Origin of the sequence: Faecalibacterium sp. BCRC 81149 (genome assembly GCF_022750605.1) — a bacterium.
Taxonomy (GTDB): Bacteria; Bacillota; Clostridia; order Oscillospirales; family Ruminococcaceae; genus Faecalibacterium; species Faecalibacterium duncaniae.
Genome location: NZ_QXJA01000016.1, coordinates 1 through 53,455, shown reverse-complemented (window position 1 = coordinate 53,455; position 53,455 = coordinate 1). Strand labels below are relative to the sequence as shown.

57 protein-coding genes, 1 pseudogene and 1 riboswitch are annotated in these 53,455 nt (G+C 49.4%); of the genes and pseudogenes, 19 read left to right on the top strand and 39 right to left on the bottom strand.

Going from position 1 to position 53,455, the window contains the following annotated elements:
• Positions 1-204: 204 nt before the first annotated feature.
• The 4 genes from D3F01_RS13940 to D3F01_RS13925 all read left to right on the top strand — a co-directional run bounded on the left by D3F01_RS13940 (position 205) and on the right by D3F01_RS13925 (position 8,145).
• Positions 205-5,979 (top strand): DEAD/DEAH box helicase family protein, encoded by a 5,775-nt coding sequence (locus tag D3F01_RS13940; RefSeq protein ID WP_242889316.1) that lies wholly within the window; start codon positions 205-207, stop codon positions 5,977-5,979.
• Entirely contained in the window at positions 5,976-6,308 is a 333-nt protein-coding gene (locus D3F01_RS13935) for a plasmid mobilization relaxosome protein MobC (RefSeq protein ID WP_005921755.1), read from the top strand. Before D3F01_RS13940 ends, D3F01_RS13935 begins: the two co-directional genes overlap by 4 nt.
• 108 nt (positions 6,309-6,416) lie before the next feature.
• Positions 6,417-6,695 (top strand): hypothetical protein, encoded by a 279-nt coding sequence (locus D3F01_RS13930; RefSeq protein ID WP_117528341.1) that lies wholly within the window; start codon positions 6,417-6,419, stop codon positions 6,693-6,695.
• Between the two features lie 61 nt (positions 6,696-6,756).
• Positions 6,757-8,145 (top strand): relaxase/mobilization nuclease domain-containing protein, encoded by a 1,389-nt coding sequence (locus D3F01_RS13925; RefSeq protein ID WP_242889315.1) that lies wholly within the window; start codon positions 6,757-6,759, stop codon positions 8,143-8,145.
• 262 nt (positions 8,146-8,407) lie between these two features.
• On the opposite strand, the gene D3F01_RS13920 is transcribed toward D3F01_RS13925, so the two are convergent.
• From D3F01_RS13920 to D3F01_RS13895, 6 genes are all read right to left on the bottom strand, one after another.
• The gene (locus tag D3F01_RS13920; RefSeq protein ID WP_242889314.1) at positions 8,408-8,869 is read right to left on the bottom strand and encodes an SMI1/KNR4 family protein; all 462 of its coding nucleotides are present in this window, start codon (positions 8,867-8,869) and stop codon (positions 8,408-8,410) included.
• Between the two features lie 160 nt (positions 8,870-9,029).
• A complete protein-coding gene (locus tag D3F01_RS13915; protein WP_005946665.1) occupies positions 9,030-9,236 on the bottom strand; it encodes a hypothetical protein in 207 nt (68 codons plus the stop codon).
• 684 nt (positions 9,237-9,920) lie between these two features.
• On the bottom strand, positions 9,921-10,376 hold the full coding sequence (locus D3F01_RS13910) for a hypothetical protein (protein WP_154256099.1): 456 nt from the start codon (positions 10,374-10,376) through the stop codon (positions 9,921-9,923).
• 246 nt (positions 10,377-10,622) lie between these two features.
• Positions 10,623-11,096: a hypothetical protein gene (locus tag D3F01_RS13905; protein ID WP_242889313.1), complete on the bottom strand. Its 474-nt coding sequence runs from the start codon at positions 11,094-11,096 to the stop codon at positions 10,623-10,625.
• A 181-nt stretch (positions 11,097-11,277) separates the two neighbouring features.
• Entirely contained in the window at positions 11,278-11,967 is a 690-nt protein-coding gene (locus D3F01_RS13900) for a DUF4367 domain-containing protein (RefSeq protein ID WP_097778725.1), read from the bottom strand.
• Entirely contained in the window at positions 11,960-12,493 is a 534-nt protein-coding gene (locus tag D3F01_RS13895; RefSeq protein WP_242889312.1) for a sigma-70 family RNA polymerase sigma factor, read from the bottom strand. Before D3F01_RS13895 ends, D3F01_RS13900 begins: the two co-directional genes overlap by 8 nt.
• Positions 12,494-13,167: 674 nt before the next feature.
• Here D3F01_RS13895 and D3F01_RS13890 point away from each other — a divergent pair.
• Positions 13,168-14,505 carry an FMN-binding protein gene (locus D3F01_RS13890; protein ID WP_242889311.1) on the top strand — a complete coding sequence of 446 codons (1,338 nt, stop codon included), beginning with the start codon at positions 13,168-13,170 and terminating at the stop codon, positions 14,503-14,505.
• A gap of 177 nt (positions 14,506-14,682) precedes the next feature.
• Here D3F01_RS13890 and D3F01_RS13885 read toward each other — a convergent pair whose 3' ends face one another.
• The gene (locus tag D3F01_RS13885; protein ID WP_097771446.1) at positions 14,683-15,195 is read right to left on the bottom strand and encodes a ferritin; all 513 of its coding nucleotides are present in this window, start codon (positions 15,193-15,195) and stop codon (positions 14,683-14,685) included.
• Positions 15,182-15,367, bottom strand: a complete 186-nt coding sequence (locus tag D3F01_RS13880) for a hypothetical protein (protein ID WP_223384177.1) — start codon at positions 15,365-15,367, stop codon at positions 15,182-15,184. Before D3F01_RS13880 ends, D3F01_RS13885 begins: the two co-directional genes overlap by 14 nt.
• Positions 15,368-15,563: 196 nt before the next feature.
• On the opposite strand from D3F01_RS13880, the gene D3F01_RS13875 reads away from it, so the two are divergent.
• The 7 genes from D3F01_RS13875 to D3F01_RS13845 all read left to right on the top strand — a co-directional run bounded on the left by D3F01_RS13875 (position 15,564) and on the right by D3F01_RS13845 (position 20,800).
• The gene (locus D3F01_RS13875) at positions 15,564-16,193 is read left to right on the top strand and encodes a rhodanese-like domain-containing protein (RefSeq protein WP_242889310.1); all 630 of its coding nucleotides are present in this window, start codon (positions 15,564-15,566) and stop codon (positions 16,191-16,193) included.
• Between the two features lie 18 nt (positions 16,194-16,211).
• Positions 16,212-16,326, top strand: a riboswitch (FMN riboswitch).
• Between the two features lie 151 nt (positions 16,327-16,477).
• Positions 16,478-17,602 (top strand): bifunctional diaminohydroxyphosphoribosylaminopyrimidine deaminase/5-amino-6-(5-phosphoribosylamino)uracil reductase RibD, encoded by a 1,125-nt coding sequence (ribD, locus tag D3F01_RS13870; protein WP_242889309.1) that lies wholly within the window; start codon positions 16,478-16,480, stop codon positions 17,600-17,602.
• Positions 17,566-18,207: a riboflavin synthase gene (locus D3F01_RS13865; RefSeq protein WP_242889308.1), complete on the top strand. Its 642-nt coding sequence runs from the start codon at positions 17,566-17,568 to the stop codon at positions 18,205-18,207. The genes ribD and D3F01_RS13865 overlap by 37 nt, the downstream gene beginning before the upstream one ends.
• A 12-nt stretch (positions 18,208-18,219) precedes the next feature.
• A complete protein-coding gene (locus tag D3F01_RS13860) occupies positions 18,220-19,416 on the top strand; it encodes a bifunctional 3,4-dihydroxy-2-butanone-4-phosphate synthase/GTP cyclohydrolase II (RefSeq protein ID WP_242889307.1) in 1,197 nt (398 codons plus the stop codon).
• A 21-nt stretch (positions 19,417-19,437) separates the two neighbouring features.
• Positions 19,438-19,914 carry a 6,7-dimethyl-8-ribityllumazine synthase gene (ribE, locus tag D3F01_RS13855; protein ID WP_097781396.1) on the top strand — a complete coding sequence of 159 codons (477 nt, stop codon included), beginning with the start codon at positions 19,438-19,440 and terminating at the stop codon, positions 19,912-19,914.
• 20 nt (positions 19,915-19,934) lie between these two features.
• The gene (locus D3F01_RS13850) at positions 19,935-20,351 is read left to right on the top strand and encodes a response regulator transcription factor (protein ID WP_242889301.1); all 417 of its coding nucleotides are present in this window, start codon (positions 19,935-19,937) and stop codon (positions 20,349-20,351) included.
• Positions 20,348-20,800 (top strand): low molecular weight protein-tyrosine-phosphatase, encoded by a 453-nt coding sequence (locus tag D3F01_RS13845; protein WP_005944118.1) that lies wholly within the window; start codon positions 20,348-20,350, stop codon positions 20,798-20,800. Before D3F01_RS13850 ends, D3F01_RS13845 begins: the two co-directional genes overlap by 4 nt.
• Before the next feature lie 62 nt (positions 20,801-20,862).
• Here the strand turns inward: D3F01_RS13845 and D3F01_RS13840 are convergent, their stop codons facing one another.
• A complete protein-coding gene (locus D3F01_RS13840) occupies positions 20,863-21,153 on the bottom strand; it encodes a 23S rRNA methyltransferase (protein WP_242889299.1) in 291 nt (96 codons plus the stop codon).
• Between the two features lie 62 nt (positions 21,154-21,215).
• Here D3F01_RS13840 and D3F01_RS13835 point away from each other — a divergent pair, with 62 nt between their 5' ends.
• Complete coding sequence (locus D3F01_RS13835) at positions 21,216-21,365, top strand: hypothetical protein (RefSeq protein WP_341354749.1); 150 nt, start codon at positions 21,216-21,218, stop codon at positions 21,363-21,365.
• A gap of 318 nt (positions 21,366-21,683) precedes the next feature.
• On the opposite strand, the gene D3F01_RS13830 is transcribed toward D3F01_RS13835, so the two are convergent.
• From D3F01_RS13830 to D3F01_RS13815, 4 genes and pseudogenes are all read right to left on the bottom strand, one after another.
• On the bottom strand, positions 21,684-22,865 hold the full coding sequence (locus D3F01_RS13830) for an MBL fold metallo-hydrolase (protein ID WP_242889297.1): 1,182 nt from the start codon (positions 22,863-22,865) through the stop codon (positions 21,684-21,686).
• 19 nt (positions 22,866-22,884) lie between these two features.
• On the bottom strand, positions 22,885-23,577 hold the full coding sequence (locus tag D3F01_RS13825; RefSeq protein ID WP_242889295.1) for a DUF2249 domain-containing protein: 693 nt from the start codon (positions 23,575-23,577) through the stop codon (positions 22,885-22,887).
• A gap of 4 nt (positions 23,578-23,581) precedes the next feature.
• Positions 23,582-23,839 carry a DUF2249 domain-containing protein gene (locus D3F01_RS13820; protein WP_242889293.1) on the bottom strand — a complete coding sequence of 86 codons (258 nt, stop codon included), beginning with the start codon at positions 23,837-23,839 and terminating at the stop codon, positions 23,582-23,584.
• 94 nt (positions 23,840-23,933) lie between these two features.
• A pseudogene (locus D3F01_RS13815) lies at positions 23,934-24,041 on the bottom strand (ferredoxin); the annotation flags it as partial.
• Positions 24,042-24,144: 103 nt separating this feature from the next.
• Between D3F01_RS13815 and D3F01_RS13810 the strand changes: the two are divergent.
• Complete coding sequence (locus D3F01_RS13810; RefSeq protein ID WP_242889292.1) at positions 24,145-24,840, top strand: Crp/Fnr family transcriptional regulator; 696 nt, start codon at positions 24,145-24,147, stop codon at positions 24,838-24,840.
• A 311-nt stretch (positions 24,841-25,151) separates the two neighbouring features.
• On the opposite strand, the gene trxB is transcribed toward D3F01_RS13810, so the two are convergent.
• From trxB to D3F01_RS13730, 16 genes are all read right to left on the bottom strand, one after another.
• On the bottom strand, positions 25,152-26,081 hold the full coding sequence (trxB, locus tag D3F01_RS13805) for a thioredoxin-disulfide reductase (RefSeq protein WP_242889291.1): 930 nt from the start codon (positions 26,079-26,081) through the stop codon (positions 25,152-25,154).
• A 14-nt stretch (positions 26,082-26,095) separates the two neighbouring features.
• On the bottom strand, positions 26,096-26,419 hold the full coding sequence (trxA, locus tag D3F01_RS13800; protein ID WP_112146291.1) for a thioredoxin: 324 nt from the start codon (positions 26,417-26,419) through the stop codon (positions 26,096-26,098).
• A gap of 222 nt (positions 26,420-26,641) precedes the next feature.
• Positions 26,642-27,505: a nitroreductase family protein gene (locus D3F01_RS13795; RefSeq protein ID WP_242889290.1), complete on the bottom strand. Its 864-nt coding sequence runs from the start codon at positions 27,503-27,505 to the stop codon at positions 26,642-26,644.
• A gap of 34 nt (positions 27,506-27,539) precedes the next feature.
• Entirely contained in the window at positions 27,540-28,583 is a 1,044-nt protein-coding gene (locus D3F01_RS13790) for a ribonucleotide-diphosphate reductase subunit beta (RefSeq protein WP_117530191.1), read from the bottom strand.
• Positions 28,584-28,593: 10 nt separating this feature from the next.
• On the bottom strand, positions 28,594-31,110 hold the full coding sequence (locus D3F01_RS13785) for a ribonucleoside-diphosphate reductase subunit alpha (protein WP_242889289.1): 2,517 nt from the start codon (positions 31,108-31,110) through the stop codon (positions 28,594-28,596).
• 165 nt (positions 31,111-31,275) lie between these two features.
• The gene (locus tag D3F01_RS13780; RefSeq protein WP_005946385.1) at positions 31,276-32,487 is read right to left on the bottom strand and encodes an FprA family A-type flavoprotein; all 1,212 of its coding nucleotides are present in this window, start codon (positions 32,485-32,487) and stop codon (positions 31,276-31,278) included.
• 23 nt (positions 32,488-32,510) lie between these two features.
• Positions 32,511-34,424, bottom strand: a complete 1,914-nt coding sequence (locus tag D3F01_RS13775) for an acyl-CoA dehydrogenase family protein (RefSeq protein WP_015536759.1) — start codon at positions 34,422-34,424, stop codon at positions 32,511-32,513.
• 22 nt (positions 34,425-34,446) lie between these two features.
• The gene (locus tag D3F01_RS13770; protein ID WP_242889288.1) at positions 34,447-34,878 is read right to left on the bottom strand and encodes an Rrf2 family transcriptional regulator; all 432 of its coding nucleotides are present in this window, start codon (positions 34,876-34,878) and stop codon (positions 34,447-34,449) included.
• 324 nt (positions 34,879-35,202) lie between these two features.
• A complete protein-coding gene (locus D3F01_RS13765) occupies positions 35,203-35,577 on the bottom strand; it encodes a desulfoferrodoxin family protein (protein WP_242889287.1) in 375 nt (124 codons plus the stop codon).
• Between the two features lie 27 nt (positions 35,578-35,604).
• On the bottom strand, positions 35,605-36,549 hold the full coding sequence (locus D3F01_RS13760; RefSeq protein ID WP_215674176.1) for an L-lactate dehydrogenase: 945 nt from the start codon (positions 36,547-36,549) through the stop codon (positions 35,605-35,607).
• 16 nt (positions 36,550-36,565) lie between these two features.
• Positions 36,566-36,973, bottom strand: coding sequence for a transcriptional repressor (locus D3F01_RS13755; RefSeq protein ID WP_215674064.1), 408 nt, complete (start codon positions 36,971-36,973; stop codon positions 36,566-36,568).
• 129 nt (positions 36,974-37,102) lie between these two features.
• Positions 37,103-37,852: a peroxide stress protein YaaA gene (gene yaaA / locus D3F01_RS13750; RefSeq protein ID WP_242889285.1), complete on the bottom strand. Its 750-nt coding sequence runs from the start codon at positions 37,850-37,852 to the stop codon at positions 37,103-37,105.
• On the bottom strand, positions 37,852-38,307 hold the full coding sequence (gene bcp, locus D3F01_RS13745; RefSeq protein ID WP_215674068.1) for a thioredoxin-dependent thiol peroxidase: 456 nt from the start codon (positions 38,305-38,307) through the stop codon (positions 37,852-37,854). Before bcp ends, yaaA begins: the two co-directional genes overlap by 1 nt.
• 3 nt (positions 38,308-38,310) lie before the next feature.
• Positions 38,311-38,520: a DUF6219 family protein gene (locus tag D3F01_RS13740; RefSeq protein WP_215674070.1), complete on the bottom strand. Its 210-nt coding sequence runs from the start codon at positions 38,518-38,520 to the stop codon at positions 38,311-38,313.
• 122 nt (positions 38,521-38,642) lie between these two features.
• Positions 38,643-38,846, bottom strand: coding sequence for a hypothetical protein (locus tag D3F01_RS13735; protein WP_242889283.1), 204 nt, complete (start codon positions 38,844-38,846; stop codon positions 38,643-38,645).
• An 89-nt stretch (positions 38,847-38,935) separates the two neighbouring features.
• Positions 38,936-39,253 carry a helix-turn-helix transcriptional regulator gene (locus D3F01_RS13730; RefSeq protein WP_215674074.1) on the bottom strand — a complete coding sequence of 106 codons (318 nt, stop codon included), beginning with the start codon at positions 39,251-39,253 and terminating at the stop codon, positions 38,936-38,938.
• A 179-nt stretch (positions 39,254-39,432) separates the two neighbouring features.
• Between D3F01_RS13730 and D3F01_RS13725 the strand changes: the two genes are divergently transcribed.
• A complete protein-coding gene (locus tag D3F01_RS13725) occupies positions 39,433-39,639 on the top strand; it encodes a DUF6219 family protein (RefSeq protein ID WP_015524569.1) in 207 nt (68 codons plus the stop codon).
• A gap of 530 nt (positions 39,640-40,169) precedes the next feature.
• Here D3F01_RS13725 and D3F01_RS13720 read toward each other — a convergent pair.
• The 9 genes from D3F01_RS13720 to D3F01_RS13680 form a co-directional block, all read right to left on the bottom strand.
• Complete coding sequence (locus D3F01_RS13720; protein WP_242889282.1) at positions 40,170-40,505, bottom strand: hypothetical protein; 336 nt, start codon at positions 40,503-40,505, stop codon at positions 40,170-40,172.
• 470 nt (positions 40,506-40,975) lie between these two features.
• Positions 40,976-41,362, bottom strand: a complete 387-nt coding sequence (locus D3F01_RS13715; RefSeq protein ID WP_242889281.1) for a metal-dependent transcriptional regulator — start codon at positions 41,360-41,362, stop codon at positions 40,976-40,978.
• Positions 41,362-43,008 (bottom strand): ABC transporter substrate-binding protein, encoded by a 1,647-nt coding sequence (locus tag D3F01_RS13710; RefSeq protein ID WP_113621378.1) that lies wholly within the window; start codon positions 43,006-43,008, stop codon positions 41,362-41,364. Before D3F01_RS13710 ends, D3F01_RS13715 begins: the two co-directional genes overlap by 1 nt.
• Before the next feature lie 68 nt (positions 43,009-43,076).
• A complete protein-coding gene (locus tag D3F01_RS13705; protein ID WP_242889280.1) occupies positions 43,077-43,844 on the bottom strand; it encodes a dipeptide/oligopeptide/nickel ABC transporter ATP-binding protein in 768 nt (255 codons plus the stop codon).
• The gene (locus tag D3F01_RS13700; RefSeq protein ID WP_112090693.1) at positions 43,841-44,644 is read right to left on the bottom strand and encodes an ABC transporter ATP-binding protein; all 804 of its coding nucleotides are present in this window, start codon (positions 44,642-44,644) and stop codon (positions 43,841-43,843) included. Before D3F01_RS13700 ends, D3F01_RS13705 begins: the two co-directional genes overlap by 4 nt.
• Positions 44,641-45,465: an ABC transporter permease gene (locus D3F01_RS13695; RefSeq protein ID WP_242889279.1), complete on the bottom strand. Its 825-nt coding sequence runs from the start codon at positions 45,463-45,465 to the stop codon at positions 44,641-44,643. Before D3F01_RS13695 ends, D3F01_RS13700 begins: the two co-directional genes overlap by 4 nt.
• A complete protein-coding gene (locus D3F01_RS13690; protein WP_113621377.1) occupies positions 45,455-46,396 on the bottom strand; it encodes an ABC transporter permease in 942 nt (313 codons plus the stop codon). The genes D3F01_RS13695 and D3F01_RS13690 overlap by 11 nt, the downstream gene beginning before the upstream one ends.
• Positions 46,397-46,493: 97 nt before the next feature.
• Positions 46,494-48,215: an ABC transporter ATP-binding protein gene (locus D3F01_RS13685; RefSeq protein WP_205334591.1), complete on the bottom strand. Its 1,722-nt coding sequence runs from the start codon at positions 48,213-48,215 to the stop codon at positions 46,494-46,496.
• Positions 48,215-49,966, bottom strand: coding sequence for an ABC transporter ATP-binding protein (locus tag D3F01_RS13680; RefSeq protein ID WP_242889278.1), 1,752 nt, complete (start codon positions 49,964-49,966; stop codon positions 48,215-48,217). The genes D3F01_RS13685 and D3F01_RS13680 overlap by 1 nt, the downstream gene beginning before the upstream one ends.
• A gap of 147 nt (positions 49,967-50,113) precedes the next feature.
• On the opposite strand from D3F01_RS13680, the gene D3F01_RS13675 reads away from it, so the two are divergent.
• From D3F01_RS13675 to D3F01_RS13665, 3 genes are all read left to right on the top strand, one after another.
• A complete protein-coding gene (locus D3F01_RS13675) occupies positions 50,114-51,037 on the top strand; it encodes an AraC family transcriptional regulator (RefSeq protein ID WP_242889277.1) in 924 nt (307 codons plus the stop codon).
• A 69-nt stretch (positions 51,038-51,106) separates the two neighbouring features.
• On the top strand, positions 51,107-51,535 hold the full coding sequence (locus tag D3F01_RS13670; protein WP_242889276.1) for an MmcQ/YjbR family DNA-binding protein: 429 nt from the start codon (positions 51,107-51,109) through the stop codon (positions 51,533-51,535).
• A 151-nt stretch (positions 51,536-51,686) separates the two neighbouring features.
• Complete coding sequence (locus D3F01_RS13665) at positions 51,687-51,893, top strand: DUF6219 family protein (RefSeq protein ID WP_242889274.1); 207 nt, start codon at positions 51,687-51,689, stop codon at positions 51,891-51,893.
• 318 nt (positions 51,894-52,211) lie between these two features.
• On the opposite strand, the gene D3F01_RS13660 is transcribed toward D3F01_RS13665, so the two are convergent.
• Positions 52,212-52,949 carry a DUF975 family protein gene (locus D3F01_RS13660; RefSeq protein ID WP_242889272.1) on the bottom strand — a complete coding sequence of 246 codons (738 nt, stop codon included), beginning with the start codon at positions 52,947-52,949 and terminating at the stop codon, positions 52,212-52,214.
• A 176-nt stretch (positions 52,950-53,125) separates the two neighbouring features.
• Between D3F01_RS13660 and D3F01_RS13655 the strand changes: the two genes are divergently transcribed.
• The coding region (locus D3F01_RS13655) for a helix-turn-helix domain-containing protein (protein ID WP_242889270.1) at positions 53,126-53,455 on the top strand (330 nt) is incomplete at its 3' end.

Below are 53,455 nucleotides of genomic sequence, written 5' to 3'. Positions count from 1 at the left end.
GAACTGTACCAGACACAGCCCGACCGCAAACTCCGCGCTAAAGCATTGGCGAAAGAGTACGGCATCGGCGGACATTCGCAGGATTTTCTGGATGGCAGCAGCGGTTTTGTAAATCATGATGGAAAAGGACTTGAATTTGACCACTACCCGGATCATCAAAAGGTTACGTTAAGCTGGACACAGGTCGAGAAATACATCGACCTGATGATTCAGTCTGACCGCTACCTGACTGATAAGGAAAAAGAGCATCGTGCCGCCGTGCAGGAAGCGGAACGACAGCTCCCAATGCTGGATGGTGATGCCGCTGCCGAATACAATGCTCTGAAAGAGCAGTACCCCAATACCCTGATTGGCTTTGAACTGGGCGGATATTTTCTGTTCTATGACAAAGATGCAATCACTGTAAAGGAAGTTTTTCGTTCTAATTTGCTGTCACAGGAAAATGCGCTGGGAAAAGTCAAAGTGACCGGCTTTTTGCGCAGAGAGTGGGTAGCAAAATCGCAGAAGCTGTGGGCCGAGGGCAACAGCATCTATCTAGCCGGACAGGGCGGAGATGGTACCCACCATCAGACAAAATATCTGCGAGAGGAAGATTATCTGCCGATCGGCATCATCATCAAGCTAGATGGCCGGGATTTCCGTGTGGATCACGTCAACTTCATGTTCAAATCCGTCAGCTTGCAGGACATGGACTTGACCAACAGCGGACAGCCCATCTTCCGGGTTGAACGGTTGCCCAATATCCGGGAACTGTATGAACAGCAGCAGGATGAAATTATTGACGTTTCTCCTGAAAAGGCTGTTGATTACAAGGTCGGTGACGAAGTTGTTGTTGACCTTCCTACCCGAACCATCGAAGGCAAAATCGGCTATGTTGGCGAAACCGATGTGCGCATCGACACCAGCGCGCATGGGCAGTCGTGGGATAACGAGGTACTCAACAAGCAGCAATTCGAGGACGGTCTGCGGCGGGATGAACCTACACCTGATGAGGAACTGGACAAGTTGCCTATCTCTGTGGAGGTCAATGGCGAGTGGCAGACCTTTCCGGATGCTGCTGCCGCAGACGAAGCCCTGAACGCTGAACCGATGCCGGAAGCCGCAGGAAATTTTCACATCACGGATGATAATTTGGGTGTCGGAGGCCCCAAGCAGAAATTCGCCCGCAATATTGAAGCCATCCAGACCTTGCGCACTTTGGAGCAGGAGCACCGTGGTGCCACCGCCGAGGAGCAGCAGGTGCTTTCGCAGTATGTGGGCTGGGGCGGTCTGGCAGATGCCTTTGACCCCGGTAAAGACAGTTGGGCAAAGGAATACGCCGAACTGAAAGGGCTGCTCTCCGAGGACGAATACGCCGCCGCCCGTTCCAGCACCCTGAACGCCCACTACACCTCTCCGGTGGTTATTCGTGCCATCTATGATGCTGCGGAGCGCATGGGCTTCCGCAGCGGCAATATATTGGAACCCTCCATGGGCGTTGGTAATTTTTTTGGCCTGTTGCCGGACAGCATGGCAGACAGCCGCCTGTACGGTGTAGAACTGGACAGCATTACAGGTCGCATTGCGCAAAAGCTCTACCCGGAAGCTAGCATAAAAGTTGCCGGATTTGAAACCACTGACCGCCGCGATTTCTATGACCTTGCCGTTGGCAATGTGCCATTTGGCAATTATAAAGTCAACGACAAGGCGTACAACAAGCTGGGATTTTCTATCCACAATTATTTCTTTGCAAAAGCCATCGACCAAGTGCGTCCGGGCGGCATCGTGGCCTTTGTTACCAGCCGCTACACGCTGGACAGCAAGGATTCTTCTGCCCGCAAGCACATGGCAGAGCGTGCCGACTTGCTGGGTGCTATCCGCCTGCCGAATAATGCGTTCAAGGCTAATGCAGGCACCGAGGTCGTTTCGGATATTATCTTCCTGCAAAAGCGTGACCGCCCTGCGGACATCGAACCTGCATGGGTGCAGTTAGGGCAGACTGAGGATGGATTTACTCTCAACAGCTATTTTGTAGGCCACCCGGAAATGGTGCTGGGAAATTTGGAACTGGAAAGCACCCAATATGGTCACGACCTGACCGTTGTACCCATCGAGGGCACCAGCCTTGCAGACCAGCTTGCCGAGGCGGTGCAGCACATCGAGGGCAATTACACTGCGGTGGAGATTGCTGCCCCGGACGTCGCAGATGCGGAAGCACAGCGCAAAACGCTGCCCGCAGACCCGACTGTGAAGAATTTTAGCTATACGGTTGTTGATGGCGAGATCTACTACCGAGAAAACTCTATCATGACGCAGATCGAACTGTCCGACAACGCCAAAGGCCGTGTAGCTGGTATGGTGGAGTTGCGGCAGATCGTCAACGACCTGATCGACCAGCAGTTGAACGACTACCCGGACGAGGATATCAAGGCAACACAGGAGCGTTTGAACGCCGCCTACGATGCTTTTACCGCAAAATACGGTCTGCTGAACGACCGCAAAAATGGGCGGCTGTTTGAGCAGGATTCCTCGTATTATCTGCTGTGTTCGCTGGAAAATCTGGACGAGCAGGGGCAGCTCAAGAGCAAGGCGGCGATGTTCACCAAGCGCACCATTCGCCCGGAGCGCACCGTCACCAGCGTGGACACCCCCAGCGAAGCGTTGGCGGTATCTATTGGTGAGCATGGCAAAGTGGATTTGCCCTATATGGCAGAACTGCTGGGCACCCCCGACGAGTACGGGCGCATCACCACTGAATTGTCTGGTGTGATCTTCAAGGACCCTGCTGCCGACCCCACCGACCCGGAAGCGGGCTGGCAGACTGCGGACGAATACCTTTCGGGTAATGTACGCGATAAGCTGCGGATGGCACAGCTTGCTACGGAAAGTCACCCGGAGTTCAAGGTTAATGTGGACGCACTGACCAAGGCACAGCCCAAAGATCTGGAGGCATCTGAAATTGATGTGCGTTTGGGTGCCACATGGCTTGACCCCTCTATCGTACAGCAGTTCATGATGGAAACTTTTCAGCCGCCCTATCGTATCCGCTACAACAATGCCATCACCGTTCGCTACTCCCCTTACACTTCCGAATGGCGGATCAGCAATAAATCTGCTACTGGCTTTGGTGACATTATGGCCACTGAAACCTACGGTACCCGCCGAGCCAACGCTTACAAGATTTTGGAGGATACCTTGAATTTGCGTGACAGCCGCGTTTATGATACCATCGAGGAGAATGGGAAAGAAAAGCGTGTGCTGAATCAAAACGAAACCACCCTCGCCCAGCAGAAACAGCAGGCCATCAAGGACGCATTTGCTGGCTGGGTCTGGAAAGATCCACAGCGACGCGCCCTACTGGTAAAAAAGTACAACGAGCTTTTTAACAGCACCCGCCCCCGTGAGTATGACGGTAGTCACATTCATTTTGTGGGCATGAACCCGGAGATCAATTTGCGAGAGCATCAGCGCAATGCGGTTGCCCATGTGCTGTATGGGTACAACACCCTTTTGGCGCACGAAGTCGGTGCTGGCAAGAGTTTTGAGATGGCGGCTTCCGCTATGGAACTGAAACGTCTGGGCTTGTGTCAGAAAAGTCTTTTTGTCGTGCCAAACCATTTGACGGAACAATGGGCCAGCGAGTTTTTACGTCTGTACCCCCATGCGAAGCTGCTGGTTACCAGCAAGAAAGATTTTGAACCCGGTAATCGAAAAAAATTCTGTGCGAGAATTGCGACCGGTGATTATGATGCAGTTATCATCGGACACAGCCAGTTTGAAAAGATACCCTTGTCCGCAGAACGACAGGAGCGTCTGATTCAGGAACAGATGGATGAAATCGAGGAGGCCATCGAAGAAGCGAAAGCACAGGTTGGCGAACATTTCACAGTAAAGCAGCTGGAAAAGTTGCGCAAGTCTCTGAAACAGAAACTGGAAAAGCTGCAAGGCGCAGACCGTAAAGATGATGTGGTTACGTTTGAACAATTGGGCGTAGACAGGTTGTTTGTGGATGAGAGCCAAGCGTTTAAGAATCTCTACTTGTACACGAAAATGCGTAATGTCGCAGGTTTGAGTACGAGCGAGGCACAAAAATCCAGCGATATGTTCGGCAAGTGTCGCTATCTGGATGAAATCACCGGTGGCCGTGGCGTGATTTTTGCAACGGGTACACCCCTGAGCAACAGTATGACCGAGATGTACACCCTCATGCGCTACCTCCAGTACAACACCTTGCAGCAGAAAGGGTTGACCCATTTTGATGCGTGGGCTTCTACTTTTGGTGAAACTACTACTGCCATCGAACTTGCGCCCGAAGGCACCGGATACCGTGCACGCACTCGTTTTGCGAAGTTCTTCAACTTGCCTGAACTGATGGCGATGTTCAAAGAAGCAGCAGATATCAAGACCAGCGATCAGCTTCATCTCCCGGTGCCTGATGCAAAATTTGAGACGGTGGTGGTCAAACCTTCGGAAATCCAACAGGACATGGTGCAGGCGTTGAGCGAACGTGCAGCCGAAGTCCACAGCGGTTCTGTTGACCCCTCTGTGGATAATATGTTGAAAATCACGTCGGATGGCCGCAAAATCGGTCTTGACCAGCGGTTGATGAATTCCGCTCTGCCCGATGACCCCAACAGCAAGTTAAATGCCTGCGTCAACAACGTCCTGCGCATCTGGAACGACACCAAGGAGCAGAAGCTGACCCAGTTGATTTTCTGCGATATGTCTACTCCCAAGGGGGACGGTTCGTTCAACGTCTATGATGATATTCGCACCAAGCTGCTCAACGCCGGTGTGCCCGAACAGGAGATCGAGTTCATCCACAACGCAGATACGGAGAACAAGAAAGCAGAACTTTTCTCCAAGGTACGCAGCGGACAGGTGCGTGTGCTGCTGGGCAGCACTGCCAAAATGGGAGCAGGGACCAACGTCCAGACGCTGCTCGTAGCGGTGCATCATCTGGATGTAGGCTGGCGTCCGTCTGATATGACCCAGCGCAACGGCAGAATCATCCGCCAAGGCAACCAAAACAAACAAGTCTACGTCTATAACTACGTCACGGAATCGACATTTGACGCCTACCTCTATCAGACCCTTGAGAATAAACAGAAGTTTATCTCGCAGATCATGACGAGCAAATCGCCTATGCGATCTTGCGATGATATTGACGAACAGGCTTTATCTTACGCAGAAATCAAGGCTCTGTGTGCAGGCGACCCTCGCATCCGGGAAAAGATGGATTTGGACGTGCAGGTGGCAAAATTGAAAGTTCTGCGCGGTGACTTCCAGAATCAGAAATATCGTCTGGAAGATAAGCTGCTCAAAACATTCCCAGAAGAAATCCAGAAACAGAAAACCCGCATTGCTGCTTTACAACAGGATTCACAGATTGCAGCAGCACACCCGCAGGACAAAGAAAACTTCTGCGGCATGACCATCAAGGGCATGGTGTACGATGACAAAAAGGCTGCGGGCGAACGGCTGCTGCTGGCTCGGCAAGAGATGCCCAATGCTGATATGATGCTGCTGGGCACCTACCGTGGGTTTGAACTGAACATTCGATTCGACAGCTTCAAGAACGAGCATCAGGCCGTACTCCGGGCAGAGTTGAGTTACCCGGTGTCGCTGGGCGATGATGCGCGCGGCAATATCACTCGTCTGGACAATGCCATCGACAATTTCGCTGACCGTATTGCAGATGCCGAAAATGCTCTGCAAAACCTTGAACAGCAGAAGCAGGCCGCAGAGGTCGAAGTGGCAAAGCCCTTTGCACAGGAGGAAGAACTGGCCGAAAAGTCTGCCCGCCTTGCTGAATTGAACGCCTTGCTGAACATCGACCGTGACCGCAGTTCCTCGCAGGATGCTCCCGAAGAAACCGAGGAAACCGAAACACCTACAACTCGTCCGTCTGTGCTGGCTGCACTGGGGGAAAAGACCAATCAGCCGGAGCCTGTCAAACCGTTCCGTAGCTATTATGATAAGGATGGTGATGCACGATGAAAGAAAAGCGGGATGAAACCATCATCCTGCGCTTGAGCAAAACAGAAAAGAACCGTATCTATGAAAAGATGCTCAGTATGGGCATCCGAAGCCTGAGTGCCTATATCCGCAAGATGGCACTGGACGGCTATTGCCTGCACCTCGACTTGAAAGAACTGCAACGCATGGCATATCTCTTGCAGATGTGTAGCAACAATCTGAACCAGTACGCCAAGCGTGCCAACGAGTGCGGCAAGGTCTATGCCGCCGACATGGAAGATCTGCGGCAGCGGCTGGATGAGCTGATCGACATTGGCAAGCAAATTCTTTCCAAGCTGGCAGAGCTATAAAAATTCCCGCAGTTGGAGGACTGCGGGTGTACATATAATGCTTGACATCCTTGCAACGTAGTAGTCGATACCTTTATAATAAGGGCGAACAGAAAGGAAGTGCTTGATATGATGTCTATGCTGAAGAAAATGGTTCTTTTCCCGATTTCTCTCTTTGTGGCCTTTCTAGCTCTGATGGCAAGGTGGCTGCTAACCCTGTCCAGCTATGTAGTTGCTCCGCTGATGCTCTACATCTTCGGCTGCGGCATCTACACTGCTTACCGTCAGACTTGGAATCAGTTCTTTATCCTGCTGGTGGCCGAGTTCATCTGCTTCATCCTCTTTTTCGGTGCAACTGCCATCACCGAGGGCATCGGGCGTTTCAGTGAATGGCTTGCAGAACTGTGAGGAATATTTTCAATCTTTTGCCGCCTTCGGGCGGCTTTTTCTTTTATGGGGGTGATTTAAGATGGCCGCGACACGGCTGATCGCGCTGCACAAAAACAAGGGGAAATCCGTTGCGGCCTGCCTGAAAAGCCGCACGGATTACGCCCAGAACCCGGACAAGACACAGCAGGGCGAACTGGTCAGCAGTTACGAATGCAGTCCTTTGACGGTGGATGAAGAATTTATGCTGTCCAAACGGCAGTATGAACTTGTCACTGGGCGCAGACAAAAAAGTGACGTGATTGCCTATCAGATCCGGCAGTCGTTCAAACCCGGCGAGATCACCGCCGAAGAAGCCAACAAGGTGGGTTATGAGCTGGCAATGCGTTTCACCAAAGGCAAGTATGCGTTTATCGTTGCAACCCACACGGACCGGGAACACATTCATAATCACATTATCTACAACTCCACTGCGTTGGACAGCACCCGGAAATTCCGGGATTTTTTATTGTCCGGGCTGGCTGTGCAACGGTTGAGCGATCTGATCTGCTTAGAGCATCAGCTTTCCGTCATTGAGATAAAACCCTATCGGGAGCGGCAGAAGCGCACACTCTACCCGCCCAAAGAAAGCAATCGTGACTGTCTATGCGGCGTGATCGACAACATTCTGGCGGAAAAACCCAAAGACTACGAAGATTTTCTGCAAAAGCTGGAGCAGCAGGGATACGAGGTCAAGCGAGGGAAATACACCTCCGTCAAAGGCACACGGCAGAAACGATTCATCCGGTTCCGCACTTTGGGCGCAGGATATAGTGAAGAAGAACTGAAAGCTGTTATCTCTGGGGAAGCCGAACACCATCCCCGGCAGAAGCAGAAGCGCATCGTACCGGAACAAAAGTTTCAGATGCTGGTGGACATTCAGGCAAAGCTGGCCGAGGGAAAGAGCATGGGGTATGCTCGCTGGGCAAAGCGATATAATCTGAAAGAAATGTCCAAAACGCTGATTTTCTTACAGGAGAACAAAATCGGAAGCATTGAGGAAATGCAGGAGCGTATAGATGCTGCTACTGCTCGCTATCATGAACTAGGCGATTCAATCAAGGCAGCAGAAACGCGCATGGCCGAGATTGCTGTTCTGCGAACGCACATCGTTAATTATGCCCGGACACGCCCGGTCTATGATGCCTACCGCAAAGCCGGGTATAGTAAGAGATTTCTGGAAGCCCACCGGGAAGAAATCACGCTGCATAAGGCTGCAAAAACTGCTTTTGATGAAGCTGGATTGAAAAAGCTGCCAAAGGCTAAGGACTTGAGCATCGAATACGCTGAACTTCTGAAAAAGAAGAAAGAAGCATACCCGGACTATCGTAAGGCACGAGATGAGATGCAGGAGTTGATGAAAGCTCAGAAAAATGTAGAGATGTTCTTTGCAGAGGAAAAAAGTACAACCGAAAAAGAACAAGCACGATAAACGAAATCCGCCGAGGATCCTTCCCGTTTTTTCGGGAGGAGTCCTCGGCGGATTTTTGCTTTTTAGCGAATCATCTTATAACCATTACCAATTCAAAATACTTAACGGATGGCAAATAACTTCTTATATTGCCTTATTCATTTATCGGACTTTTCCACAGTTTTTGCAAAAGTTCGTAAGAATCATTTAAGTTCCCACAATCCGGGCAATACCATCTTTCGTCCGGTATCGGATCAACTGGCGAAAGTATTTGACTTTGAAATTATTTTTTTGAAAAATCTCTGTACTGATTTTCGTCGATTGTCCAGTAAGGATCACCTCCATTTTTAACAATTTCTTCAATGAAATTCAGTATATTTCCAACACATACAAATTCATCTGTTGAGCAACAGTCCCCCGCATAAAGATACTCTTTTTCTATGTCATCCACGTTAATGACAATATCATATCCCATCCAATATCCAATTTTCCATGCCGACCGACATAATAAGTTATCATTACTAAAATGGAACGAAAGAATTTCCTGAGCATCAAATAAACAATAGTCTCCGCTGTGATAGAGCGTCAGTCCATTACATCGCTTCAGAAATTCAATATAATCAGCTGGAATATGTCCCATTTCTTTTTTTAAATGTTCCAATATCATATCATCGGCTGGTGGATTTAATAGAGCATCTAAATGCGCATGATTCAGATGCTCTATAACTTTATCTAAACCATTCATTCCAGGCTACCTCTTTTTAATATTGTGCCCACCATGTAGTAAATTGAGTGTGAGTTGCTTTTGGAAGGGGAATCAAATTGCTATTCACACTTTTCCCACCATATTTCAAGGGCTTTATGCGTCAAATTGTGACTGATTTCAATGATTTTTTTGGTGATGACTAAGATGTTTTATTTAGCTCATTTCGTCCGATGCGGTAAATCTTCTTGTCTTGTTCTCCTACTTCAACAATAAGTTCATTTTTATTGTGATGAACTATTACTGGAATATAGCTATCGGAATTTTCCACCATCAAACATGTGACTCCATTTGTCCATTCACTGTTCAATTCCTTTGATAGCATGGAAATGATTTCTTCTTTCGTCATTTTGATTAATGAATCCTTTAGTTTAGTTCAATCGTGTTAATCGATGCCGGTAACGCAAGTGTACCACCCCTTACCGTTGAGACAGAAGCACTAGTCCAGCCAATATTGACTTTCTTCAGTCCGCTATCAATGTCAAAGTCATCAGTAGCGCCACTGGCTGTATTATATCGTCCATTCAAATCGCGATATTCGTCAATGTCTCCATAGATGAACTTCACTTAATACCCTATAATATTTATTAAATCCATGAAAAACAGCCACCATGATAAAGTTAGACCACTCATGCTAACAACAAGGATAATTTTACATTCTGATAATTTATTAACATCTGTAATATGTATCACATCGACTATTTTACATATTAAGATAGCACCCCAAATTATAGATGCCACCACACAAACAATTAAAAAAGTCATTTATACACCTCCGTTTTTTTGCTCCTAACAAGAGCCTTTGTATAATCAACGCAATTCGCATTCGCTTCGTTTCAATTTTCAGGAGAAATTTTTTCAAATTTTCCATCTTTGTAAGTTCAGACAAAAAGAAAGCCGGACATTTGTGTACTCTCACAAGTGTCCGGCTTTCTTAACGGATACCTTCCGCAATTTTCATAATCTCATCGTATGGAATGTTTCACATAACGGTATGTGTAATCCCCTGATATTCCCAACTTAGAGTATAGTCCTATCCTTCAACGCTCTCTGACATTATCGATTCATATAGAGATGTACTCAACGTATCTATATCATCGGAAAGAGGTTTTCCAAGATTGTAAATAAAACTTTGAAACAGTTCAATTGTCTGTTCACTAAATGCCGGACGTGACTCAACATTCTTCGATATTTCAATCAATTTGTTGGCAATATCGTTAAAATGAGGAATTTCATCATAGGATGTTACTTGAAGCAAAACGCTAAGTTCATCTGCATGCTCTTTGGTCTCGCCCAAATCAATAGGGTCGGAATAGTACAAGTCTGAAAAAAGCATGGACATCAAAACAGATACTTGTGTATCGATCTGTTCTTGGTTGAATTGAAGCTTTTGGTAATCTTTGTACATATTGCTAAATTTCATTCCACATAGAATTATAAGCACTGCAACGACACCTATAAAACCATAACGAACAATCCTTGCTTTCATTGACGGCCTCATTTATTTAGAGCAAATGTAATGGTAGGATTATTTCCGATTTCAAAAAAGTTTTTCTAGTAATATTTTTCATAAAAGAATCTCCTTACATTATCTGCTGGTGTTTCCAGTAATGGTTTCGCTCCGTCCATCATAATAGCTATTTATTTTTAAGATTCACTTTTATCCTGCATCGGAATCACCTCCATGCAAATTTTTATGCATTTACCTTCCACAGGAACTTCTGCTTAGTCATTCTTATTGCTGCAGATCGGCTCCATCCTGTAAGCACCCCAAAAGATGTACGTAAAGCCTCTTGCCTGCATATTTAAGAGAAAGCGGATATGCTCTTTTACCATTGATTTGAATGTAGCCATTTTCAGAAACCGTTATGCGAATATCTGGCATTTCGTCCATTGTTTCACCAAAAGCTATCGTGAGTTCATTGAGTGCACCGCTATCACCAGAACCACCAGCATAATCAGTGACAAAATATGTCTGCTCAAAAGTTTTGGCAATATCTATATATGTCAGGTCATCCTTTTCAAATAGCCAAGACTGGTCAATTTGAGCACCATTAGTGTCTACTGTAAGATGGTATGCTGATACTATCCTGCATTGTTTCAATGGACGTTCTATTATCACAAAGTGAGTGACTTTTATACAAATCAGTATGACCACCAAAATCAAGGTCACAGTCATTGTGATTACTTTTTCTTTTTTTCTCATCATAAATAGACAATACACCTCCAATCTTTTGCTCCTAATAGGAGCTTTTGCTTAGTCAACGTAGCTCGCCTTATGTTTGTGACAGCTTTTTTGAAAAAATCTCTGCTTTTCGTTATGTTTGTACGCTTATACAAAGAAACTCCATGTTATTTGTTGATTCTAACAAATAGCATGGAGTTTCATATTAAAATACGTTTTCAGCAATTTTCATAATCTCATCTCGTGAAATGTTTCCCATAATCGTGTTTGAAACGCCTCCTTGCTCCCAGCTTAAAATATAAACGGTGTCTCCGTTTTCGCTTGCACTCGTTCCCAAAGTTGCATCTGCTTCTCCGACCTTTACGGTTTCGTACACTGTATGCTCATTATCAAATAGGGACTGCTGCCCCGGCTGGATAATTGAACAACGGACAGTGTAGCTTTCCTCTGTTTCTTTTGACGAGTAAACATGTAAAAAGTTTTCTGCTCGTTCAAATTTCTGCGCATCGTCCATTTCAAAGCCGTCCGGCACATAATGATCGCTGTATCCATCCGGTAATCGTTCCAACGGTTCGCCGTCCACTTGATACGTCAGCTGCATCTCAATGGGCAGGAACTTCTGAATCATCGTGTAGACTGCCTTGCGGAAGTCTGCGCTTACTGCAAGTGCGCCGAGAGTTAAAATTACCAGCGTCATGGCTGCAACAAGCACTCGTTTCAGCACAGGGCGGCGTTTATGCAACGCCGCTTGCAGGCGGGCATCCCATCGGGAAGTGTCCGGGTAGCGTTCCTTAAGCTGTGCTGGAGTTGGCAGCTCGTCCAGTTCTTTCTGTGCATCTGCACGGAGCGCCATCATCAAAGCTGCATCAAAAGAGATCTCTGTCCGCTCACTCACGGCTGTTCAGCTCCTTCCACAATAGTTTTCTTCCACGGAAAAGCCGCATCCGAACCACTTCATCCGTCAGTCCAAGCGATTCGGCAATCTCCCGGTTGGTATAGCCCATTGCCAAAAGACGCAGAGGATCACGGTACATCGGTTTCATCTGCCCAATCAGTTCTGTCAGGTGTTGGATGTTATCGGTGCTGACTACTGCATCATCCGGCACCGGGGCGTCATCTTGTGCGTCCGGGACTTCCTCCAGCGGTTCTTCTCGCTGCTTGCGAAGCATATCGCAAGCACGGCTTCTACTACAACTAACGAGATAAGCGGCGAGTTCGTGACAGTTTTCTCGATGAATTTTAGAAAAATTTTTAGCGACGTATAAAAACACCTCTTGCAGCACATCTTCTGCCAGATACGAATCGCCCATAATTTTGTAAGCGGTATGGTAGACCAGCCGTTTGTAGGTATTATATACATCTATAAATTGTTCTTCTTTGCTTTGATTGTCAAGAACAGCTAAGTACAGGGAAAGCAACACAATCACCTCCAACGGATTCGCAACGATTGGATGTAGTGTACCATGAGCCAGCGAAAATGTCGAATGTTTTCCGTTTTGAACGAAGAACAGCCAGCATCATGACCTCACTTACCGTTGAGGCCGTTGCTGGCTGTTCGTTTGGCTTGAGATGTCTCCATCAAAATTGCAGAGCGCAACTGTCTTAAAACTCTACCTTATATAAATAGAAGCGTTTTGAAAAAACGCGCAGCCTGCATCGGAACGGTGCAGAATGAAGGGGATTGGGCACAGCCCAACAAGCATTTTGCAACGCAAAAATGGCGTTTGTATAGACAAAAGCCCTGCTTGCTGGTACAATGTCATCGATGAAATAAAGAAATTGTTTCATCACAGACGGTTATATGGTTGTGCCGATTTCCAAAACATAGTAATATTGAAGTACTAACTGGGGCTGAAAGTGGCAAAACTGCTTGCTTGGTTTCCATTCAGGAATTACTAACAGCGTAGACCGTCCGTTCGCTTCGTATACCGTCAGCGTCACAAATTGACACCAATTTATCATTCTTCGCGAAGTATGTGCTAAAATCTCTTGACAGCATCTCACAAAATATGTTATCTTTTGTAAACATCCTTGAAAAGATATGACCTTTTCTGGGGACCGAACACAAACCGATTTTTCTCTGGAGGAAAGACCCATGAAACAGGAGATCATCCGCAAACTGAGCGCTGCCGTGGCCATGAGCCTCGTTGTTGGCGTCTCTCTGGCCGCCTGCGGCGGCGGCAGCAGCTCCACCGCCGCTGGTGTGACTAAGACCGGCTCTGCCGAAGGCTTTGGCGGTGCTGTCACCGCCACCCTGACCGTGGATGCCAACGGCACCGTTACCGACTGCAAGCTGGAAGGCGCACAGGAGACCGAGAGCATCGGCGGCGCTGCACTGGAAGAGCTGTCCAAGCAGGTCGTGGCCGCCAACGGCCCCGCCATCGACGGCGTTGCCGGTGCCACGGTGACCACCAAGGCCGTCCGGAAGGCCGTTGCCGCCGCACTGGGTGTGGAGCTGGCCGAAGAAGCCCCCGCCGACTCTGCTGCCGCAGCCCCCGCTGAGCCCGCCGCCATCGTCCCGGTGGAAGGCGGCATCCAGATCGGTCAGGCCTATGCTGCCGCCCACGGCACCAAGTGCTTCACCGAAGCGGTGGCTGTGGTGAAGGATGACGTCATCCTCGCCGCCTACCTCGACGATTTTCAGTTCACCAGCACCGATGCAGGCGTGACCGCCGTGCCCAACTCCGACTCCGACTTTGCCGCAGGCTACGCCGAGGGCAAGGTGCTGATGTCCAAGCGGGCCAACGCCGATTATTACAGCAAGATGATGGCTGAAAAGGGCGGCTCCACGGTCGCTCTGGATGCAAACTTCGACGCCATCCAGAACTTTGCCGTCGGCAAGACCATCTCCGAGCTGGAGGATGTAGCCGCCAAGGGTGCCGAGGCTGTGGATGCCGTCTCCGGCGCAACGCTGGTGGATACCGCCGGTTATCTCTCTGCCATCGTGGATGCCGCCAAAAACGCCCAGACCACGCAGGCCGTGGAGTTCAACGGCAGCTCCGAGGACCTGAAGCTGAATGTGGTCTATGGGGCCGCACACGGCACCAAGTGCTTCACCTCCGGCGCTGTCGCCACCGCCGGGGACACCATCGTGCTGAGCTACATTGACGAGTTCCAGTTTGCCGGTTCGGACGCCGGGGTCGTCGGTGTGCCCAACTCCGATTCTGACTTCGGCGCAGGCTACGCCGAGGGCAAGGTGTTGATGTCCAAGCGGGTCAACGCCGATTACTACAGCAAGATGATGGCAGAAAAGGCTGGTTCCACCGTTTCGCTGGATGCCAACTACGACGCCATCCAGAACCACGTGAACGGCATGAGCATTGCCGACGCCGAGGCTCTGAGCAAAGATGAAAAGGCTGTGGACGCCGTTTCCGGTGCCACGCTGGTGGATACTGCCGACTACGTTGGTGTGCTGGTGGATGCCGCAAAGTAAGGCAAGAAAAATAACGTTCCTCTGAACACAGCAGCGCCCGCCGGGAGACCTCCCGGCGGGCGTTGCTTATTTATTATACGCAGTTAGCATAATCTAACCGTCTGGTGGAAGAAAAGGCAGGCCACCTGTATGCAGTCTGCCTTTTGCCTGATGCGAAAGCCCGCAGACGCGCGGGGCTTACAGCACCAGCGAGGGCGCGGTGTAGACCCGTGCCTTCAGCTCGCTGTTTAGCATATACAGCCCCTTGCTGTCACCGCCGAACAGCTCCATCTTGGTAATGAGGTCGGCGGCGTTCTTCTCCTCCTCGCCCTGTTCCTTGATGAACCAGTCCAGCGTCTGCATGGTACGGAAGTCCCTGACCTCGTGTGCGGCGGCGTAGATGGCATCGATGCTGGCGGTGACCAGCTTCTCGTGCTCCAGTGCCTTTTTCAGCGGGGTCATGTGATCGACTCGCTCCCACTCCGGCTTTGCGATAGCCTCAAAGGTGACGCCCTCGCCGTTATTCTGCAAATACTGATAAAACAGCATGGCGTGATCCCGTTCCTCCTGCGCCTGTACCCGGTACCAGTTCTCAAAGCCGTCCAGTCCGACGGCGGCGTAGTAGTTGGCAAAGTCCAGATACAGATAGGCGGAGTAGAACTCCTTATTGATCTGCTCGTTGAGCAGCTTAGATACGTTAGCGTTCATAATACTTCTCCTCCATAAGATTGTCTTTTTCCTGCTCCCGGCAGGGGGGCAGATATACCGTACCCAGAGCGATGCTGGGATGCTCCCTTTTCATCTCCAGGAACACCTGCTCCGCCTTGGGATGCTGCTGCAGCTCCGTTACGGCGGCCAATATCTCCTCTGCGTATTTTGGCATACCGCCAACCCTCTAAATGCAAGAATGAGTCTTATTATTTTGCTTTTATTATACCTATATTTTTTTCTCTGTCAACAACCACAAAGGGCTTGTGCTCCAAAAGCTGCCTCGAAGTACCTTAACAGTTTTAACTGTATCTGTTATATTTCAATATAAACTGCATCAGCAGTAAACACAGTTGCATTGGAGGTTGATTATGCGTCAGATATTGCTTTTCGCGGCACTTGCCGCCGTGCTTGCACTGCTTCTGGTGAGCTGCGGGGGAACCAAGAACAAGCCGGTGCCGACAGAGGAGGACGCTCCCGGCAAGGCGGCGTATCATAAGATCAGCGCCGAGGAAGCCTATGAGATGATGATCTCGCAGGAGATCGTGGTGGTGGATGTCCGCACCCGGGAGGAATACGATGGCGGGCATATTGAAAACGCCGTCCTTGTGCCCAACGAGAGCATCGGGAGCGAAATGCCCGAGACGCTGCCCGATAAGGCGGCGATCTCCTGCTCAATGGCGGTGGTATCTACCTTCATGTGTAGACCTTGGTCTTTTCTGCTGCCATCTCCAGCACCTCCCATTCGTACCGTCTTGTTCGGAATAGACTTTGCAAGCAAAGTCGTGTGCCAAAGGGCGCTGCTCTCGCCTGTCGGCTCGGTCAAGCGCTTCAAAATGCAACGCATTTTGAGGTCGCCACTGGCGACCCGCGCCCCTTTGGATTCTCCGTTCACATTGTCCTACGGACGATGTGATTTTATTGTTGTAGCGATTCGCTTCATCCCGGTTTCGTCCCGGTTTGCAGAATGCCCTTGCAATCCGAAAGGAGCCGTGCTATAATGCCGCTGTAATTGAATCAGAAATCTTCAGGGCAGGGTGTGATTCCCTACCGGTGGTACAGCCCACGAGCCGTAAGGCATGATTCGGTGAAACTCCGAAGCCGACAGTACAGTCTGGATGAAAGAAGATACCAAGCGCAGAGCCCGCACGGTTCTGTGCTTGTGGAGGCTGCTCTGGGATGCGTTTGCATTCTGGAGCTTTCTTTTTTGCACAAGAGTCCCTTGTGTCTTTTCGGCTTGCCCTGAACGTTTTTGTTCAGGGCTTTTTCTTTTGGAGGCGACACGATGAACGACGAAGATTATATGCGTCTGGCTTTGCAGCTTGCAAAAAAGGGTTGCGGATGGACATCTCCCAACCCGATGGTGGGTGCCGTGGTCGTAAAAGAGTGCAGGACCATCGGACAGGGCTGGCACCAGAGATACGGTCAGGCTCATGCGGAGCGCAATGCGCTGGCATCCTGCACCGAAGATCCGCAGGGAGCGACCCTGTATGTGACATTGGAGCCGTGCTGCCATTACGGAAAGCAGCCGCCCTGCGTGGATGCGATTCTGGACGCGGGCATTCACCGGGTGGTCGTGGGTTCTGCTGACCCGAATCCGCTGGTGGCTGGAAAAGGAATTGCGTTCCTGCGTGCACATGGCATAGATGTGATCGAAAATGTTCTGCAAGAGGAATGCGATGCGCTGAACAAGGTGTTCTTCCACTATATCACCACAAAACGCCCCTTCGTTTCCATGAAATACGCCATGACGATGGACGGAAAAATCGCCACATACACAGGCGCTTCCAAATGGATCACCGGGGAAATTGCCCGGAATCATGTTCAACGGCAGCGACACCGATTCCGCGGCATTATGGTGGGAGTCGGAACCATCCTGGCAGATGACCCGCTGCTGACCTGCCGGATAGAGGGTGGCCGTGATCCCGTCCGGATCATCTGTGATACACATTTGCGGACACCGCTGCAATCACAGGTGGTCATGACCGCCAAACAGGTTCCGACCATTCTTGCGACCTGCTGCGGCGACCCGGAGAAGCAGGCGGCATATCAACAGGCCGGGTGCCGGGTCCTTTGTCTGAAAGCGCATTGCGGTCATGTGAATCTTCTGCAACTGATGGAACAGCTGGGGCAGGAGCAGATCGACAGCATTCTGCTGGAAGGCGGCGGAACCTTGAACTGGTCTGCACTGGAAAGCGGCATCGTGCAGCAGGTACAGGCTTACATTGCCCCGAAGCTGTTCGGAGGAAGGGATGCCAAAGCACCCATTGAGGGTGCAGGTGTCCCGCTTCCGGATGCTGCATTCCGCCTGAAGAACAGCCGATTGGAACAGCTTGGCAAAGATTTCCTGATCGAAAGTGAGGTGGAGTACCCGTGTTTACCGGAATCGTGGAAGAAGTCGGAACAATAAAATCCATCAATCGGGGACAGCATTCCGCCGTACTGACTGTTCGTGCAAAAACGGTTCTGGAAGGAACCAGGATCGGCGACAGCATCGCCGTCAACGGCATCTGTCTGACCGTCAGGCAGCTCTTCCCGGATAGCTTTGCTGCGGATGTCATGCACGAGACCTTGAACCGCTCTGCACTTGCACAGCTCACCGTTGGAAGTGCTGTCAATCTGGAACGTGCCATGCCGGCCAACGGACGTTTTGGCGGACACATCGTAGCAGGCCATGTGGATGGCGTCGGACGCATTGCTAATATCCGAAAAGACGATACGGCCATCTGGTACACCATTCATGGGGATCCTGCGATCCTTCGCTATGTCGTTGAAAAAGGCTCTATCACAATAGATGGTATCAGCCTGACCGTGGCTGCGGTGGAACCTACGGGCTTTTCCGTGTCCACGATACCGCACACCGTCCGTCAGACGAACCTGAACCAACGGCACAAAGGGGATTTTGTCAATTTGGAAACCGATGTTGTTGGAAAATATATCGAGAGGCTGCTTCCATCAGAAGCACCGAAGCAAAACACGCTCACAAAAGAAATGCTGCTGCGCTGCGGCTTTTAAGGAGAGTTTACGATGAACTTCAATACCATTCCCGAAGCTTTGCAAGACCTGAAGCGAGGAAAAATCATTCTGGTAACGGATGACCCCGACCGTGAAAACGAGGGGGACTTCATCTGTGCTGCCGAATTTGCCACCACCGAAAACGTCAACTTTATGGCGACCCACGGCAAAGGTCTGATCTGTATGCCGATGTCCGAGGCTTTCGTCCAGAAGCTGCAATTCCCGCAGATGGTGCAGCATAACACCGACAACCATGAAACGGCATTTACGGTGTCCATCGACCACGTTTCTACTTCTACGGGCATTTCTGCCGCAGAGCGTTCCATTACGGCGATGGCTTGTGTGGACGATCACGCAAAAGCAGAAGATTTCCGCAGACCGGGTCATATGTTCCCCCTTCTGGCAAAAAAGAACGGTGTGTTGGAGCGCAACGGTCACACGGAAGCAACCGTTGACCTGTGCCGTCTGGCAGGGCTGAAAGAATGCGGCCTGTGCTGCGAGATCATGCGGGAGGATGGCACGATGATGCGCACCGCTGAACTGGCAAAGCTGGCAGAGCGTTTCCAGATCAAATTCATCACCATCCGTGATTTACAGGAGTACCGCAAGTGTCACGATAAACTGGTCGATCAGGTGACGGCGGTGAACCTGCCCACCAAGTATGGCACCTTCAGAGCTTATGGTTTTGTGAGCCGCCTGAACGGAGAGCATCACATTGCACTGGTAAAAGGTGAGATTGGCGATGGAAAGGATATTCTGTGCCGCGTCCACTCGGAATGCCTGACAGGAGATACATTTGGCTCTTTGCGTTGTGACTGCGGCCAGCAGCTGGCCGCTGCCATGACGCAGATCGAAAAAGAAGGCCGGGGTATCCTGCTCTATATGCGGCAGGAAGGCCGAGGCATCGGTCTGATCAACAAGCTGCGTGCCTATGAACTTCAGGAGCAGGGCATGGATACGCTGGAAGCCAATCTCGCTCTGGGGTTCCATGGAGATGAACGGGAGTATTATCTCGGCGCACAGATCCTCCGGGAACTTGGCGTAAAAAGCCTGCGCCTGCTTACCAATAACCCGGACAAAGTATATCAGCTCTCCGAGTTTGGGCTGGAGATCTCCGAGCGCGTACCCATTCAGATGACGGCGACCCCGTATGACCTGTTTTACCTGAAAACGAAGCAGGCACGGATGGGACATCTTCTGGAATATTAACAACGAAAGAGGTATTTAAAAATGAAAACATTTGAAGGTAAGCTGGTTTCTCAGAACATCAAGGTCGGTATCGTAGCTGCCCGCTTCAACGAATTTATCACGTCCAAACTTCTGAGCGGAGCAATGGATGGTCTGCTCCGGCACGATGTGCAGGACGCTGATATTCATGTTGCATGGGTTCCGGGCGCTTTTGAGATCCCACTGGTTGCCTCTAAAATGGCAAAAAGCGGAAAGTATGATGCTGTGATCTGCCTTGGTGCCGTGATTCGCGGTTCTACCAGCCATTACGACTATGTGTGCAATGAGGTTTCCAAAGGCATTGCCACGGTCTCGCTGGAAAGCGGGGTTCCCGTCCTCTTTGGTGTTCTGACCACCGAAAACATCGAACAGGCCATCGAGCGGGCAGGCACCAAAGCAGGTAATAAAGGCTATGACTGTGCAGTCAGTGCCATCGAGATGGTAAACCTGCTCCGGGAAATGGATACCGCCGCAGAGTAAAATACACGCAGGAGTTTACCATGATCGTTATAAAGACCCGCCAGCCTGACCCGGAATTAGAGCAGAAGATCCGGATGCTTCTGGAACGAGAGCACATCGAGGCAGAGCAAATATCCATTGATTCATGGGAGAAGTTGGTTCTTCCGGGGCTTACACTGGACGGAACGACCCACGAAGTGTCGTGCAACGGCAGAAAAGTCTCCCTTACACGACTGGAGTTCGATTTGCTGCTGATGCTTGCCTCCCACGAAGGACAAATCTTCTCAAAAGAAGAGCTTTTCCGTGCTGTGTGGGGACAAAACTGTGACGACACCTTAAAGGTCGTGGCAAATACCGTTTCCAATCTGCGAAAGAAGCTGGCCGGCTGCGGCAGCTTTATCCGCACTACCCACGGCGGCTATGCTTTTGTAAGCCAAAAGGAGAACGACCCGGCATGACCAGGATCTTATTTATTTGTCTCGGAAATATCTGCCGAAGCCCGATGGCGGAGTATGTGATGAAAGACCTTACGTCCAAGGCAGGACTATCCGAGCAATTTGAAATCGCATCAGCCGCCACCAGTGCATGGGAAATCGGAAATCCGGTCTATCCTCCTGCACGGCAGAAGCTGGCAGAACATGGCATCGACTGCAACGGCAAGACCGCCCGGCAGATGACCCGGCTGGATTATGCACGGTATGATCATCTGATTGGCATGGACGAAAGTAATCTGTGCGACATCCTGCGGCTTGTCGGCGGAGACCCACAGCATAAAGTCTCGCTGCTGATGGCGCATACAGATCATCCCCGTGAAGTGGCAGACCCATGGTTCACGGGAGATTTTGAAGCCACATGGCAGGATATACTGGAAGGATGCACGGCATTGCTTGAGGAACTGCGATCATAACAGATTATCATAAAAACGGACGGATGTCTGCCAGTTGACAGACATCCGTCTCTTTTTTTATTTCAAATCATCTTAAAATACTTCAGTGCCTCCCGGATGGCTTTTTCCTTCTCCGGCGGGCACTTGAGCTGCTTGGGGTTCTCAGCCTTAGGCTTGTTGTAGTTCTGCCGCTCCTTGATGCCGCACTTGCGCTTGACCTGTGCAATATAGAGGTTGCTCACGTTCAGACCGGTGTGCTCCTTGACGTACTCCCGGATCTCTTCATAGGTAGCCTTGTTCTCCACAGCAGTCACGTCCAACTCATCCATCTTCAGGTCTACCGTGATCTTCTGGTAGACATCTAGTTTGGACAAAGCGCATACCGTCTCGGCGGTGTCATCGACTGGCCCTACGAGCTTGTGAAGGAGGGATGATTGTGGACAGTTCTTTTAATCTGGCCGTCCATGCGCTGGTCTGCCTGAGCCACAGTGGACGCTCCCTCAGCAGCGAAGCGCTGGCGGAGAACATCTGCACCAATCCCACCCGCGTCCGCCGGGTGCAGGCGGTGCTGAAAAGGCAGGAATAGTGGAGACCCGGGAGGGCTTGGACGGCGGCTATCCGGGAAACGCTGGCGCAGTGAGGGCGTGGCTATGGAGCAGATCTATGATACGCTTCCATGTAGCACACTTCGTGTCTCCTTAGAAATCGAGGGTAACGGTCAAAGCCATCCGTTTGCACCATGGTCAAAATGCAAAAAGCGCAACCGCAGATATTCTCTGCGGCTGCGCTTCGATCCATCTTCAAAGCTTCGGCATCACTCAACGACATATTGTTGTCTAAATAAATCAGCGACGATGTTTTGCTTTTGAGGCATCGGGCGGCCGGACGAAGCCAGACTTGCCGCCTACTCCGCGCAGAGCTCAGCCACCAGAGCGTCCATCTGCGCTTCGCTGGTTTGGTTCAATGCACCACGCAGAGACACTACCGTTTCGTAAAGGTGGATATCCTTCATCTCCTCCAATTTGGTGCGCATCAGCCGCGCGGCAGCAGGTGCCCAAGAGCCGTTTTCAATAAGGCCAACCCGGCGGTTTCGGAATCCCTTTGTCTGTAAATGATCCAAAAACTCCTTCATGGGCGGAAACAGTCCTCCGTCATAGGTGGCGCAGGCCAACACCAGTTTCCCACAGTAGAATGCGCTGGTCACGGCATAGGAAAGGTCCGTTGCCGTCAGATCGCACATGGTGACTTGCGCACCTTTTCCCTCCAGCTTGCTCTTGAGGGCCTCCGATGCGTATGCGGTATTTCCATGGATGGACGCGTGGACGATCAGGATGCCCTCCGGTTCTTCCGGTTTCCATTGTGACCAGAGATCATAGAGCCGCAGATACTCCCCCAAGTCTTCTGTGAGCATGGGGCCATGGAGCGGGCAGATCGTTTTGATCTCCAGCGCGGAGATTTTTTTCAGCAGCGCCTGCACCTGTGCGCCATACTTTCCGACGATGTTGTAATAATACCGCCGGGCCTGCGGCGCCCAGGGGGCACGGGCAGTCCGTTCCAGTGAACCGAAGCGTCCGAAGGCATCCGCCGAGAACAGGATCTTTTCCTCCTCTTCATACGCTGCCATCACCTCCGGCCAGTGTACCATCGGCGCCAGCAGAAAGCGCAGCCGGTGCAAACCCAAGGAAAGCGTATCTCTTTCGCCAACCTCCAGCATACGGTCTTCCGACAATACACCTGTGCCGAAGAACTGCTTGATCAGGGTAAATGTTTTCGCGTTTCCCACGATCTTCATCTCCGGGTACTTTTGTGCCAGCCGCATGAGGCTGCCGGAATGATCCGGCTCCATGTGTGTGACCACAAGATAGTCGGGGTTGCGCCCCTCCAACACCTGCGCTACATTGGAAAGCCATTCCTCCGCCGCCCGTGCGTCCACGCTGTCCATCACGGCGATTTTCTCGTCCAGAATGACATAGGAGTTGTAGCTCACTCCCATAGGCTGGACGGGGTACTGGTTTTCAAAGAGTGCCAATGTGTTATCATCCACCCCTACATAGCGGATGGCATCTGTTACCGTTTGAATGGTCATAATACAAAACAACTCCTTATCATCTGTTCAAGACCTGCATCTCTGGGTTCTTCTCCCCGAATTTCTCGCGCAGCGCACTGCAGATATCCTCCCGGGACTTGCCCTGCTTCTCACCGTTTTTAATGAGCTTGTACGCCTGAAACAGCGCCGAGGGGCCGATCTCGCTGCTGAAAAAGCCGATGCCCTGATTCCATGCCAGCAGCTCGAACACGTCGTCCAACGCGGCGCTCTCCACACCGTGGATATATGCCTTTACCAGCTCCCGCGCCGCCTGCCTCATCCGGCCCGCACCGACAGCGTTGGTCAGGGACAGCAGCAGCCGCGTTTCGTAGGGCAGTACGCGCTTCTCGCTCTGCCATGTGGTCTCCCAAAAATCCACGGCGATCTGCCCCAGCTTTTCATCGATCATGGGATAGTTCAAAAGAGCCAGCGGCTTGAAGGGAGCGGAGCTGTCGCCTTCCTTCTTCTCCACACGGCAGAACCAGACATGGAACTCCGCCTCACTCCGCCGCTCGGTGTGGTGCTCGTAGCCCAAGCCCTCCATGACAGCGTACAGTGGATGCGGCTCAAAGGTCTGGACGATGTGTAATCCTTCGCCCACCTCCAACGCCTCGGCTCTTTTCTTCAGCCCTTCAAAGAAGCTGCCCTGTATATGGCGCACATCCACGGTCTGAAACCCCTGCGCCTTATTCTTCCAGTTTTCGTAGCTCATGCGGTTATTCTCCTTTCTTCACTCGATAAAACCAGATGTGATATTCGCTGCCGCTCACCTTCTCCGTGTGATGCTCAAAGCCCATAAGGGCCAGCACCGGGTACAGGGGGACAGGTTCGAAGGTCTGGATGATATGCAGTCCTTCGCCGTTTTTCAGCGCGGCAGCCTTTGCCTTCAATGCGGGGAAGAAGTCCATCTTTTTGCCCCGCACGTCCATCATTTCAAATGTGCCGATTTTGTCCTTCCAGTTTTCATAACTCATAGTCTTTGCCTCTCTTGCAGAAAGCTCACGCCTCTTCGAAGGAATCCTTACCCACGCCGTCCAGCTTAGGACAGCCCACCAGGGTGATGTGTCACTTGATGAACCGCTCGTGGAAAGCGGCGTAGGCGTAGGCGGTGCAGTCGGCGGCAATCAGGAGCCGTGCGCCGTCAAAATACGGGGCGTTTATCCTGATCGATTTCAATGATCCGTCGTTTCATGTTCGATCCTCCTGTTGCTTTTGTGCGTTCATTGTACTATACTAAGAGCAACAAGTCAGTTGAATTTTCAACGAAAGAGAACTTTTTATGAAAGAATTTTTTCCGGTACTTCATACGGCGGCGCTTTTCTCCGGCATTTCCGACGATGAGCTTGCCGTCATGCTCTCCTACCTTGGGGCGAGGATCGACACCTTCCCCAAAGGCTCACGCCTGCTCCGCGCCGGGGAGCAGGTGGAGGAGGTGGGTCTCGTGCTGGCGGGCAGCACCCTCATCGTGCAGGAGGATATCTGGGGAAACCGCAACATCCTCTCCAAGACCGGGCCGGGGCAGACCTTCGCGGAGGTATTCGCCTGCGCGCCGGGAGCGGTGTTGAACGTGAGCGTAGAGGCGGAGAGCGCGGTGACGGTGATGTTTCTGCATATAAGGCGCGTTTTGAGCGTGTGCCCCTCCGCCTGCTCCCACCACAGCCGGATCATCCGCAACCTGCTGGACGAACTGGCAGAGAAGAACCTGCGGCTCAATGAAAAGCTCACCCACATGGCCCAGCGCACGACGCGTGCAAAGCTGATGTCCTATTTTTCCGCCGAGGCACAGCGGCGCAGCGTCTATGAGTTCGACATTCCGTTTTCAAGGCAGCAGCTTGCGGATTACCTCGGTGTGGATCGCAGCGGGCTGTCTGTAGAGCTTGGAAAAATGCGGGATGAGGGCCTGCTCGACTTTCACAAAAACCATTTCCTTCTCAAAACGCCGGAGACTGACCGTCCCTTTCCTTCTGCGCGTTAAGGAGCCCTCTTTGGGCGTATTGGCAAGTGCGGATAACCCCGTCAGCCACGGAGCGTCGGGGTTTTGCAGATGGAAGAAGCTGCTATACTACGCAAAAAAAAAACACAGCCGCAGAGTACATCTGTGGCTGTGTTTTGTGTTCAGTTGCTTACTGTTGCGTGGACTGGATATGGAGAGACAACATATCTCCCGATCTTACATGGGTTTCTTATCTGCCATCACTCTGGCAGTTTGCCTTGCAGATATGTCGGCATCCCCACTGCGGTCGTATCCGGCCTGACCTTAAACATGGCTTTTTCAATCTACCTCCCTTATCGGTTTTCCGCGATATATTTCTCCGCCATGTGAACTGCCACCGCGCCGTCCGCCACGGCGGTGACCACCTGACGGAGGGGCTTCGTCCGCACGTCGCCCACGGCGTAAACGCCGGGAATACTGGTTTCCGTGGTCTCTCCGGCCACGATATAGCCGCCGCCGTCCAGCTCCAGTTGACCCACCGCCAGCGCCGTGGCGGGCTGTCGGCCCACGCTGACAAATACGCCGTCGCAGTCCACCACGCTTTCCTCACCGGTGACGGTGTCCCGCAGGCGGACGCCGGTCAGCCTGTCCCCAGAAAGCAGTGCGGAAACGACGCTGTTCCAACGGAATTCCACGTTTTCGGCCTGTGTCAGCGGCTCGTGATAGATCTTGGTGGCCCGCAGGGTGTCTCTGCGGTGGACGAGGATCACTTTTTTCGCCACGCGGCTGAGAAGGAGGGCATCTGCCGCGGCGGAATTGCCGCCGCCCACCACGACCACCGTTTTGCCCTTGTAAAACATCCCGTCGCAGGCGGCGCAGTAGGCCACGCCTCGGCCCACCAGTTCCGACTCTCTGGCCACGCCCAGCGTTCTGGGGTTCGCACCGGTGGCCAGCACCACGGTTTTCCCCAGGAAGATCCCCTCGCTGGTCTCCACGAGCTTGGGAACCGCCGTCAGATCCATGCGGAGGACTTCTGCGTATTCGCTGCGTGCCCCGAAGCGCTCCGCCTGCTTTTGCATCTTCTCCGCCAGAGAGAAGCCGTCGATCCCGTCCTCAAAGCCGGGATAGTTGTCGATCTGCTCGGTCAGGGCCATCTGCCCACCGGCGGACAGTTTTTCCAGCACGATGGTGTCCAGCCCCGCCCGTGCCGCGTACAGGGCGGCGGTGTAGCCGCCCGGTCCGCCGCCCACCACGAGCATATCATAAACATGATTGCTGTTCATATCTGAACCCTCCGTTATTTCGCCAAGGCTTCCTGAATGAAACGGTCGATCTCTGCCTTTGAGCCGGGCGCGATGATGGAATCCACGGCCTTTCCGTTCCGGTACAGCACCAGAGTTGGGATGTCCTCGATCCCCTCGGCCCCCGCCAGCTGCGGCTCCTCGTCAATATTGATCTTGCCGACAGCAAGGCTGTCCGCGTATTCCTCTCCAATCTTCTCATACGCAGGGCCGATCCTCCGGCAATAGCTGCACCAGGGCGCCCAGAAATCCACCAAAACAGGCTTTTCCTCCCGGATCAACTGCTTAAACTGCTCCTGATTCATATTCATAGCTGCCATATCTGTCAGCTCCTTTCCTTTGTTTGGGTATTCTCAAGACTCCGGTCTCGCCCCACACCACATTGTGACCTCAACCTGAGATGACGGTAGCCATATAAAATATACCTCCTATTTTCCTTACTCAGACTCTGACGGATAGGTTCTTCTTTTCTAACGAAACATACGCTCAACCGCGGATCGACGGTCGCGCATTTTACCGTTGCCTTGCTTCCCCCAGAGTCGTTACATGTGGTACACCGCAGCGGAGCGAAGTCCTTCCGGCAGGCCGTCGGGAGCAGCAGGTGAAAGTTCCCAGCGTACCTGCCCCACCCACTGGGAGGCGACGGCGGAGAAGTGGAGCATGACAATACCGAGATCCAATGCGGCATCCAAATTATCGGTGTAGGCATCCTCCTGCTGCACCAAATAGATGCTGTGATCCTGCACAAGGAAGCCATAGGGCTGACGGTTGAGATAGCTGGGGGAGAGCGAAGCGGCGTAGAAGGACTGCCAGAGCATATCGTCGTAGAAGTCCATCATCTCGTCAAGCCCAGACTTGTTGCTCCAGCTCCCCATGTGAACCAAATCGTGCACGCCCTTTTTGGGCGCGTAGTACTGCTGCTCGGCCCGCACATCGATCTGAGACATACTTAGGATATTCAGCCGCAGCTTTTTTGCGGTCTTTTCCCCGTAGCCAAATGCAACGATTGCCGCCACCTCTAACGGGGTGGCGAGAGACAGTGCCTTTTTGATTTTGTCGCTGTCGGTGAAGGTCATCCAGCAGGTGTCAATGTCCAACTCAGTCAGCTTGAGGACGAGATCTTCCATCATGTAGCCGGCGTTGATGGCCGCATAGGAATGCGGGGCAGACATAAGGAGCAGGTAGTGCGGTGCTCCGATGAGAAATTGATTATAGCCCGCTGAGCTCTCCAGCGCCGGCTGTGCATCCTTGTCCAAGACGATCAACTCCGTTGCAATCTCCGGGACAAGACGGGGGCAGGTCTTTTCATAGTAGGATCGGAGCTGGCCGATAGCCTCGCTCGGAACTTCCTTTTCGCGGAATGCGTGAACGGATCTGCGATATTGGATCATAGCGCTGTAATTCATAGTAGTATCTCCTATTCTGATGTCTTTGGTTTTCTTATAAATCGTCTATCAGTGCGGTGCTCTTGGCGTAGGCGGTACTGCGTGCCTCAAAGAAATCGGTCTTGACCATGTTGGCGTCGGCGTACTGGCTGACCCATTCCATGCTCTCCGGTTCGCTCTCAAAGCCTGGATACAATGCGGGATAGCCAAGGCTCGTCCAGCGGAGGTTGCCGAGATAGCGGATGTAATCGCTGATCATCTGCCGGTTCAGCCCCGGGATGTCGTCGCCGATCACATAATGCCCCCATGCGATCTCCTGTTCCACGCCCTCACGCATCATCTCGCGCAGCGCTTGTACGCTCTCGGCGGTGAACAACTCCGGCTGCTCCTTTTGCAGCTCCGTGATGATATTGCGGAACAGCCACAAGTGCGTGTTCTCATCGCGGTTTATGTAGCGAATCTCCTGCGCCGAGCCGGGCATCTTCCCGTTTCGGGAGAGATTGTAGAAGAACATAAAGCCGCTGTAAAAATAGATGCCCTCCAAAATATAGTTTGCCATCATCACGCGCAGCAGCGTGGGAGCGTCCTTCCGCTCCTGAAACGCGTTGTAGCAGTCCCCAATGAAGGTGTTGCGGCGCAGCAGATGCTCGTCCGTTTTCCATTGGTAGAGGATGTCATTGCGCTCCACGGGGGAACAGATGGTGTCGAGCATATAGCTGTAGCTCTGTGAGTGGACACACTCCTGAAACGCCTGAATGGACAGGCAGAGATTGACCTCGTTGGCGGTAATGTAGGCGCCGATATTAGGCAGGTTCGCTGTCTGAATGGAATCCAAAAAGACAAGAAAACTCAGAATTTTATCGTAGGCGCTGCGCTCGGCTGACAGCAGGCGGGGATAGTCCTTCACATCCTGCGAGAGATTGATCTCCTCAGGAATCCAAAAGTTGTTCATGGCCTGCCGGTACCAGTCGCTGACCCAAGCGTACTTCATATTGTTGAAGTCATTGAGGTTGGTGGTATTGCCGCCGATCATGCGCCGCAGGCGCACATCAGGGTCGCCCTCCGGGTTAAAGAGGGGCTTTTTCTTCAGTTCCGTCATGCTATCCTCCTTATGACGAGCAGCTTTCGCAGGTCTCGACCTCAAGGGCCTTGCTGCGGACATAGTAAATGGTCTTGACGCCGGCCCTCCACGCCTCCAAATACAGTCTGAGCACCTGACGCATGGAATAGTCGTTGGTGATATAGAGATTCATGCTCTGCGCCTGGTCAATATGTCTCTGGCGAAGGCCCGCGGCGCGTACCGACCAGCTTTGGTCGATCAGATGCGCTGCCTTATAGTACCACCATGTGTCCATAGAAAGCTCCGGAGCAACGCGGGGCAGCATGCTGCCCTTTTTTTCCTCTAAAAAGAATTTCTTCATAATTGGATCTATGCCCGCCGACGTGCCGGAGAGGATAGATGTGCTGGAGGTCGGTGCGACCGCCAGCAGATAGGCGTTGCGCATTCCCTGCACCGCCACCGTTTTCGCAAGCGCCCGCCACTTTTCGGAGGTATAACCCCGCTTTTCAAAATACGCGCCCGTCTGCCAGTCGCTGCCCTCAAAGAGCGCGTAACGACCCTTTTCCCGTGCCAGTGCTGTGTCCGCCTTGACGGCGGCGTAGTTGATGAGCTCGAACACTGCGTCGGTGAAGGCAAGGTGCTCATCGCTCTCCCAGTGGATGCCGCGCTTTGCCAGCATGTGGTGGTAGCCGCTGACGCCCAAGCCGATGCTGCGGTACTTCTGATTGGTAAGCCGCGCGTATTCCAACGGGTAGAAGTTGAGGTCGATCACATTATCCAGTGCGCGGATGGCCGTTTCCACCGTGCGTTCCATATAGGCCTCGTCCTCCACCGGCAGATTACCGAGAGACAGACTCGCCAGATTGCAGACCACAAACTCACCTGGGCGTGTGGCCGTCACCACTATTGTGTCGCCGTTCTCCGTGTGCACCTCAGTGCTGATGTGCTCGATGGGTGCCATGTTCTGCGCGATCTCCGTACAGAGATTGGAGCAATAGATCATTCCCGTGTGGCCGTTTGGGTTCATATGATTTACACTGTCGCGATTGAAAGCGAAGGGTGTGCCGGTCTCCACTGCCGAGCGAAGCACCAGCCGCACGATGTCCTTGACGGTGACGCTGCGCTTTTCGATGCGCGGGTCATTGACGCAGTCCAGATACCGCTTCTCCCATTCTGTACCCCAGTAATCCTCCAGTGCGTAGCCCTTGACCGTGAGGATTTCATGCGGACACATGAGATGCCACGGCGCGTCTATGTTCTCCTCCGCCAGTCGCCAGAAGAGATCCGGATAGCACACGGCGGGAAACACATCATGTGCCTTCATGCGGTCGTCGCCGTTGTTGGTGCGTAGTTGAAGGAATTCCGGCAGATCCCGGTGCCATGCGTCTAAGTAAACCGCCACAGCGCCCTGCCGCATCCCCAACTGATCCACCGCCACGGCGGTGTCATTGACCAGCCGAATCCAGCGGATAACACCGCCCGCCGCCCCTTGAAAGCCGCGGATGGTGCTGCCTGCAGCGCGCACCTTACCGAAGTACATCCCCATTCCACCGCCGAATTTAGAGACCTTTGCGAAGTTGTCCAGCGAGCGGTAGATGCCGTCCAGACTGTCCGGCACAGTGTCCACAAAGCAGCTTGAAAGCTGATGGTAGGGCTTTCGTGCGTTGGACATGGTAGGTGTCGCCATCGTGACCTCCATACGGCTGAGCATATCGTAAAAGCGTTTTACCCACCCCATGCGGTCAGAGCCTTCGTTCATAGCAAGATGCAGCGCGATACCCAAAAACATCTCCTGCGGTGTTTCCAGCGGCACGCGGCTGCGTGACTGGATCACATAGCGTTTGAGCAGCAGGTCAAGGCCGGAGTAGGTGAATAGCTCGTCCCGTTCCGGGCAGAGAAAGTCCTCCGCCATGGCAATCTCCTCGTGGGTATAGTGGGCAAGGATATAGTCACCGTAGAGTCCCTTATCCGTCAGATAGCGAAGCCTGCCATAGAGGTCGCCGACGCCGCGCCCCTCCCATTCCTGTGCGTTGCGACAGCGAAAGGAGTGGTTCAGAAGCCGCGCCGCGATGAACTCCCACTTGGGTGCCTCTGCCGTAGTCAGCTCTACCGCCGCCTTGGTCAGTGCCTCAGCCCGCTCATCCTCCGTCATGCCCAGACGACAGAAACTCTCAAACTTCATTTGAAGCGCCGCGAGGGAGTAGACTTCCTCGGTAAAATCCGTCTGGATGCGGCGCAGCACCTCGTCAAGCGAGTCATCCCCCACCGTCCGCGCGATGATATGCCGGACACGGCGCAGCGCAGACCGCTTTTCGCGGTAGAGGATGTACGCCTTGGCCACCTCATAGTGTCCGCGCTCCATGAGCGTTCGCTCCACCTCGTCCTGCACACGTTCTACGGTGAGCGGCACTGTGACGGAGAGATTGTTGAGAACGGTGGCGAGGATCTCATCCATCTCTCTGCTCCCGATCTCCTTGCCCTGTCCGTCAAACGCCTTTTTCATGGCGTTGAAGATTTTCTCCTGTTGAAAGGGAACAGACTCCCCGTTTCGTTTTCTGATCTCCATTTCGATCCTCTCATCTTCTCCGGTCACTTCTCATGTCCTTTTGGGCAAAGAGCGGGCAAGCGCAGTATCACGCTTGCCCGCTCTGTTTTTGAAAGCCGGTTTTTCTGCTGCCGACGCGGCGGGGCTGTTTGTTGTCTGTTGTCTTGGTTTTGGCTTTCCTGCCAGTTACTTCATAGATTCCAGAATGGCGTCCGCCAGTGCTTCCAGCTCAGTGCGCTTGTCCGTGCCCATGGACGAGGCGAGGCTGAGCCGCTCGTTGAGCACCGTCATGTTCTTAAGCTCATTGTTGACGAATTTCTGCATGAGGTCACCGGACTTCACCGCCCATGAGCCGTTTTCAATGATGGCAAAGGTGCGGTTTTGCAGATTCAGTGCCTTCATATCCATGAGGAAGTCATGCATGGCAGGGTAGATGCCGAGGTTGTAGGTCACAGAGGCCAGGACAATGTGACTGTACTTAAACGCCTCGGAGATCAGCTGGGAGACATGAGTGGAGGACACATCGTACATCGCCACCTTGCTCATGCCCTTATCGCAGAGCGACGTCGCCAGCGCCTGCGCCGCGTTCTCCGTGTTGCCGTACATAGAGGCGTAGACGATGAGCACGCCCTGGGTCTCAGGGGCATAGCGGCTCCATGTGTCGTACTTTTCGATGAACCAGCCCAGATCCTTGCGCCACACGGGGCCGTGGAGCGGGCAGATGTACTTGATCTGATCCAAAACGCCGCCGGCCTTTTTCAGCAGGAGCTGGATGTGGGGGCCGTACTTGCCCACGATGTTGGTAAGGTAGCGGCGGGCGTCGTCCAGCCAGTCCCGCTCGAAGTCCACCTCGTCGGCGAACAGCTTGCCGTCCAGCGCGCCGAAGGTGCCGAAGGCGTCGGCGGAAAAGAGGACGCCGTCGGTGACGTCGAGGGTCACCATAGCCTCCGGCCAGTGAACCATAGGCGCGCCCACAAAGGTGACGGTGTGCTTGCCGAAGGAGAAGGTGTCGCCCTCCTTCACCTCGATGCACTCATGTCCGTCCACATGGAAGCCGAACTGCCGCATGAGCATGAATGCCTTCTCGTTGGAGATCAGTTTCACCTTGGGATGACGCAGCAGGATCTCCTCGATGCAGGCGGCGTGATCCGGCTCCAGATGGTTGACCAGCAGATAGTCCAGCTCGCGGCCATCCAGCACATACGCCAGATTTTCCAAAAGCTGGCGGCAGGCAGACCAGTCCACCGTGTCAAAGAGCACCGTCTTTTCATCCAGCAGGCAGTAGGCGTTGTAGCTTACGCCCCGGGGAATGGGAAAGCAGTTTTCAAACAGGGCCAGGCGATGGTCGTTGGCGCCCACCCAGTAGAGGTCGTTCGTTACTTTACGCACGCAATACATCTTATCTTGCCTCCTTCACGGCCTCAAGCCTTTACAAATTGATCCTTCGTCTCCGCGCACTCGGGACACACCCACTCGGCGGGAAGCTGCTCAAAGAGCGTACCGGGCGCGATCTCGCCGTCCTCGTCGCCCAACTCCGGCACATACTCGTAGCCGCAGCCGCTGCAGACGTAGCGGTCGCCAATGGGGGCGGGCTTCGGCGGCGTGGGCCGCTTCATCTTTACCATGGGCGGCGCGGGCAGCTTTTCGCCGCTATCCAGCGCGGCAGTGAGCAGGGGCAGGATCTCCTCCACATCGCCCACGATGCCGTAGTCGCAGTTCTTGAAGATAGGCGCGTTACCGTTCTTATTGATGGCCACGATGGTGGAGGCGTCCTTGATGCCCTTAAGGTGCTGGGATGCGCCGGAGATGCCGCAGGCGATGTACAGATTGCCGGTGAACTTCTGACCGGACATACCCACATAGCGGTTCAGCGGCAGATATTTGAGAGTCTCCGCCACAGGGCGGGAAGAACCGATGGCCGCGCCGGCGGCCTTGGCCAGCGACTCTACCAGTTTCATGTTCTTTTTCTCCCCGATGCCCTTGCCCGCGGAGACCACCCGCTCCGCCTGCGGGATGGGCGTATCCATAGGGATGCCCACGGAGAAGTCGTGACCATCCTTCTTCAGCGCCGCCACAAGGTCGGCCACCTGCTGGGCAGCATCCCCCTCCCGGAAGATGGTCTTTTTGCGAATGCCGGTGATGGGCGCGGGTTTCTTGGCCGCCGAACGGCTCTCGCCGCCGGAGCTCTTGCCCAGCCTGCCCAACAGATGAGAGGCGATGACCACCCGTTGGATCTCGTTAGTGCCCTCGTAGAGGGTGGTGATCTTGGCGTCGCGGTAGGCCCGTTCCACCTCCATGCCCTTGAGGTAGCCGCTGCCACCGTGGATCTGCAAGGCATCGTTGGTGACCTCCAGCGCGATGTCCGAGGCGTACATCTTCGCCATGGCGGACTCCATGCCGTAAGGCGCGTGCTGCTCCTTCAGCTCCGCCGCGGAGTAGATGAGGAACCGGGCGCAGCGCAGCTTGGTTGCCATATCCGCCAGCTTGAAGGCGATGCTCTGCTGGGCCGCGATGGGCTTGCCGAACTGTACGCGCTCCTTGGAATAGCTCAACGCGTGCTCAAACGCGCCCTGGGCGATGCCCAGCGCCTGCGCGGCGATGCCGATGCGTCCGCCGTCCAGCGTGGACATGGCAATCTTGAAGCCCTCGCCCTCCTTGCCCAATAGGTTTTCCTTTGGAACCTTCACGTTGTTGAAGATCAGCTCCGCCGTGGAGGAGGAGCGAATACCCATCTTGTCATAGTGGTCGCCGAACTCAAAGCCCTTCCAGCCCTTCTCCACGATGAAAGCGGAGATGCCCCGGGTGCCGATGTCCGGCGTGGTGACGGCGAAAACCACATAGGTGTCCGCCTTAGGGGCGTTGGTAATGAAGATCTTGCCGCCGTTGAGGAGGTAGTAGTCCCCCTTATCCAGCGCCGTGGTCTCCGTGCCGCCGGCGTCGGATCCAGCGTTGGTCTCCGTAAGGCCGAAGGCGCCGATCTTCTCGCCCTTGGCCAGCGGAACCAGATATTTCTTCTTCTGCTCCTCGGTGCCATAGGCGAAAATGGGCCATGAGCCGAGGGAGACGTGGGCGGAGAGGATTACGCCCGTGCCGCCGTCCACACGGGCCAGCTCCTCCACCGCGATGGCGTAGCTCAGAGCATCAAGACCGGCACCGCCGTACTCCTTGGGGTAGGGAATGCCCATCCAGCCCAGCTTACCCAGCTTCTTGACAGCCTCATCGGGAAACTCGTTGTTCTGATCCATTAAAAATGCGAGGGGCTTGATCTCCTCCTCCGCAAAACTCCGGATCTTCGCGCGCAGCTCTTCGTGCGCCGACGTGGTTTGAAACAGCATAGGGGTACCTCCTTTTAAAATTTTACAGCTTGCTTGTATCTTGGGGATCGGACCCGCCGGTCAGCAGCCTGCGCAGGCTCACGGCACGGAACGCCTCGTCCTGCTTTTGCTGCAAGGCCGCCAGCTGACAGTGGATGGCGCACCGCCCATGCTTGTCCTGCCAGCGGCATTCATATCCCGGCTCCATGCAGGCGCACAGGATGCCCCGCTCCCCCACGACCCCCATGAGATCGTAGAGGGAGGTCGCGTCCAGATCGCAGGACAGCTCGCAGCCGCCGAGAGCGCCGCGGCTCACCCGCACCAAATTGCCGGCGGAGAGCTTGCGCAGAATCTGGTAGGCAAACTGATTGGGGATCAATTCCGTTTCCGACATCTCGGCCACCGAATGCTTCTCCCCGTCCATCAGCACCCGCAAAATGCGCAGCGCGTAGTCCGTCTCTTTGGTGATGATCATGCTCCACATCCTCTTTTTGCTTGCTTGTTAATACCATCATATCAATCTTGATAAATTTTGTCAAGATAATTGCAAAAAAAATATCGCTTTCATGCAGACAGCCCCAGCCCGGGTCAGCTTCGCTTTCCATTCAGCGAAAAGCCATGTTCCTTTTCATATTGACAATCTCCTGATCGGGATTGAGCTTGATTTTCATGTTCGCCACCTCTTTCTTGTTTATTGATTGTGGCTTTATCATACCGCAGGACAAAGTCTTTTTCTGTGACGAGGTTACATTGATAAAAAATCCGGTGCTTTTTGAGCACCGGATTTTTGAAAGATGAATCACGCTTTCCACAGACTGTGGAGGTTGCAGTAGGCGTAGACCGCTTCGACTTCGTCCCCCTCGCAGAGAGCGAAGCAGACCTCGGGCTTCTCGCCGGGGTGCAGCTCCTTGCGCTGATTACCCTGTTTGGTGTGGAGGGAGATCCACTCGATATAGTGCTCCGGCAGCATAGGATGCTCCACGGAGCCGACCTTCACATGGACGACGCCGTTTTCCACCGTCCAGACGGGGACGTGCTTTTCAACCGCCGCGTCGGTCGTGCCGGGGATGATCTCGCTCATCGGCTCGCCGCAGCAGACGATGGGCACACCTGTGTCTTTGACCTTGGCGATGATGTTGCCGCAATGCTTACAAATATAATACCTTACTTCCATGCCTTTTTCTCCTTCCATGTGTAAAATTTATAATTCAATTGTCTCCATTATCTTTTTCAATGAATCTGCGGATTCCTTAAGCTTTAACGCTTCCTCGCCACTTAAATTAATAGGTATATCAGACTCAATGCCATCTGCACCTACAATAGCTGGCATACTTAACGCTACTCCGTCAATATCATATACTCCATGAATCATGTGTGATACAGGAAGTATTGATTTTTCATCTCTCATAATCACTTCGCATATTCTTTTTACAGACATTGCAATTCCATAATATGTAGCGTGCTTTTTATTTATAATTTCATAAGCACTGTTCTTGACTGCTGTAGCTATTTCTGCCGTGTTTTCCTTGTGCTTGTAATGTCCACGCATTTCACACATTTCACTTAATGGAACACCAGATACATTGGCTGATGACCATGCTACAACTTCGCTGTCTCCATGCTCACCTACTATGAATGCATGAACACTCCTGCTGTCCACAGATAAATGCTCACCAAGCTTATATCTTAATCTGGCACTATCTAACACAGTACCAGATCCGATAACCCTGTTTTCCGGAAGTCCTGATAACTTTATGGCTACCTGAGTCAGGATATCTACCGGATTCGCAACTACAAGCATGATACCTGCAAAATTTCTCTTTGCTATTTCAGGAATGATTGACTTAAATATTGATACATTTTTATTTACGAGATCAAGCCTTGTCTCTCCCGGCTTCTGTCCAGCTCCGGCAGATATGATAACTATTGCAGCATCAGCCACATCATCATAATCTCCGGCATATATTTTCATCGGACTCGCAAATGGAATACCATGACTGATATCCATCGCTTCTCCTTCTGCCTTGTTCTTATCTGCATCGATAAGGACAATCTCTGTAAACAAGCCACTCTGCATCAGAGCAAATACCGATGCAGAACCAACAAAGCCACAGCCTATCATTACTGCTTTTTTTGAATTAATCATTTTATACATTGCTTTCCTATCCATATTTTTCCTTCTTCACCTTCTCACTGCATTTCAGGCAAATTCCTTTAAACGAAATATCATAATCCAAAAATTCAATTCCATGAGTGTTATGAATTCTTTCCAGTAAATCCGGTATTTCATCCATATCCACATCTGAAACCGCACCGCACTTTACGCACCTGACATGGTAATGATTTTTCAATGTAAAATCAAACCTATTTGGTCCATCCGGAACTTCGACTTTCCTTAACGAACCCTCCTCTACCAATATATCAAGATTTCTATATACAGTGCCTTTTCCGATTGTAGGATATGCTTCTTTTATAAATTCATACACTTCATTTGCTGTAACATGCCTTTTCATCTCATATACAGCATTTCTTACCAGATCTTTTTGAATGGTATTTCTTCTATTTATCATCCGCCCTCCTTATTAGGATTTATTCCTAATAAGGATTATACATTGTTTCAAGTTCAATGTCAAGAGAAAATAGTAATAATTCCTATTATTATAATAAATACCCTTACCGAGCATCTTTCATTTAAGAAATTATTCTATTTTTCGTTCAAAAACATATTCTGTAGCTGATGACAAATCAGACCGGAAAAAATAGCCAAGTCTGTCAAATTTCTGAATCTCCACTGGATTCTCAATATTATTTTCTGCCATGAATCTGACCATTTCACCACGAGCCATCTTGGCACATGTACCTTTTGTTACCAGTTTATCTCCGGATAACTCACAAAATGTAACCGTAATATATCTATCCTGCGGTATCAGATACTTTTCTATACATTTTGAGTATTCTTTTGATGCCAGATTAATGATAATCCTGCTGTCATCGATTACTGAGCGGTATAACAAGTCTCCCCAGTACTCATACAGATTTTTTGCATCTCCAATTCCGACCTTTGCCTGCATTTCTAAACGATAAGGTGTCACACCATCCATTGGTTTCAGAACCCCATAAAATGCAGACAGTATTCTCAAATGATTTTGCACATACTCAAACTGCATATCTTCAAACACAGATGGTGCCATATATTGAAAAGCAATTCCTTCATATGATAAAACAGCCGGAGTGAGCATCTGATAAAGGTTCATATTTTCCAGTCTATTGAAGTTCTGTTCCAGAATTTTGTCATTACATTTCCAGATAGCTTTCAGTTCCTCTTTTGACCTATCTTTCAACCAGTTTAATATCTCTGTTGTCTTATCAATAAACTCCGGTAAAGTAACCGGTGCTATGCTGTCAGTATCTGTAATCATCTTCTTTGCAGGCGATAATATAATCTTCATTAATCTAATTCCTTGAGCATATTTTCAGGATCATCTGCAGCCTTGACTTTATCATTTGCCTTTATAATAATCCCCTGTTCATCAATAAGATATGTGGTTCTTACTACTCCCATAGAGACTTTGCCATAATTTTTCTTTTCTTTCCAGACATCATATGCTTCAATAACTTTACGCTCCGGATCTGCTAATAGCGTAAATGCCAGTCCGTATTTTTCTTCAAATCTCTTGTGAGACGCTACAGAGTCCTTGCTTACTCCGAGAATAACAGCTCCCTTCTCAGTAAACTGTGGATAACGCTCAGAAAAGCCACATGCCTGCTTCGTACATCCTGGTGTATTATCCTTTGGATAAAAATATAAGATCACTTTTTTTCCTGCATAATCGCTTAATTTATGCACTTCTCCGTTCTGATCCAGCAATTCAAAATCCGGTGCTTTTATTCCTAACTCTAACATTTACTATTCCTCCGCTTTTGTATTTTTCACCTGTTTTCTTGTTCTTTTATTACCAGAAATCATTTTATGGCCAGAATAGACTGCCATCATCATGCATATCAGAGAGCCAAATGCAAAGTATTTGTGTGCTGCTTTTAACCCTTTATATCCTGTATAAAAAGTTCCAATCATTGTGATTAAAGCTCCTACTGACCAATATTTATGTGCTTTCATGTAATTCCTCCATTTTTTCAGTATATTCAATTCTAATTATACGCTACCTCATTCCTATGTCAATTTGATAATAGCGCATTCCTATAAATTTTTCAGAATATCATGGTTAAAACTATGTATTGTTATCCTATAATTTTTCTTTGAAAATCTAACCAAAAGCTCACCTTCAGGAAATTACTATTTAATCTCTTTTCACCTATATATAGTTGAAATTTATCAGGATTATTGACAACATCATAGTCCTTTCCGTATTCTACAGGTCTATATTCGGCTGTCATTACCGATTCCCCGTCTTCAATATCCTCTTTCCATAAATAGATGTTCATATCAAGGCTCGTCGCATATCCCCTGTCTGTGAAAAATTTTGTCGAATGAAAAGAATTATCCTTGTACTTGCTCTTCCCAGTTTGTCATATTACTCTTCCAATAATGTATGAATTATCTTGATAATTTTTTTCTGCTCTTTGATCGGAAGTTTTTCTATTTTATCTGTCATCTCATTGGTAACACCTGTAATTGAGTGTGCCACAACATCAATCAAAAGAGTATCTGCAGAAACATCTAATGCATTTGCAATTGCAACAAATGTATCCAATTTTGTAACTTTCAATCCTCTCTCTATTACACTCACATGCGTCGGACTTAAATTTACTAATGCAGCCAGTTCCTCTTGCGTGAGATTTTTTGCTTCTCGTGCTGATTTGATTCGCTGTCCTACTGCTTTCAAATCCATCGTAACACCTCCTCCAGAACGAATAATTGTTCTGGATTTAATATACTTGTGGATATCTTAAATATACAGAATCACAAAGCCAAGTTCTAATTCTACAGAACTACATTTCAAGATTTTCTTTACATATTCGTAAAAAAGTGTTATGCTTGAAGCAGTTAAATCAAAGGAGGTATCAAATCATGAAATCTCATAAATACTGGTCCCTAGGCGCACTTTTCTGTATGTTGGGATGCATTTATTCTGGAATCAGAAAATCTATGACTGCACATAAATACTTTGCCTATTCATCATTGCTTTGTATGGGCATGTCTATTTATTCCGGTCACAAACTGGTTTCTCCAAAGAAGAAAAAAATCACTGAATCAAACAATAGTGAAAATAATTGAACAAAAATTGACCTTTATTCATCAAGTCAAAACCACCGGCTGAGCCGGTGGCTTGAGTAAGCCCTAGAAGGGCACCTTACTGGCAAAGCCCCTGCAAGGGACCACGAGCAAACATCTTTCACCTGCGTTACTTGCCCTACCGCTCTAACGAGCAGTGTCATAAAGTGCATCTTCCAAAACGATGATTTGCTTGTCATCTCGCTTTGCTCGAATCTTGTAGCTAAAGCATTTTTACTCCACCAGCTTGGCTGGTGGTTGTCGCTCGCTCAAGCTACCCAACAACAGCAAAAATGCCCACCAGCTTCAAGCCGGTGGACATTCTCTTACTTGTACCGTATTACAGGCAGTTGCTTTATCTTGCAGCCAACCTTTTTGTGCTCAAGTGCAAAAACCATATCTGGAGTGCGTTCAAAGAACCCTATGTCACGTTTCCAGCTTGTCCCACACTTGCAATGGAACAGCCCAATGAACTGCTGTTTCATCTTGCGCCCGCAGTTTGGGCAGATATGTTTACTTGCACCCATATTGCATTACTGGAGTTTGGCAAGGATTTCCTCAGTCGTCATACCGCTGGCCAGCAGCTTCTTCAGCACATCTTCTGCTTCGCCTTTCTTTGCTTCTTCTGCTGCCTTTGCTTCGGCGGCAGCTTTTTTATTTTCGGCTTTGGTAAGTTCCTTGGTGGCGGCTTTCAATTCTGCTTTCTTGACTTTCAGCTGCGTTTTCAGATTATCGAGATTTGCAGTCAGCGAGGCAACCTCAGATTCGATTTTTTCCTTTTCAGCAGTCTTTTCTGCAACGACGGCTGCATAATCAACGGCAGCTTTTACGGTACGGGTCTTGTTCTTGCTTCCCTTGGGTCTTGCCATGATAATGTCCTCCTATACGGTGAAATGATTTGATACTTATAAGTATATTTCCAAATAGTCAGAATTGCAATAGGTAACCTGAGCCGTTTTCAACTGCCAACGCAAATCTTATTCGGTATGTCCGAAAGTCGTTGCAAATGTATTCCTTCAATGGTAATGATCATGGAGATTACAACTCAAGGGCTACTTTGAGGCAAAATGCGGCGCTGATCTGTACGACGTGCTGGGCCACCCGGAGCTGAAATAATACCAAAACAACGAGAGGGCCGTTCCCCGGTTTGGGGAGCGGCCCTCTCGATCTATGCTGTTATATCGCGTTTTGCTGTGCCGTCAAAGCAGCTTCAGGCGGCGGGCGGCTATTGCCGCCCGGTACATATTATAATAAGGAAAGCCATAGTAACGATCTCACATTCCAGAATGAGTTGGTTGGTCCTGTATTGAATTCCTGGATTATACCACCAGACGGGAGCTCACACATCAAAGTCCAGATCTACTTCCAGGGTTCCTGCCCAGTCGCCTCCGTAGAATGTACACGCAGTCTTTAATGCCTGCATGGCAATCTCTTTACAGCTGATATCCTTAAAATAGCAATGTTTTTCATAGATGCAGCTTGCGATTGCTCTTCCAGAATCTGTGAGAACAAAGTCATAGTCCTGATTCATTTTGAGAAATCCGTTCTTTTTTAATAGAGCAACTGCATGACTAACGCTCGCTTTAGATACATTCATGTACTCAGCAACCTCTACTGAACGAACTGAACCATGTTGCGCTTCAAGAATAAATATGGCTTTTAGATAGTCTTCTCCGGAAGAATGAAGTCTTTCTTTTGCAGCCGCCTCAGCCACACTGCTGGACATTATTTCACATGAACAGATGCAATGTCTACGTAGCTGGCATCTGTGTAGAAGTCATAGCCAGTTATCTTATCAGTATTCCACAGAGCCAGATCGTGAGTGCCGGTTACAGGCACCAGAAGATTCTGATCTGCAATACCATTCAGAATCATTCCATAGATTTCCTGCACACGCTGAGAATCAGAAGTGGAGTCCAATTCTGCGAAAATTTCAGGATTCTCAAAGAAAGCAGAGAACTGGCAGAGGATCGGATCACCCATAGCGCCAGGAGCCATATTGCTCATATCTGTTGCAGGGTCAAAGGAACCGCCAGCAGTATTGTAGAAGGTCAGATCATATTCGCCAGCCATCAAGGCTCCATACCAGGTGTTCATGTCTACTGCATCAATAGTAACATCGAAGCCGAGTTCTTTAAGAGAAGCTGCAATAGAAAGAACTGCATTGTCAACACTTGCAAGGCTCTGAGAATAGTTGAAATGAATGGCGAGAGAAGTTCCGTCCTTCTCCAGGATACCGTCATCATTGGTATCCTCATAGCCGGCTTCCTTCATGAGCTGCTTTGCCTTTTCCATGTCGGTAGGATAGGTCTTAACCTCCACACCGCAGTTGGGCTTTTCATTCGTAAAGAGGGTTTCGGCAGCAGTCTCCAGGCCATCGAAAACAGAGGTTTCCAACTCCTGCTGATTAACAGCGTAGGATATTGCTTCCCTTACAAGAGGATCATTAAAGGGAGCCTTATTCAGGTTCATACCCAGATAACGAGTTTGGTTGGTGCTGTCATCCATGGCGTGACCGAAAGCGGCATCCTGGGAAATTTCCGTGTAGCCTTCTGCGCTAAGTCTGCTGGAGCCGAGAATTGCATCGATTTCGCCGTTGCGCAGAGCAAGAATTTTTGCAGCATTATCAGGAATCACTTTGACCTTGAACTCGTCCACTTCAGGAGCTTCGCCCCAGTAGTAGGGATTGCGGATAAAGGTATAGGTATCTTCCTCGACCCGGTCAAACATATAGGGACCAGTACCCATAGTTGCACTCACGCAATTCTCGTAAGCCTTTTCTACGCCGCCTTCAAAGGCTGCGGGATTCACAATACCAAAAGGCAGCGCCATGGTCAGATTGTCAAGAGCAGCGTAATAAGGGGTCTTCAAAGTCATTACAAAGGTTTTTTCATCCGGGGTTTCCAGCTTGTCAAACAAAGTAGTGAGCTTACCGAAGGCACCATTCTGGGGCCCCAGATTGGTTACTACTGCTTCAAGGGTCATCTTTACTGCCTCGGAAGTCAGAGGAGTACCGTCAGAAAATTTGACACCATCACGCAGATGGAAGGTGTAAGTCTTGCCGTCATCACTGATTTCCCAGGTTTCAGCCAACTCGCCCTGAATCTTCCCGTTATCATCGTAGCTTACCAGAGTGTTGTAAAAATTACGACTCCAGAATCCGGCACCGTAAGTGCTGGATACCATAGGCGTGATGACAGGATAGAAGCCTACAGAAAAGTCCCAATTCTCGGTGACAGTGATTGAGACCGGCTCTGCATCGGTCTGAGAGGTGGATTCCTCCGGTTTCTCGTCAGGGTTCGCGCCGCAAGCTGCCATAGCAAGGCACATCACAAGTGCGAGTCCGAAAGCTAAAAGTTTTTTCAGTTTCATGTACAAAATCTCCTTTATTTATTGTTATATCATGCTTTTCAGCAGGGTATACGTATTTATTGAATGGTTTAACCCAAATATGGAGCAATAGAATGCAGCAGAAGCTTGGTATACGGATGTGTAAAGCAGTCTGTCGAACCGTGAAATGTACGGTCTTCGATAATCTTACCGCAGCGCATCACCATTACACGGTCTGCAAGATATAGCGCAACGTCCAGGTCATGGGTAATGAAAAAGCAAGTCATTTTTCGCTCCTGATGGAGTCGCTTCAGCAAATCAAGAATATGTTTACGAACCAGGACATCCAGCCCACTGACTGCTTCATCAAAAATCAACACATCCGGTTGAGCCGCTAACGCTCTTGCAATACATACACGTTTTTGTTGTCCACCGGATAGCTCATGAGCTTTTCGCAGCTTGATCTCTTCGGGAAGCTCCATCATGGTAAGAAGATCATTGATTTCCCGTTCTTCTTCCTTTTTGCTGAGTTTTCTGAAATTGCGAATTGGCTCTGCAATGATTTGATATACCGTAAAGCGAGGGTCCATTGCTCCCTTGCCATCCTGAAGAATCAGCTGTATTTTAGATTGCAGTACCTGCTTTTGCTTGCCCCGGCAGAGGGAAATGTTTTTTCCTTCAAACAGTACCTCTCCAGAAGATGGAACCAGAAGACCGCACATGAGCTGAGCCAAAGTGCTTTTACCAGATCCGCTTTCTCCTACCAAAGCGCAAAATGAACCATTCTGAATAGTAAAATCTACATGATCAACGGCCAGAAGCTCGTTGCTTGCGCCTTGTTCGTGAAATTCTTTTGATAGGTTGTTGACTTTAATCATGATTCCGCCCCTTTCGTGAAAGCATAGGAAAGGGAGTAAGCTTCAATCAGCGACCTTGTATAAGGTTCTGTGGTATGATCGAAGACAGATTGAACTTCACCGGATTCTATAATTTTTCCTTCCTTCATCACCAATATGTTTCCACCTAATTGAAGAGCTGTTGCGAAATCATGAGTTACCATAAGAATCCCAACACCATTTGCTTTCATCTGCGAAAATAAATCTATGATTCCATTTCTGTGAATCACATCCAAAGCAGTTGTTGGCTCATCGGCAAGCACGAATTTTGCATCAAGCATCATAGCCATTGCGATAATGACACGCTGAAGCATTCCTCCGGAAAGCATATGGGGGTATGCTCTGTATACCCTGTCAGGATCATCTAAGCCTACATCATGCAGAAGCCGCAGAATATAGTTGTAACGTTGCTGGCGGGATTTGTCGGAATGAAGCCGTAGCGTTTCATCCATCTGTCTGCCAATACGCATAGAAGGGTCCAATGCAGTCATTGGATTTTGCGGGATATAGACAATCTGGTTTCCGTATATTCCTCGTCTCTGCTTTTCTGACGAATTCAAAAGATCAGTCTCGCCGAAGAAAACGGAACCCGACACCTTAAATTTTTTAGGGTCCAATAAGTTTAGCACCGCACTACAGGTCATTGTTTTGCCGCTGCCTGACTGGCCTAACAAGATCAAAGACTCTCCTTCTTTGATTGCAAAGGATATTTCAGAAACCAAGTTATCCGTGCCTGGCCGAAGATTAATGCTTAAATGATCAATTATAAGTGATGGCATCATAGGCTGTCCTCCTCCGGCGTCAGAATATCACGGAGTGCTTCTCCAAATAAATTGAAGCCTGCTGCCGTTACGAAGATGCACAAGCCTGGATAGATTAGCAATTCCGGATGAGAGTAAAGCGCTGTCCTGGCATCATTTAACATGGCACCCCATTCCGGTGTGCCGGAGGGAAGGCCAAGTCCGAGGAAAGCAAAGCTGGAAACCATAATGATGGAAGAAGCGACACCAGTGGAAACATACACAAGAAACTGTGGCAGAATGTTAGGAATCAGATGTCTGAAGACCAGCTTTCCTGTATTGCACCCAGAAATCCGGGCTGCCAAGATATAATCTTTACCCATTTCTTGAACGGAATAAGATCTGACAACACGAACAAACCAAGCCCAGGTCGCTATCACAACAGAAACGGCAATGTTTTGGAGTCCGTTCCCCAGAACGCCTATAACAGCAATAGCAATGATAAGAGAAGGAAAAGCAATAAACACATCACAGAGTATAGTAATGAAATGGTCTGCTTTTTCTCCAGCACAGGCGCTAAAAGTACCGACAATCAGACCAATCACAGACAAAATCAGCAGCACAGGTAAACTGATTCCGATGGAATATCTGGCTCCATACAGCAGCCTTGATAAGGTACACCTGCCCAATTGATCTGTTCCAAGAGGGTATTCTGCGTCAGGCTGAGCATACTTTTGCGATAAATTCACCAATTCAGGGTCGTGAGGCGAAAAAGCAGGTGCTGCAATCGCAATCACAATCACAATAGCAATCAGGCACAGACCGATAATTGCCTGCGGCCTTTTGAGTAGCTTATGTATCATTTTCTTCCCTCACCATCCATGGACAAAGCAGACGGTTGATTATGTCTGCCATGAAATTTGCGACGACAAAAATTGCTGCAATGACGACTATACAGGTAGAAACTGCAATCGTATCTGCTGCAATCACACTGTCCACCAGATAAGTTCCGATTCCCTTGATTGAAAAAACACTTTCGATTACCGCCCCTCCGGCAATTAGAAAGCCGAATTGCTGAAAGAAAATTGTAACAACAGGCGGTAAGGCATTTCGCAGAATGTGGCATACCAGGATTCTGTTGGCAGATAGTCCACGGGCTTTTGCAAACCGAACATAATCAGAAGATAATTCAGCCAGAAGAGAGGAACGCATAATTCGGATGAGTGAACACGAACTGGGGACCGCCAGGGCAAATGAAGGTAGTAAAAAGCCCCTCCAACCTGGACTTGGTAAGACACTGAACCATTTCAGATGAATCGCAAAGAACAGTAGAAGAAGGAATCCCAGCCAGAAAGTTGGCATACAAATACCGCAGATAGTAATGCCTCTGGTAACCTGATCGAAAAGGCGGTTCCGCTTTCTGGCACAGAGCAAACTAATCGGAACGGTGAGTACGATAATCCATAGAATGGCCATCCCTACAAGAGATGTGGTCGTAGCCAGATACTTGTGCAGATCCTTTACAATCGGTTGATGAGTGGTCAAAGAAGTCCCAAGTTCTCCTGTAAACATTCCGGAAAGCCACTGAATATATCGCACAGGGAGAGGTTGATCCAATCCCATTTCCACCCGAATCATCTCAATCTGTTCCGGCGTAGGATTGGATACGCCTCGGTGTGCAATAATTTCTGCAGGATCTTTTCCGGACCAAGCAATCAACAAAAAACTTAGAATGCTGACGCCTACCAGCACAATGAGGAAGTTAATGATCCTTTTTCCAATATATTTCTTCAAATAATGCACCTCCTCACATCAGAAATCAGTTAGACATAGTTAATCAAATGCCTTTATGTTACCCTACAGTGCGGTCTGCATCTGAAGGGTAACCTGCTTAGTAGTTAAATTTCTCTGCCAGATTGGACTTTTCAATCATCTTTCTATATGTGGGCGACTGTTTCAGCAGATGAGCATGTTTTCCGCAGGCTTCTACCGTACCTGCTTTCATAACGACGATCTTATCTGCATTTTCAATAGACTTCAGTCTGTGTGAAATAACAATCACGGTCTTGCCTTGAATCAAATGATTTAATCCAGTCTGTATCTGGACTTCTGTTTCCACATCTAACGATGCAGCAATCTCATCCAGAATGATAATTGGAGCATCCTTCAGGATTGCTCTGGCAATGGACAGCCGCTGACGTTCTCCGCCGGAGAGTTTGGCTCCATTTTCCCCGATTATTGTCTGGTAGGTGTCTGGCAGACGGCTGACAAACTCATTGCAACCAGCCAGTTTTGCAGCTCGTATTACTTCTTCGTCAGAAGCATCCAGCCGCCCAAGGCGAATATTTTCCATAATAGAAGTATTAAATAGAATGACTTCCTGAAAAACAATGGAAACATACTTGAACAAGCTATCAGTGTGAATTTCTCGTATGTCGGTTCCTCCGATCTGAACGGTACCGGAATCTGCATCATATAGTCTGCTGATGAGCTTAAGCATTGTTGTTTTTCCGCAGCCGCTGGGACCGACCAATGCGGTTACCTGTCCTTGCTCCGCCGTAAAGGATGCATGGCGAATCACCTGGGTGTCTTTCTGGTAGGAAAAACAAACATCCTTTATTTCTACATTGAAATCTGAAAGGACTGCCTTTTCTCCACCCTGAAGTTCATGATTCTTGATTTCACCAATCCGGGCAATTCTTGCGTCCAAATAAAAGATTTCCGTCAGATAGAGCAAAACACCACCCATGGCCCCGCTGAGTTTCGCCGCCATAATAATATAGCCCAGAAGAATCAGGATACTTACCTGACCGGAGGCGAGCATTGAAAGGCCAACAGTCGCCGTGATTCCAATAGGAAGAATAGATAAAGTCTGGCCGATTGTAACAGGAATCGTCTGGGTGATCTGAGCTTTCCATTGAAGATTTTCTGACTCATCCAACTGCTGGTCCATTTGAGCTTCTACTTTTTCTTTCAACCCATAGCTTTTAATTTCCTGATTCAGTTCGATTGCATTCTGAAAGCTTTCGGAAATATCTCTCAACTTATCATAATGTTTATTTACATCTCTGACCTGCAGTTTCTTTGTCAAGAAAAGAACCGAAGCAGAAGTAAGAACGGGAAGCAATACACAGAGACCTAATTTCCAATTCATGATCAGAAGGGCTACGCTGATAACCAAAAAGTAAATTGCAAACCCTATGGAATTAGCCACTGCGTTCGCAAAAGCATGCTCAATCGAAGCCACATCTGCCATGATTGTTTGAGCAAGGTCAGACAAATTGTGCTTTGAAAAATAGGATAGGGGCAGTTTGGAAAGCTGTTCCGCCAGATCAATTCTTAAATTTGCAGATTCCTGGTAGGTTTCATCATAGGTCGTTTTATAGTTATAGTTAATAACTAAGTACATCACCAGGGTCGCTGCCAGCATAAACAGGAGATATACCACCGGTTTCCCGGCATTTCCATTCAACAGCCTGTCTGCAAACAGAAAAACACAGATCATCGGCGGTACAAAAGAAACATAATAGAGAAAGAATGACCAGATTGATTTTGCAAGGCCCTTCACACCCGAATCACTCAGCTGGAAGGCTCTTTTTAGATATGTCTTTATCATGCCAACCTCCACTGATTTGCCTTGCAGTATACATCCTGAAAATCCTTATAACGTCCATTGCAGGCCATCAGTTCATTGTGGGTTCCCTGTTCCACAACTTTTCCATTCTGGACAAACAGGATCTGGTCTACATTCTGAATAGAGGACAGCCTGTGTGCAATCATGATAACTGTTTTGCCCCTCATCAGTTTTTGGAAAGCCTGCTGCAACTCGTATTCATTTTCCGGATCTGCAGCTGCAGAAGCCTCATCCATAATGACGATATTCGCATTCTTTAGAATAGCCCTTGCAATGGCGATCCTTTGCACCTCACCACCGGAAAGGTATACGCCCTTTGCCCCTATGACGGTCATCTCCCGCTGGGGGAATTTGTCAAGGATGGATGTGCAGTTCGCTGCGTCAAGTGCATCCATAATCTGCTGCCGTGTTGCCTGAGGATTTCCGATTCGGACATTTTCGTAAATTGAGGTCTTTAGTAATTGACTGCGCTGGAAAACAAATGCGATGTTCTGAATGAGAGCTTTTTCAGAATAACTCTGAATGTTCTTTCCACCAATCAGAATTTCGCCGCCATCGACAGGATAAAAACCTGAAATCAGCTTTGCAATGGTAGATTTTCCTCCCCCGGAAGACCCGATGAGCGCATAAGTTTTATTCTGATGAAGTGTCAGGCTGAAATCCTTCAGCACGAAGTTGTCATCATACTTAAAGTCAACATGACGAAATTCAACATTGAAATCTTGGAAGGTCTCTTCGTTTCCATGTGGAAGCTTTGCCTGATCCATAGAAGTAGTCAGCTCATCAAGCTGATTCAGCGTATTTTGTGCGCCAAAGTTATCCTGCCCCGTAAACATGATCGATGTGAAAGAAGTAAATACAGCTCCGGAGAATACTGCAAAGAAAACAATCTTTGCCAGGATTAGCATAGCAGGTTCTCCATAGCTGATGAATACAACTGCGGCTGGTACAGCAAAAGCATAAAACACGTTGAACAGAACCTGGAATCCAACGTAGGGATTCTTACAGCTGAGGCTATACTGATAGACGTACTGTTTGTACTCTTTGATCGAGTTAATCAGAGTTTTGTAATACTGTACAGTTACACCGAAGATTTTTATGATCTGCATTCCTCTGACATATTCTACTGTTGCCGCACTCATCTTTTGAAGCGCCGCTGAATAGCCAGACAGAAATTCAGTACCACCGGACATTTTACGATACTGAAGAACACCAATTACAGTTATAAGGATCAAGAGAATACCAAGGCGGTAATCAATTGCAAACATCAGCACAAACATTAATACCGGCGTCATAACAGCAGTGATGTTGTCTGGAATCAAATGGGCCACTGTTTTGTGTGTTTCTGCTGCGTTATCATCAATAACTTTTCGAATCTCTCCAGAACTGTTGTGGTCAAAAAAGGAAGAAGAGGCATCCAATAATTTATGAAGCCCATTTTTTCTTAAGTTTGTTTCAAGCCGGAAGCCTAAATAGTGGGAACACGTTGCCGATGCAATGTTGAGGATGCCTCGTAAAATCATAAGTGCGACTACGATAATTGCATCATACATAGCCTTCTCATATGCGGGGATAACCAGAATGGACACAATGCATTGCCAGAGAAACCAATAAGCTCCCATATATGAGCAGACGGCAGCGGCAGACAATGCCATAGAAGAATATGCCCAAATTCTTTTATCCGGGACATATTGCAACAGTTTTTTATATAAACAACGAATTGACTTCAAATCCGAGCCTCCTTTTTGCTAAAAAACGGTTTGACAGACATCTGCTCTTTTATTATAATTAGTTGCGGATAACTGTAAAGGGCAAAACAGATATAAAGTCTGAACAAGGTACTAACAAATCTAACCGAGGTATCTTTGGAGGGGCCAATGATAGAAGTTAAACGAGAGGATTTCTTTGTTGAATCGATAAAGAATCCAATAGAGTACGGAACATATTATAAGATCAATCAGAAATATGGAATCGGATTTCAATGGACGAATGAGGTTCACCACGATTTCGTCATTACAGTGACAGACATACGATTTAATCAGGAAACCGTGGTTGGAGAACATATTGGGCCTGGATATGTACTTGCTCTCTATATTAGTGGCGCAGGAGATGAATTTTATCCGTATCAAAATGTTTCTCCGAATACATTGCGCTGTTATGAACCATCTGAAAAGTACAAAGCTATTTATCATCCTCAGATTCCATTAAGATGTATTACTGTGCAGTTTGACCAGGAATTTATTGATCAGTATCTCCAGGAAATTTCCGGTGATCTTGAAGTGAACTTTTCTGATTTCTTCAAAGAAAAAGGGAAATTTTATTTACCAAATGTCAATCGTGCTATGCAAAGCCTATATGAGTATCTGCTTTCCATGAAAGCGTCCAGAATTACAGTAGAAGCAAAAATATATGAAATCATCTCGATTCTTGCTTCTTATTTGAAAGAAAACAGACTAAATGAAGAGAATGCCCGATCCATCAACGAAACAGATTTACAGGCATTAGATGAACTAACGCATTACATGGATGAACATTACAGTTTTAATATTACATTACAGACGCTTTCCACCATTGCATGTATGAGTGAAAGCAAGATGAAAAAGCTATTTAAGTCAGTTTATAATATGTCCATTACCGAATACATTCAGAGGAAAAGGATCTCTGTAGCCGAGCACATGCTTATTCAGACCGACCTCACCATTGCGGAAATTTCAAGAATTGTTGGATACTCCAACCCCAGTAGATTGATTGAAATATTCAAAAGGTATTATGGATTTACCCCTTCAAAATACAGAGAATAAGAGAATAAAAGTATTATACTAATTTTATCTAAGCGTACAAGATTTTATCGTAAAAAATTAACTTAAGAGATGACACGACAAGAATTATTTACATGGATACGCCAACAGTACGGCACAGAGCCGGAATACCCCTGGCATGACTGGAATGCTGTGCTGCGGCACAACGACAATAATAAATGGTATGGTGTAGTTCTGGAAGTATCAGCTGATAAGTTGGGACTGCCGAAGGCAGGCATCGTTGATGTCCTTAATGTGAAAAGCGATCCGCTGCTGATCGGCTCTCTTCGCAGGCAGGACGGCTATTTTCCGGCCTATCACATGAACAAGGAAAAATGGCTCAGTATTCAGCTTGGCAAACCGGAACTGGATGATGCTATCAAAGATCTGCTTTCTTTGAGCTATGAGCTGACAGCACCGAAAAAGCGCAACTTAAAGTCATCAGGAAAAAATCCGGGAGATTTTGCAAATGGCAAAGAAAAAGAAATTGACGAAGGCTGAGCGAAAGGAAGCACGCCTCCGAAAAGGCAAGCAGTGGCTGCTCACCTATACCGGCTCACCGAAAAAGATGAACAAGCGTTCCCGGTAATGCTTGCATTTTCGTAAAAAAACGTTATAATTGAATCAGTTAAATCAAAGGAGGTATCAAATCATGAAATCACATAAATACTGGTCCTTAGGCGCACTTTTCTGTATGTTGGGATGCATTTATTCTGGAATCAAAAAATCTATGACTGCGCATAAATACTTTGCCTATTCTTCATTGCTTTGTATGGGTATGTCCATTTATTCCGGTCACAAACTGGTTTCTCCAAAGAAGAAAAAAATCACTAAATCAAATAATAGTGAGAATCGTTAAACAAAAAATTTCCTTTATTCATCAAAGACAAAGTTGCTGGAGAATTTTTTTCTCCAGCAACTTTCTTTCATAGAGAAAACGCTGGGAGAGATCTCCCAGCGCAAGCAGCCCTAATCACAGTACCGACGTGTGCCAAGCCAAAGTGGACCCAGTACCCACAACCAAGGCAGTGAAAACGTTCTCGTCACTTTTAATACCGTAAGCACCAGCGTTAAAGCATACAAGAGGCTCATTGTAATTATTTCGGAACGGTCAGGTTTCTTATCCATACGCAGACCACCTCGAAAATCCGGTCACATCTGCGAAATAGTATAAAAGTCAGTATGCTTCATCCGGTTCGGTAGGTGCTGCGGTAATATCGCGGTAGAAAGTGGCCCATGCAGCTTCCTCATAGGGGCGTACAAAAAAGAAGCCAATGCTCAATGGAATTGTCAGCAGAAGAACAAGAGAAATCACCATAGCCTCTGAACCGGTGAAATATTTGAGAACCAGAAAACCCCCGGCATACAGTGGCAACGAACAGAGCAACTCCCAGCCAATGAAGCTGAAATCCAGACAGAACAGCCGCCATTTGTTGCCATTCATGATCCGCCGGGATTCTGTGATCGCTTCATTTGCGGTCAGCGAAGGATGTTCGGACATGATGTAAGGTGTCATCGCATAGCTGTATGTTTTCACGATTCCCGGAATCACCAACAGCAGCGACCAGAGGGCGATGTACAGACCCTGCAGGAATTTCATGCAGAAGCCATCCCACAGACGGTCTTTCTGAGAGAACAAGTCCGAGATGGCAGCATCATTTCCATCTACAAGGTTCAGATTAAAATGAGCATATCCCAGTTGAACTGCACCGCCCACGATCAGTTGGAGGATTGCCCACAGACCAATGCCGACAAGCAAAACAGCAAGCAGCCGACCGCCGTTTGGCTGGGCGAACAGGTTAAAATGAATGTCCTTTGCCTGATTGGAATTGGAAACGACACTGTTGGAACTGGTGCGAGTAGTGATACAGAACTTTTCAAAAACTATCGTAGTACAATTCGTTTTCAAGGTCATCGGATAGCAACTTGCTTGTATCGCACCCCGATGGGCAGCCGTGTTTGAAATATAGTTGCCTTTTATATACCACACAACCTAAAAATTATCAAGTACGCGCAGCGTTCACTTCTCCCATCACCGGGAGCAAATGGACGCTGCTTTTTTTGTTTGCAACGAAAGGAGGCATCCGTGAAATGGCAGTTTTTCGGGTAGAAAAGAACAGCGGCTACACGGTCATGTCAAACCACCACCTGCGGAACCGGGCCTTGTCCCTGAAAGCCAAAGGCTTACTCTCCCAAATGCTCTCCCTGCCGGAAGATTGGGACTACACCCTGCAAGGGCTGGCCCGTATCAACCGGGAAAGCATCGACGCGATACGGCAGGCCATCCGGGAACTGGAACAGGCGGGCTACATCCAGCGTTCCAGAGAACGGGACGAGAAAGGGCGGCTGCGTGGTGCAGACTATGTGATTTTCGAGCTGCCGCAGCCCGTTCCTGCATCGGTTTCACCTACATTGGAAAAT

Bases quoted from the DNA above. Each gene is read 5' to 3' on its own strand.
- D3F01_RS13930 (WP_117528341.1), top strand. From the start codon at position 6,417: ATGATGTCTATGCTGAAGAAAATGGTTCTTTTCCCGATTTCTCTCTTT.
- trxB (WP_242889291.1), bottom strand. From the start codon at position 26,081: ATGAACAGCAATCATGTTTATGATATGCTCGTGGTGGGCGGCGGACCG.
- D3F01_RS13790 (WP_117530191.1), bottom strand. From the start codon at position 28,583: ATGACGGAACTGAAGAAAAAGCCCCTCTTTAACCCGGAGGGCGACCCT.
- D3F01_RS13780 (WP_005946385.1), bottom strand. From the start codon at position 32,487: ATGTATTGCGTGCGTAAAGTAACGAACGACCTCTACTGGGTGGGCGCC.
- D3F01_RS13730 (WP_215674074.1), bottom strand. From the start codon at position 39,253: ATGGATTTGAAAGCAGTAGGACAGCGAATCAAATCAGCACGAGAAGCA.
- D3F01_RS13660 (WP_242889272.1), bottom strand. From the start codon at position 52,949: ATGACCTTGAAAACGAATTGTACTACGATAGTTTTTGAAAAGTTCTGT.
- D3F01_RS13920 (WP_242889314.1), bottom strand. From the start codon at position 8,869: ATGAATGGTTTAGATAAAGTTATAGAGCATCTGAATCATGCGCATTTA.
- D3F01_RS13820 (WP_242889293.1), bottom strand. From the start codon at position 23,839: ATGAGTTATGAAAACTGGAAGGACAAAATCGGCACATTTGAAATGATG.
- bcp (WP_215674068.1), bottom strand. From the start codon at position 38,307: ATGTTAGAGTTAGGAATAAAAGCACCGGATTTTGAATTGCTGGATCAG.
- D3F01_RS13830 (WP_242889297.1), bottom strand. From the start codon at position 22,865: ATGACCATTCAAACGGTAACAGATGCCATCCGCTATGTAGGGGTGGAT.
- D3F01_RS13825 (WP_242889295.1), bottom strand. From the start codon at position 23,577: ATGAGCTACGAAAACTGGAAGAATAAGGCGCAGGGGTTTCAGACCGTG.
- D3F01_RS13670 (WP_242889276.1), top strand. From the start codon at position 51,107: ATGACACGACAAGAATTATTTACATGGATACGCCAACAGTACGGCACA.
- D3F01_RS13710 (WP_113621378.1), bottom strand. From the start codon at position 43,008: ATGAAACTGAAAAAACTTTTAGCTTTCGGACTCGCACTTGTGATGTGC.
- D3F01_RS13695 (WP_242889279.1), bottom strand. From the start codon at position 45,465: ATGATACATAAGCTACTCAAAAGGCCGCAGGCAATTATCGGTCTGTGC.
- D3F01_RS13940 (WP_242889316.1), top strand. From the start codon at position 205: ATGATTCAGTCTGACCGCTACCTGACTGATAAGGAAAAAGAGCATCGT.
- D3F01_RS13760 (WP_215674176.1), bottom strand. From the start codon at position 36,549: ATGATTAATTCAAAAAAAGCAGTAATGATAGGCTGTGGCTTTGTTGGT.
- ribD (WP_242889309.1), top strand. From the start codon at position 16,478: ATGAACGACGAAGATTATATGCGTCTGGCTTTGCAGCTTGCAAAAAAG.
- D3F01_RS13665 (WP_242889274.1), top strand. From the start codon at position 51,687: ATGAAATCACATAAATACTGGTCCTTAGGCGCACTTTTCTGTATGTTG.
- D3F01_RS13770 (WP_242889288.1), bottom strand. From the start codon at position 34,878: ATGATCATCACCAAAGAGACGGACTACGCGCTGCGCATTTTGCGGGTG.
- D3F01_RS13860 (WP_242889307.1), top strand. From the start codon at position 18,220: ATGAACTTCAATACCATTCCCGAAGCTTTGCAAGACCTGAAGCGAGGA.
- D3F01_RS13700 (WP_112090693.1), bottom strand. From the start codon at position 44,644: ATGATGCCATCACTTATAATTGATCATTTAAGCATTAATCTTCGGCCA.
- D3F01_RS13850 (WP_242889301.1), top strand. From the start codon at position 19,935: ATGATCGTTATAAAGACCCGCCAGCCTGACCCGGAATTAGAGCAGAAG.
- D3F01_RS13720 (WP_242889282.1), bottom strand. From the start codon at position 40,505: ATGGCAAGACCCAAGGGAAGCAAGAACAAGACCCGTACCGTAAAAGCT.
- D3F01_RS13935 (WP_005921755.1), top strand. From the start codon at position 5,976: ATGAAAGAAAAGCGGGATGAAACCATCATCCTGCGCTTGAGCAAAACA.
- D3F01_RS13915 (WP_005946665.1), bottom strand. From the start codon at position 9,236: ATGACGAAAGAAGAAATCATTTCCATGCTATCAAAGGAATTGAACAGT.
- D3F01_RS13875 (WP_242889310.1), top strand. From the start codon at position 15,564: ATGCGTCAGATATTGCTTTTCGCGGCACTTGCCGCCGTGCTTGCACTG.
- D3F01_RS13910 (WP_154256099.1), bottom strand. From the start codon at position 10,376: ATGAAAGCAAGGATTGTTCGTTATGGTTTTATAGGTGTCGTTGCAGTG.
- D3F01_RS13905 (WP_242889313.1), bottom strand. From the start codon at position 11,096: ATGATGAGAAAAAAAGAAAAAGTAATCACAATGACTGTGACCTTGATT.
- D3F01_RS13925 (WP_242889315.1), top strand. From the start codon at position 6,757: ATGGCCGCGACACGGCTGATCGCGCTGCACAAAAACAAGGGGAAATCC.
- D3F01_RS13880 (WP_223384177.1), bottom strand. From the start codon at position 15,367: ATGCCAAAATACGCAGAGGAGATATTGGCCGCCGTAACGGAGCTGCAG.
- D3F01_RS13725 (WP_015524569.1), top strand. From the start codon at position 39,433: ATGAAATCTCATAAATACTGGTCCCTAGGCGCACTTTTCTGTATGTTG.
- D3F01_RS13755 (WP_215674064.1), bottom strand. From the start codon at position 36,973: ATGATAAATAGAAGAAATACCATTCAAAAAGATCTGGTAAGAAATGCT.
- D3F01_RS13810 (WP_242889292.1), top strand. From the start codon at position 24,145: ATGAAAGAATTTTTTCCGGTACTTCATACGGCGGCGCTTTTCTCCGGC.
- D3F01_RS13890 (WP_242889311.1), top strand. From the start codon at position 13,168: ATGAAACAGGAGATCATCCGCAAACTGAGCGCTGCCGTGGCCATGAGC.
- yaaA (WP_242889285.1), bottom strand. From the start codon at position 37,852: ATGAAGATTATATTATCGCCTGCAAAGAAGATGATTACAGATACTGAC.
- D3F01_RS13675 (WP_242889277.1), top strand. From the start codon at position 50,114: ATGATAGAAGTTAAACGAGAGGATTTCTTTGTTGAATCGATAAAGAAT.
- D3F01_RS13735 (WP_242889283.1), bottom strand. From the start codon at position 38,846: ATGAACATCTATTTATGGAAAGAGGATATTGAAGACGGGGAATCGGTA.
- D3F01_RS13740 (WP_215674070.1), bottom strand. From the start codon at position 38,520: ATGAAAGCACATAAATATTGGTCAGTAGGAGCTTTAATCACAATGATT.
- ribE (WP_097781396.1), top strand. From the start codon at position 19,438: ATGAAAACATTTGAAGGTAAGCTGGTTTCTCAGAACATCAAGGTCGGT.
- D3F01_RS13795 (WP_242889290.1), bottom strand. From the start codon at position 27,505: ATGAATTACAGCGCTATGATCCAATATCGCAGATCCGTTCACGCATTC.
- D3F01_RS13715 (WP_242889281.1), bottom strand. From the start codon at position 41,362: ATGTCCAGCAGTGTGGCTGAGGCGGCTGCAAAAGAAAGACTTCATTCT.
- D3F01_RS13785 (WP_242889289.1), bottom strand. From the start codon at position 31,110: ATGGAGATCAGAAAACGAAACGGGGAGTCTGTTCCCTTTCAACAGGAG.
- D3F01_RS13705 (WP_242889280.1), bottom strand. From the start codon at position 43,844: ATGATTAAAGTCAACAACCTATCAAAAGAATTTCACGAACAAGGCGCA.
- D3F01_RS13775 (WP_015536759.1), bottom strand. From the start codon at position 34,424: ATGCTGTTTCAAACCACGTCGGCGCACGAAGAGCTGCGCGCGAAGATC.
- D3F01_RS13765 (WP_242889287.1), bottom strand. From the start codon at position 35,577: ATGGAAGTAAGGTATTATATTTGTAAGCATTGCGGCAACATCATCGCC.
- trxA (WP_112146291.1), bottom strand. From the start codon at position 26,419: ATGGCAGCTATGAATATGAATCAGGAGCAGTTTAAGCAGTTGATCCGG.
- D3F01_RS13845 (WP_005944118.1), top strand. From the start codon at position 20,348: ATGACCAGGATCTTATTTATTTGTCTCGGAAATATCTGCCGAAGCCCG.